The sequence below is a fragment of the Ferrimonas marina genome (genome assembly GCF_900129905.1).
GTDB classification, from domain to species: domain Bacteria; phylum Pseudomonadota; class Gammaproteobacteria; order Enterobacterales; family Shewanellaceae; genus Ferrimonas; species Ferrimonas marina.
Genome location: NZ_FQXG01000016.1, coordinates 1 through 43063, shown reverse-complemented (window position 1 = coordinate 43063; position 43063 = coordinate 1). Strand labels below are relative to the sequence as shown.

The 43063-nt window shown below is 63.5% G+C and carries 38 protein-coding genes, 2 tRNA genes and 1 pseudogene; 11 read left to right on the top strand and 30 right to left on the bottom strand.

Features of this window, described 5'->3' with window-relative positions:
- Position 1 precedes the first annotated feature (1 nt).
- The 7 genes from BUC04_RS23320 to recA all read right to left on the bottom strand — a co-directional run bounded on the left by BUC04_RS23320 (position 2) and on the right by recA (position 6179).
- Positions 2-78 (bottom strand) — tRNA-Arg (locus BUC04_RS23320).
- 4 nt (positions 79-82) lie between these two features.
- Positions 83-173: transfer RNA gene (locus BUC04_RS23315), tRNA-Ser, on the bottom strand.
- A gap of 201 nt (positions 174-374) precedes the next feature.
- Positions 375-572: a carbon storage regulator CsrA gene (csrA, locus tag BUC04_RS23310; RefSeq protein WP_067666038.1), complete on the bottom strand. Its 198-nt coding sequence runs from the start codon at positions 570-572 to the stop codon at positions 375-377.
- A gap of 103 nt (positions 573-675) precedes the next feature.
- Positions 676-1896: an aspartate kinase gene (locus BUC04_RS23305; RefSeq protein ID WP_067666035.1), complete on the bottom strand. Its 1221-nt coding sequence runs from the start codon at positions 1894-1896 to the stop codon at positions 676-678.
- Positions 1897-1912: 16 nt separating this feature from the next.
- On the bottom strand, positions 1913-4537 hold the full coding sequence (alaS, locus tag BUC04_RS23300) for an alanine--tRNA ligase (protein WP_067666032.1): 2625 nt from the start codon (positions 4535-4537) through the stop codon (positions 1913-1915).
- A gap of 148 nt (positions 4538-4685) precedes the next feature.
- Positions 4686-5138, bottom strand: coding sequence for a regulatory protein RecX (locus tag BUC04_RS23295; protein ID WP_067666029.1), 453 nt, complete (start codon positions 5136-5138; stop codon positions 4686-4688).
- A gap of 3 nt (positions 5139-5141) precedes the next feature.
- Positions 5142-6179: a recombinase RecA gene (gene recA / locus BUC04_RS23290; protein WP_067666026.1), complete on the bottom strand. Its 1038-nt coding sequence runs from the start codon at positions 6177-6179 to the stop codon at positions 5142-5144.
- 265 nt (positions 6180-6444) lie between these two features.
- Between recA and BUC04_RS23285 the strand changes: the two genes are divergently transcribed.
- Positions 6445-6849 carry a hypothetical protein gene (locus tag BUC04_RS23285; RefSeq protein ID WP_067666023.1) on the top strand — a complete coding sequence of 135 codons (405 nt, stop codon included), beginning with the start codon at positions 6445-6447 and terminating at the stop codon, positions 6847-6849.
- A 188-nt stretch (positions 6850-7037) separates the two neighbouring features.
- Positions 7038-9569, top strand: coding sequence for a DNA mismatch repair protein MutS (gene mutS, locus BUC04_RS23280; protein ID WP_067666050.1), 2532 nt, complete (start codon positions 7038-7040; stop codon positions 9567-9569).
- 57 nt (positions 9570-9626) lie between these two features.
- Here the strand turns inward: mutS and rpoS are convergent, their stop codons facing one another.
- The 13 genes and pseudogenes from rpoS to rlmD form a co-directional block, all read right to left on the bottom strand.
- Positions 9627-10619 carry an RNA polymerase sigma factor RpoS gene (gene rpoS / locus BUC04_RS23275; RefSeq protein WP_067666019.1) on the bottom strand — a complete coding sequence of 331 codons (993 nt, stop codon included), beginning with the start codon at positions 10617-10619 and terminating at the stop codon, positions 9627-9629.
- 75 nt (positions 10620-10694) lie between these two features.
- The gene (locus BUC04_RS23270; RefSeq protein WP_234977491.1) at positions 10695-11555 is read right to left on the bottom strand and encodes a peptidoglycan DD-metalloendopeptidase family protein; all 861 of its coding nucleotides are present in this window, start codon (positions 11553-11555) and stop codon (positions 10695-10697) included.
- A 42-nt stretch (positions 11556-11597) separates the two neighbouring features.
- A complete protein-coding gene (locus BUC04_RS23265) occupies positions 11598-12236 on the bottom strand; it encodes a protein-L-isoaspartate(D-aspartate) O-methyltransferase (RefSeq protein ID WP_067666013.1) in 639 nt (212 codons plus the stop codon).
- Entirely contained in the window at positions 12233-12982 is a 750-nt protein-coding gene (gene surE / locus BUC04_RS23260) for a 5'/3'-nucleotidase SurE (RefSeq protein ID WP_067666047.1), read from the bottom strand. The genes BUC04_RS23265 and surE overlap by 4 nt, the downstream gene beginning before the upstream one ends.
- Before the next feature lie 249 nt (positions 12983-13231).
- Positions 13232-14221 (bottom strand): annotated as a pseudogene (truD, locus tag BUC04_RS23490) (tRNA pseudouridine(13) synthase TruD); the annotation flags it as partial.
- The gene (gene ispF, locus BUC04_RS23245; protein WP_067666010.1) at positions 14214-14690 is read right to left on the bottom strand and encodes a 2-C-methyl-D-erythritol 2,4-cyclodiphosphate synthase; all 477 of its coding nucleotides are present in this window, start codon (positions 14688-14690) and stop codon (positions 14214-14216) included. The pseudogene truD and the gene ispF, both read right to left, overlap by 8 nt.
- Positions 14691-14700: 10 nt before the next feature.
- Positions 14701-15384: a 2-C-methyl-D-erythritol 4-phosphate cytidylyltransferase gene (ispD, locus tag BUC04_RS23240; protein WP_067666007.1), complete on the bottom strand. Its 684-nt coding sequence runs from the start codon at positions 15382-15384 to the stop codon at positions 14701-14703.
- A gap of 19 nt (positions 15385-15403) precedes the next feature.
- Entirely contained in the window at positions 15404-15688 is a 285-nt protein-coding gene (ftsB, locus tag BUC04_RS23235) for a cell division protein FtsB (protein ID WP_067666044.1), read from the bottom strand.
- 147 nt (positions 15689-15835) lie between these two features.
- Positions 15836-17131 (bottom strand): phosphopyruvate hydratase, encoded by a 1296-nt coding sequence (eno, locus tag BUC04_RS23230; protein ID WP_067666004.1) that lies wholly within the window; start codon positions 17129-17131, stop codon positions 15836-15838.
- 68 nt (positions 17132-17199) lie between these two features.
- Complete coding sequence (locus BUC04_RS23225) at positions 17200-18837, bottom strand: CTP synthase (protein WP_067666001.1); 1638 nt, start codon at positions 18835-18837, stop codon at positions 17200-17202.
- 127 nt (positions 18838-18964) lie between these two features.
- The gene (gene mazG / locus BUC04_RS23220) at positions 18965-19765 is read right to left on the bottom strand and encodes a nucleoside triphosphate pyrophosphohydrolase (RefSeq protein ID WP_073326197.1); all 801 of its coding nucleotides are present in this window, start codon (positions 19763-19765) and stop codon (positions 18965-18967) included.
- Entirely contained in the window at positions 19762-21957 is a 2196-nt protein-coding gene (relA, locus tag BUC04_RS23215; protein ID WP_067665998.1) for a GTP diphosphokinase, read from the bottom strand. Before relA ends, mazG begins: the two co-directional genes overlap by 4 nt.
- Positions 21958-22014: 57 nt before the next feature.
- Entirely contained in the window at positions 22015-23346 is a 1332-nt protein-coding gene (gene rlmD / locus BUC04_RS23210; RefSeq protein WP_067665995.1) for a 23S rRNA (uracil(1939)-C(5))-methyltransferase RlmD, read from the bottom strand.
- Between the two features lie 77 nt (positions 23347-23423).
- Here rlmD and barA point away from each other — a divergent pair, with 77 nt between their 5' ends.
- The gene (gene barA / locus BUC04_RS23205) at positions 23424-26147 is read left to right on the top strand and encodes a two-component sensor histidine kinase BarA (protein ID WP_067665992.1); all 2724 of its coding nucleotides are present in this window, start codon (positions 23424-23426) and stop codon (positions 26145-26147) included.
- Positions 26148-26159: 12 nt separating this feature from the next.
- Entirely contained in the window at positions 26160-26765 is a 606-nt protein-coding gene (locus BUC04_RS23200; protein ID WP_067665989.1) for a YjaG family protein, read from the top strand.
- A gap of 246 nt (positions 26766-27011) precedes the next feature.
- Here the strand turns inward: BUC04_RS23200 and BUC04_RS23195 are convergent, their stop codons facing one another.
- Positions 27012-28274 (bottom strand): amino acid permease, encoded by a 1263-nt coding sequence (locus BUC04_RS23195; protein WP_067666098.1) that lies wholly within the window; start codon positions 28272-28274, stop codon positions 27012-27014.
- Positions 28275-28309: 35 nt separating this feature from the next.
- A complete protein-coding gene (gene trpR / locus BUC04_RS23190) occupies positions 28310-28690 on the bottom strand; it encodes a trp operon repressor (RefSeq protein ID WP_234977487.1) in 381 nt (126 codons plus the stop codon).
- 86 nt (positions 28691-28776) lie between these two features.
- Between trpR and BUC04_RS23185 the strand changes: the two genes are divergently transcribed.
- Both BUC04_RS23185 and BUC04_RS23180 read left to right on the top strand, forming a co-directional pair.
- Positions 28777-29223, top strand: a complete 447-nt coding sequence (locus BUC04_RS23185; RefSeq protein WP_067666091.1) for a c-type cytochrome — start codon at positions 28777-28779, stop codon at positions 29221-29223.
- A gap of 118 nt (positions 29224-29341) precedes the next feature.
- Positions 29342-30097 carry a phosphatase gene (locus BUC04_RS23180; RefSeq protein WP_067666101.1) on the top strand — a complete coding sequence of 252 codons (756 nt, stop codon included), beginning with the start codon at positions 29342-29344 and terminating at the stop codon, positions 30095-30097.
- Here the strand turns inward: BUC04_RS23180 and BUC04_RS23175 are convergent.
- A complete protein-coding gene (locus BUC04_RS23175) occupies positions 30083-30730 on the bottom strand; it encodes a cytochrome b/b6 domain-containing protein (protein ID WP_067666088.1) in 648 nt (215 codons plus the stop codon). The genes BUC04_RS23180 and BUC04_RS23175 overlap by 15 nt on opposite strands.
- A gap of 211 nt (positions 30731-30941) precedes the next feature.
- Here BUC04_RS23175 and hpf point away from each other — a divergent pair, with 211 nt between their 5' ends.
- From hpf to BUC04_RS23150, 5 genes are all read left to right on the top strand, one after another.
- On the top strand, positions 30942-31283 hold the full coding sequence (gene hpf / locus BUC04_RS23170) for a ribosome hibernation-promoting factor, HPF/YfiA family (RefSeq protein ID WP_067666085.1): 342 nt from the start codon (positions 30942-30944) through the stop codon (positions 31281-31283).
- A gap of 286 nt (positions 31284-31569) precedes the next feature.
- Complete coding sequence (locus BUC04_RS23165) at positions 31570-33468, top strand: chorismate mutase (RefSeq protein WP_067666082.1); 1899 nt, start codon at positions 31570-31572, stop codon at positions 33466-33468.
- Between the two features lie 171 nt (positions 33469-33639).
- Positions 33640-35625, top strand: a complete 1986-nt coding sequence (locus tag BUC04_RS23160; protein ID WP_067666079.1) for an SDR family oxidoreductase — start codon at positions 33640-33642, stop codon at positions 35623-35625.
- A 13-nt stretch (positions 35626-35638) separates the two neighbouring features.
- Positions 35639-36130 carry a DUF2505 domain-containing protein gene (locus BUC04_RS23155; RefSeq protein WP_067666076.1) on the top strand — a complete coding sequence of 164 codons (492 nt, stop codon included), beginning with the start codon at positions 35639-35641 and terminating at the stop codon, positions 36128-36130.
- A 2-nt stretch (positions 36131-36132) separates the two neighbouring features.
- On the top strand, positions 36133-36732 hold the full coding sequence (locus BUC04_RS23150; protein ID WP_067666073.1) for a TetR/AcrR family transcriptional regulator: 600 nt from the start codon (positions 36133-36135) through the stop codon (positions 36730-36732).
- Between the two features lie 37 nt (positions 36733-36769).
- Here the strand turns inward: BUC04_RS23150 and BUC04_RS23145 are convergent, their stop codons facing one another.
- The 7 genes from BUC04_RS23145 to BUC04_RS23115 form a co-directional block, all read right to left on the bottom strand.
- Positions 36770-37642 (bottom strand): alpha/beta hydrolase, encoded by an 873-nt coding sequence (locus BUC04_RS23145; RefSeq protein WP_234977486.1) that lies wholly within the window; start codon positions 37640-37642, stop codon positions 36770-36772.
- Between the two features lie 60 nt (positions 37643-37702).
- Positions 37703-39166, bottom strand: a complete 1464-nt coding sequence (locus BUC04_RS23140) for a wax ester/triacylglycerol synthase family O-acyltransferase (protein ID WP_067666067.1) — start codon at positions 39164-39166, stop codon at positions 37703-37705.
- Between the two features lie 16 nt (positions 39167-39182).
- Positions 39183-39536, bottom strand: coding sequence for a phasin family protein (locus tag BUC04_RS23135; protein WP_067666064.1), 354 nt, complete (start codon positions 39534-39536; stop codon positions 39183-39185).
- A gap of 15 nt (positions 39537-39551) precedes the next feature.
- On the bottom strand, positions 39552-39980 hold the full coding sequence (locus tag BUC04_RS23130) for a phasin-related domain-containing protein (RefSeq protein ID WP_067666061.1): 429 nt from the start codon (positions 39978-39980) through the stop codon (positions 39552-39554).
- A 127-nt stretch (positions 39981-40107) separates the two neighbouring features.
- A complete protein-coding gene (locus tag BUC04_RS23125; protein ID WP_067666058.1) occupies positions 40108-40383 on the bottom strand; it encodes a polyhydroxyalkanoic acid system family protein in 276 nt (91 codons plus the stop codon).
- Between the two features lie 29 nt (positions 40384-40412).
- Positions 40413-41549: a bifunctional chorismate mutase/prephenate dehydrogenase gene (tyrA, locus tag BUC04_RS23120; protein WP_067666055.1), complete on the bottom strand. Its 1137-nt coding sequence runs from the start codon at positions 41547-41549 to the stop codon at positions 40413-40415.
- Positions 41549-42625 carry a 3-deoxy-7-phosphoheptulonate synthase gene (locus tag BUC04_RS23115; protein ID WP_067666053.1) on the bottom strand — a complete coding sequence of 359 codons (1077 nt, stop codon included), beginning with the start codon at positions 42623-42625 and terminating at the stop codon, positions 41549-41551. Before BUC04_RS23115 ends, tyrA begins: the two co-directional genes overlap by 1 nt.
- Positions 42626-43063: the final 438 nt, after the last annotated feature.

The window sequence follows — 43063 nt, the reverse complement described above, 5'->3', positions numbered from 1 at the left end:
ATGGCGCGTCCGGGAGGATTCGAACCTCCGACCGCCTGGTTCGTAGCCAGGTACTCTATCCAGCTGAGCTACGGACGCGTAATGGCGGTGAGAGAGGGATTCGAACCCTCGATGAGCTATTAACCCATACGCCCTTAGCAGGGGCGCGCCTTCAGCCACTCGGCCATCTCACCGTTGCGGGGCGTATATTACGGTGCAGGGAAAATATGTCAAACCCTTTTTCGGGGTCAAACGCACTGGCTGCGCGGTTTTTCGCCAAAGGCAAAGGAACGGAAGAAAAAGCAGGGAGAGGGGGGATTTATGGCCCTGTCGGAATGACGTAGAGAGGCGACAGGGCACAAAAAAGCCGGCGTCAAAAACGCCGGCCATTGGGATCAGAAGTTGCCGCTAGGCGCGCTGCCGCCTTCTTTTTCCGCTTGAATTCGCATGTAGATCTCTTCACGGTGCACAGACACCTCTTTCGGCGCATTAACACCGATACGGACCTGGTTACCTTTCACACCCAACACGGTCACGGTTACTTCGTCACCAATCATCAGGGTTTCGCCCACACGGCGAGTCAAAATCAGCATTCTTTGCTCCTCTCTCTCTAACTCATTCCGCAGCGGCGGTAGAATCTTGTCGCAGTATTATAGAGTTTTCAATTCTATTAAATCTATAGCCGCTGGTGAGGATTTACTCAGTTGCGGCCAAATTAAAGGCACTATGGAGGCTGCGCACGGCCAGTTCCAGGTACTTTTCTTCCACAGCCACGGAGATCTTGATCTCCGAAGTGGCAATCAACTGAACGTTAATGCCTTCCTGGCCAAGGGTCTGGAACATGCGGCTTGCCACCCCAGTATGGTTCTTCATGCCGACACCCACAACCGAAACCTTACAGAGGCCGTCGTCCCCCTTGAGGCGATCGATCCCCAGCTGGGCGATGACCGGCTGCAACAGCGCCTCAGCCTGACTGAAGTCACTGCGCTGTACGGTAAAGGTGAAGTCGGCCCGCCCCTCGCCGGTGGTGGTGTGCACGATCATGTCGACCTCGATGCCCGCATCACTGATGGGCGTCAGGATCTGAGCAGCGACATTGGCCTCGTCCGGCACCCCAACCAGGGTGAGGCTGGCTTCATCCCGGCTGAAGGCGATGCCGGACACCAAAGGTGCGTCCATGGACAGCTCCTCGTAGGTGATCAGGGTTCCCTCTCCGGGCTGGAAGCTGGAGAGTACCCGTAGCGGCACATTATAGCGGCCAGCGTATTCCACCGAGCGGATCTGCAACACCTTGGCACCCAGGCTGGAGAGCTCCAGCATCTCCTCGAAGGTGATGGTGTCCATCTTACGGGCCCGGGGTTCGACCCGGGGATCCGTGGTATAGACCCCATCCACATCGGTGTAGATCTGGCACTCATCGGCTTTCAGGGCCGCCGCCAGGGCCACCGCGGTGGTGTCCGAGCCACCCCGGCCCAAGGTAGTGACGTCGCCGGTGGGATTGCGCCCCTGGAAGCCGGCCACAATGGGGATGATCTGCTGTGACAGCAGCTCATCCAGGCGCTCGGTCTCCACCCGCTCAATGCGACCGCGACCGTGGCGCTGGTCGGTGCGGACGCCGGCCTGGTCCCCCAGCAGCGCCTGGGCCTTGAGGCCACGCTTTTGCAGCGCCATGGCCATCAGGCTGATGGAGATCTGTTCGCCGGTGCTGACCAGCAGATCCAGCTCGCGGGGATCCGGATCGGCCGCCACCTGGTGGGCCAGGCCCAGCAGGCGATTGGTTTCGCCGGCCATAGCAGACAGCACCACCACCAGGGCATCACCGGCCCGGGCACAACGTGCGATGTGATCGGCGACCGCCTCGATGCGCTCAAACGAGCCCACCGAGGTACCGCCAAACTTTTGTACTAATAGTGCCACTGAGGCTCCGAATCGATTACAACTGCTCGGTCAGCCAGGTCTTGGCTGCATCCAACGCGGCGGGCAGCGCAGCGGCATCGGTGCCACCGGCCATCGCCATGTCGGGACGGCCACCGCCCTTACCACCGACCTGCTGAGCCACCAGGTTGACCAGCTCACCGGCCTTGACCTTGGCGGTCAGGTCCTTGGTCACCCCGGCAATCAGGCCGACCTTGCCGCCAGCGACGTTGCCCAGCAGCACGATGCCGCTGCCCAGCTGGTTCTTCAGGTCGTCCACCATGCCACGCAGGGCCTTGCTGTCGGCGTTCTCCAGCTGGCTGATCAGCACCTTGGTGCCGGCGATCTCGATCGCCTGGTCCACCAGGTTGGCGGAGGCGGCAGCGGCCAGCTTCTGCTTAAGCTGATCCAGCTCTTTCTCCAGCTGACGGTTGCGATCCAGCAGGCCCTGCACCTTAGAGGCGACGGAAGCGCTGTCACCCTTAACCAGGCTGGCGGTTTTTGCCAACTGGGCCTCCTGATCCGCGACGTAGGCCAGGGCACCGGCCCCGGTCACCGCTTCGATACGGCGGACGCCGGCGGCGATGCCGCCCTCGGAGACGATCTTCATCAGGCCGATGTCGCCGGTGCGCTGGGCGTGGATACCACCACAGAGTTCCACCGAGTAGTCGCCCATGGTCAGCACGCGAACCTCGTCGTCGTACTTCTCACCGAACAGCGCCATGGCGCCCTTGGCCTTGGCGGCGTCGATGTCCATCAGCTCGGTTTCGATGGCGTGGTTGATGCGGATCTGCTGGTTGACCTGGGCTTCGACCTGGGCCAGCTCGTCGGCGGTCATCCCCTCCAGGTGAGAGAAATCGAAGCGCAGACGGTCTGCCATCACCAGCGAGCCTTTCTGGGTGACGTGCTCCCCCAGTACATTGCGCAGGGCGGCGTGCAGCAGGTGGGTGGCGGAGTGATTCAGCTTGATGGCGTCGCGACGCTCGGCATCAACCTGGGCCTCAACCTGGTCACCCAACGCCAGGGCGCCGCTTTGCAGCTTGCCCTTGTGGGTGATCGCCTCACCGGTTTTCTGGGTGTCAAACACCTGGAACAGGCCGGCTTCGGTGCGCAGCAGCCCGGTGTCGCCCACCTGGCCGCCGGATTCGGCGTAGAAGGGGGTGTTGTCCAGTACCAGCAGCGCCTCGCTGTCGTCGGCCAACTGCTCAACCGCATTGCCGTCGACGTAGATACCTTGCAGGGTGCCCTGCTCCGCGGTGTGGTCGTAGCCGCAGAAACTGGTGGCACCGTCGATGGTCAGCACCTTGCTGTAGTCGGTGCCAAACTGGCCGGCGTCACGGGCACGCTGGCGCTGGGCCTCCATCGCCGTCTCGAAGCCCGCCTCATCGATGGTGAAGCCGCGTTCGCGGGCCACGTCGTTGGTCAGGTCTGCCGGGAAGCCGTAGGTGTCGTAAAGCTTGAACACGGTGTCGCCGTCCAGCTCTTTGCCGTCCAGGCTGTCCAGGGCGTCGTTGAGCAGGGCGATGCCGCGATCCAGGGTACGGGCAAAGTTCTCTTCCTCGATCTTGAGGACCTTCTCCACCATCGGCTGCTGCTTCTTCAGCTCCTCGCCGGCGCTGCCCATCACCTCGGCCAGCTCACCCACCAGCTTGTAGAAGAAGGTGTCATTGGCGCCCATCTTACGGCCGTGACGAACGGCACGGCGGATGATGCGGCGCAGTACGTAGCCGCGGCCTTCGTTGGAGGGCATGACGCCATCCACGATCAGGTAGGCACATGAGCGGATGTGGTCCGCCACCACGCGCAGGGACTTGTTGTCCAGATCGGTGGCACCGGTGACCTCGGCGGCGGCCTTGATAAGGCGCTGGAAGATATCGATGTCGTAGTTGGAGTGGCCGCCCTGCATGATGGCCGCCACCCGCTCGATGCCCATGCCGGTGTCCACTGCCGGCTTGGGCAGGGGCTCCATGGTACCGTCGGCGTGACGGTTGAACTGCATGAACACAATGTTCCAGATCTCGATAAAGCGATCGCCATCCTCTTCCGGGGTGCCAGGGCGGCCACCCCAGATCTCTTCACCGTGGTCGTAGAAGATCTCGGTGCAGGGACCGCAGGGACCGGTGTCGCCCATCTGCCAGAAGTTATCGGAGGTGTAGGCAGGCTTACCCGGCTTGTCGCCGATGCGGATGATGTTGGCTTCCGGTACGCCGATCTCCTTGGCCCAGATGTCGAAGGCCTCGTCGTCGGTCTGGTACACGGTCACGCACAGCTTCTCAGCCGGCAGTTGCAGCACCTGGGTCAGGAAGTTCCAGGCAAAGCGGATGGCGTCCTGCTTGAAGTAGTCGCCAAAGCTGAAGTTGCCCAGCATCTCGAAGAAGGTGTGGTGACGGGCGGTGAAGCCAACGTTTTCCAGGTCGTTGTGTTTACCGCCGGCACGGACGCAGCGCTGGGCGCTGGTGGCTCGCACGTAGCTGCGCTGTTCCGCCCCCAGGAAGCAGTCCTTGAACTGGTTCATCCCGGCGTTGGTGAACAGCAAGGTGGGATCGTTATGGGGAACCAGAGAACTGGAGGGCACCACTTCGTGCCCCTCTTTGCGGAAATACTCCAGAAACGCAGTCCGGATCTCAGCGGTGGTCATGTGCATACGGTCATCCTGAAAATACGATCGATTGCCGCAGGCTAATGCTGGGCAGCGCGGCGATACAAACGGCCAATTATATCCGTAACCTTACCGTGCAAACCAGCGTTGCGACGCAATCGACCCCCGGGATCCGAGGCTTAACCCTGTTTTTTTACTCTTCACTCAGGGCGTAGCGGATCTGCTCCATGTCAAAGCCCCGGTAAGCCAGGTAGCGTTGTACCTTCTGTCGCTGTTTAAAGTCTGCCACCGGCCCTTCGCCAAACTTGCGCTGGCGGGTGTCGCGACACAGCTCGAACCAGTCGATCTCCGGCTGGGTCAGAGCCGAGCGGATCAGCTCATCCGCCACCTGACGCTCACGCAGCTCCATCCGCAGCCGCATCGGGCCCTTGCCTCCCTGGCTGCGGTAGCGCACAAACAGCTGGGCAAAGCGCGCGTCATCCAGGTAACCCAGCTCGGTCACCCGTTCAACCGCGGCCTGGATCTCATCCACAGAAAAGCCGCGAAGGCGCAGCTTTTGCTGCAGCTCTCCGCGGCTATGATCACGGCGGGACAGCAGTCCCACCGCAGCGGCCAGTGCACTCTGGCCCGGCTTTTTCTCGCTCACCGATTAAGACAGTTCGGCGTTTTCCACCGCTTCGTCTTCGTCGGTCGGCTTGGCAACCACCAGCAGCTGCTCACGCAGCAGGCCTTCGATCTCGTTGGAGATCGCCACGTTTTCCTTCAGGAAGCGGATGGAATTGGCCTTACCCTGACCGATCTTCTCACCTTTGTAGCTGTACCAGGCGCCGGATTTCTCCACCAGCTTCTGCTTCACACCCAGGTCGATCAGCTCGCCCTCCTTGGAGGTACCCTCGCCGTAGAGGATCTGGAATTCAGTCTGTTTGAACGGCGGTGCCACCTTGTTCTTCACCACCTTCACCCGGGTCTCGTTACCCACCACCTCATCGCCATCCTTGATGGCACCGATACGGCGGATATCCAGACGAACGGAGGCGTAGAACTTCAGCGCGTTACCACCGGTGGTGGTTTCCGGGCTGCCGAACATCACGCCGATCTTCATCCGGATCTGGTTAATGAAGATGCACAGGGTGTTGGAGCGCTTGATGTTGGCGGTCAGCTTACGCAGGGCCTGGGACATCAGGCGGGCTTGCAGGCCAACGTGGGAGTCGCCCATCTCACCCTCGATCTCCGCCTTCGGCGTCAGCGCCGCAACGGAGTCGACGATCACCACGTCCACCGCGCCGGAGCGTACCAGCATGTCGCAGATCTCCAGGGCCTGTTCACCGGTGTCCGGCTGGGACACCAGCAGCTCGTCGACGTTCACACCCAGCTTCTCGGCGTAGACCGGATCCAGGGCGTGCTCGGCATCAACGAAGGCACAGGTCTTACCCTGCTTCTGAGCTTCTGCCACAACCTGCAGGGTCATGGTGGTTTTACCGGAGGACTCAGGACCGTAGATCTCAACGATACGGCCGTAAGGCAGGCCACCAATACCCAGGGCAATATCCAGGCCCAGGGAGCCAGTGGGGACCGACTCGATATCCAAAGTGGTGGCATCCCCCAACCGCATGATGGAGCCTTTACCAAACTGTTTCTCAATCTGACCAAGCGCGGCACTGAGTGCGCGTTTTTTGTTGTCGTCCATTTCCTGCCTCGTTGTGGGGGATAGGGTTTGATTTGATGGGCCTAGTATACTGTACAGTCATACAGTATCAACCCTGTTGCGCAATTTCCTTACCGATCCGTGCCCTCACTTAAGATGCTGTGTCCAGTGGTACCGAGCCGAGTCGCAAATTGACCTGTCCCTGGCGGCGATGCTGAGGTGTGATGCCTTAACGGCCATCAGCGGACACACCCCGTCGTGCCGTCATATCGCCCCCTGTCCCTGAGAAGCACCCCGAGGTATGCCAATGACAGAGCCAAAAAAGACGCAACGCAAGATACCCGCCCGCCTGCGAACCGGTCGGTTTCGGATCCCCGCCGCTGACCGGGCCACCTTTGCCCGTCGCGGTGCCATCGGCATCAGTGTGACCCTGAGCCTGTTTGGCCTGTCACAGTGGCTGGCCCTGCCCTGGCTGTGGTCGCTGTGGACCCTGTTCCTGCTGTTTCGTATCCCCTATATGGTGCTCTGTCGCATGACCGACATCTCCCCGCGCTGGCGCTGGCACCTGACCGTGGGCGCCCTGGGGCTGCACACCCTGTTCGCCTTGATCCAGCCCTGGTTGATGTTGCTGACCCTGGCATTCGCTCACGGCTACCCGGGCCGAACGGTGCGCCACGCTCGCGGCCATAACTGGCTGTTGCGTCCCGCTTAGTTTGATCCTGGCCCGTTCGGCTGAACCGTTCGCCGGGGCCCGATCACGGATAACGGAGACCGCCTCACGCCGGCCAATCCTGCTGCTGAGACCGCCCCACCTTTCAGGTATCATGGTGCGCTTGCACAGATACCGACGGAGACTTCGTGGCCAAGCTCACCCCCGCTGACCTGGAACAGCACACGCCGATGATGCGGCAATACCTCACCATCAAAGCCCAGCACCCTGAGGTGCTGCTGTTCTACCGCATGGGCGATTTCTACGAACTGTTCTTTGACGACGCCAAGCGTGCGGCCCAGTTGCTGGACATCTCCCTGACCGCCCGAGGCCACGCCGCCGGCGATCCCATCCCGATGGCCGGGGTGCCCTACCACGCGGTGGAGGGCTACCTGGCCAAGCTGGTGCAGCGCGGTGAGTCTGCCGCCATCTGCGAACAGATCGGCGATCCCGCCACCAGCAAGGGGCCGGTGGAACGAAAGGTGGTGCGCATCGTCACCCCGGGCACGGTCACCGACGAGGCGTTGCTGGAGGAGCGGCAGGACAACCTGCTGGCGGCGGTCTACGAGCTGCGCGGCCAATACGGCTACGCCACCCTGGATATCGCCTCCGGCCGCTTCGTGGTGAACGAGCTGGCGGATGACGAGGCGCTGGCGGCGGAGCTGCAGCGCACCCGCCCGGCGGAGCTGCTCTATCCGGAGCTGTTTGCTCGCATGGATCTGCTGGAGGGCTACAAGGGGCTGCGGCGCCGACCGGAGTGGGAGTTTGAACTGGGCACCGCCCGTCAGCTGCTCAATGGCCAGTTTGGCACCCGGGATCTCAGCGGCTTTGGAGTGGAGCACAACGAGCGAGCGCTATGCGCCGCCGGCTGCCTGCTGCAGTACGTCAAGGATACCCAGCGTACCGCCCTGCCCCACCTGCGCAGCATCACCAAGCAGCAGGATGGCCACCACATTGTGCTGGATGCGGCCACCCGCAAGAACCTGGAGCTGACCCAGAACCTCTCCGGCGGCAGTGACAACACCCTGGCAGCGGTGCTGGACAGCAGCGCCACCGCCATGGGCTCGCGCCTGCTCAAACGCTGGCTGCACCAGCCGCTGACCCAACGCAGCGAGCTGGAGGGTCGACTGGACAGCGTCAGCGCGATCAAGGACAACGGCCTGTACGTCGAACTGGCCGACACTCTCAAGCCGGTGGGCGATCTGGAGCGGGTGCTGGCCCGATTGGCGCTGCGCAGCGCCCGCCCCCGCGACATGACCCGATTGCGCCAGGCGCTGGGCCAGCTGCCGGCACTGCAGGAACTGCTGACCGAGCTGTCCGGCAACAAGGTGCAGCAGCTGCATCAGCGCATTGGTCAGTTCCCGGAGCAATTAGCCCTGCTGGAGCGTGCCATCTGCGACAACCCGCCGGTGGTGATCCGCGACGGCGGGGTACTGGCCGAGGGCTACAACGCCGAGCTAGATGAACTGCGGGCCTTGTCCCGGGGCGCCACCGACTACCTGGACCAAATGGAGCAGCGGGAGCGGGAGCGCAGTGGCATCGCCACCTTGAAGGTGGGCTACAACAAGGTGCATGGCTACTTTATCGAGGTCAGCCGGGCCCAGTCGGCACTGGTACCGGCGGACTATGTGCGTCGCCAGACCCTGAAGAACACCGAGCGCTACATCATTCCGGAGCTCAAGGCCCACGAAGACAAGGTGCTGACCAGTCAGAGCCAGGCCCTGGCACTGGAGAAGCGGCTGTACGAGGAGCTGTTCGACCTGCTGATGCCGGCCCTGGCGGCCCTGCAGGAGTGTGCCTTTGCCTGTGCCGAGCTGGACGTGCTGCAGACCCTGGCGGAGCGGGCCGAAACCCTGGGCTACTGCCGACCGCAGCTGACCGAGACCCGCGGCATCGCCATCGATGGCGGTCGCCATCCGGTGGTGGAGCAGGTGCTCAAGGAGCCCTTCATCGCCAACCCGGTGCACCTGAGTCCGGAGCGGCGGATGCTGATCGTCACCGGCCCCAACATGGGCGGTAAGTCCACCTACATGCGCCAGACCGCGCTGATCACCCTGCTGGCCCACATCGGCAGCTTTGTCCCGGCGGAGCACGCGGTGCTGGGGCCGGTGGATCGGATCTTCACCCGCATCGGCGCGTCGGACGATCTCGCCTCCGGTCGCTCCACCTTTATGGTGGAGATGACCGAGACCGCCAACATCCTCAACAACGCCAGCGCCAACAGCCTGGTGCTGATGGATGAGATCGGTCGGGGCACCTCCACCTACGATGGCCTGTCACTGGCCTGGGCCGCCGCCGAGCACCTGGCCAGCAAGCTGCAGGCACTGACCCTGTTTGCCACCCACTACTTCGAGCTGACCCAGCTGCCGGAGCGGATGGCCGGGGTGCATAACGTCCACCTGGATGCGATGGAGCATGGCGACACCATCGCCTTTATGCACGCAGTACAGGAGGGACCGGCCAGCCGCAGCTATGGCCTGCAGGTCGCCGCCCTGGCGGGTGTGCCAAAGCCGGTGGTGCAGGCGGCCAAGCAGCGTCTGGCCTCGCTGGAGCAGCAGGAGCCGATGCCCAGCAGCGCCCAGGTCGAGACCCAGGCCCAGCTGCCGCTGCTGCCGGAGACCCACCCGGCGCTGCTGGCGCTGGAGCGCTGCCAGCCGGATGAGCTGACCCCGCGCCAGGCGCTGGATCTGCTCTACAGCCTCAAGGCCCAGCTCGACAGCTGAGCCAGTCAGGCAACAAAAAACGCCGCCCTCAGGGGCGGCGTTTTGTTTGGGATAACCTTAGGACTTGAACAGGGCCTCAATGGACAACCCCTGGGAGCCGATCAGTTCACGCAGACGGCGCAGCGCCTCCACCTGGATCTGACGCACCCGCTCCCGGGTCAGGCCGATCTCGCGACCCACGTCCTCCAGGGTGGACGGCTCGTATCCCAGCAGGCCAAAGCGGCGGGCCAGCACCTCACGTTGCTTGCCGTTGAGCTCGTCAAGCCAGCGGACGACGGAGTCCTTGATATCGTCATCCTGGGCTTGCACCTCGGGACAGACCCGATCATCATCGGCGATCACATCCAGCAGCGCCTTATCGGAGTCGCCACCGATGGGGGTATCCACCGAGCTGATTTTCTCGTTGAGCTTAAGCATGCGGCTGACGTCTTCCACCGGCTTATCCAGCTTCTCAGCGATCTCCTCGGCGGTGGGCTCGTGATCCAGGCTATGGGCCAGCTCCCGGGCGGTACGCAGGTAGACGTTGAGCTCTTTCACCACGTGGATGGGCAGACGGATGGTACGAGTCTGATTCATGATGGCCCGTTCAATGGTCTGACGGATCCACCAGGTGGCGTAGGTCGAGAATCGGAAACCACGCTCCGGATCGAACTTTTCAACCGCGCGAATCAGACCCAGGTTCCCTTCCTCGATCAGGTCCAGCAGCGCCAGGCCGCGGTTGTTATAGCGTCGGGCGATCTTCACCACCAGGCGCAGGTTGCTCTCGATCATCCGGTTTCGGGATTTGTCGCAGCCGCGCTGAGCACGTCGTGCGTAATACACTTCCTCTTCGGCCGTCAGCAGCGGCGAAAAGCCGATCTCACTGAGGTAGAGCTGAGTTGCGTCCAGGTTTTTCTGCAGGTCATCCTGGACCAGTTGGTCTATGTTGGCGGCCGTCTCTTTGGCCGTCGTGGTGCTGGCTTCGATCTCTCTAGAGGTTCCCACAACCCCTTCATTACCGCTTAAATCAACCGCAGCCATCTCATCGAACGCGTTGCTCTTCAGATTCATTGGCGGATCTCCCAGTTAGTCCCAAACTATCGCTGCTAATGCACGGTTTCCTCCTTGATGTGACAACCGTATCCCCTAACGTTGGGGCAAATAACGCATCGGGTCGACCGACTTCCCGCGGTGTCGGATCTCAAAGTGCAGCATGTGCCTATCGGCATCGGTATTGCCCACTTCAGCGATCTTTTGACCGGCTTCGACCTGTTGTTTTTCTTTCACCAGAATGCGTCTGTTGTGGGCGTAGGCACTGAGAAAATCATCGTTGTGCTTGATGATGATCAGCTTGCCATACCCGCGCAGGGCACTGCCGGCGTAAACCACTCTGCCTGGGGCGGCACTGACCACGGGCGTTCCCTCCGCCGCGGCAATGTCCAAACCCTTGTTGCCTTGTTCCGCGGACGAAAAACCCCGGATCACACGTCCGTTAGTGGGCCAGTGCCAGCGGGAAACCTGCTTGGGCAGAGAGGGACTTGCTGCGGTCTTCACACTCGAAGTTTTGTTATCAACTTGTGAAGACTCAGAGCCAGCATATCGAGGCTGAGAAGTGGGATCAATAGCCGTTTTTTGACGGTTTTGCTGTGCTGAATTAGCGGTTTTCGCTGTGGAAGCCTTGGGCTGACTGGGTTTGGACGCCGTCACAGTCGCTTGTGAGGGCGATCGAACGGCGATCTTTTTTTGATCTGGTTTGACCAGTGTCAGGGTTTGGCCCGGGAAGATCGTATAGGGGGATCGGAGGCTATTGTATTGAGCTAGCGAGCGAAAATCCTTGCCTGAGGCGAACGCGATAGAGTACAGAGTGTCCCCTTGCTGAACCCGGTATTGGCTGCCACGGATGCTGTTGGGGGTGCGATCCTTGTAGGTATGGCCGGTATACACCGAGGCCACCGGCGCCGGTTGCTGCGCCTGAAAGCTGCAGCCTCCAAGCGCCAGTAACAGCACCGCCCATCCTGGGATCCTCACCACCATCCTCATGCCGCCCGCCTACTCGGTGGCTCCCGGCACCAGCGGGACAAAGCGCACCGCTTCCACGTCCCGACTGATAAAGCGATCGCCCTGGCGCTCGATCAGGCGCAGCATCTGCTCCTGCTCCCCCACCGGGATCACCAGCCGACCGCCATCCGCCAACTGCTGCAGCAGGGCATTGGGGATGTCGCTGGCCGCGGCGGTCACCAGGATGGCGCTGAACGGCGCCTTACTGGCCCAGCCCTGCCAACCATCACCGTATTTAAAGGAGATGTTGTGCAGATCGAGCTGCTTAAGGCGACGACGGGCCTGGATCTGCAGGCTCTTGATCCGCTCAATGGTGTACAGGTGCGGCACCAGCGACGCCAGCACCGCGGCCTGGTAGCCACTGCCGGTGCCCAGCTCCAGGATCGGACCCGGTTGCAGGCCATCGAGCAGCAGCTCGGTCATCCGCGCCACGATGTAGGGCTGGGAGATGGTCTGGCCGGCACCGATGGGCAATGCCGTGTTCTCCCAGGCGCGGCCCACCAGGGCGCCGTCGACGAAATGCTGCCGGGGGATCCGGGCCACCGCCTCCAGCACCCGGGGATCGCGGATCCCACCTTGCTGAAGCTGCTGTACCAGGCGGGTTCCATAGCCCTGCGTTGCCAAACTCATAACTGTTTCACCCATCCTTCCAGGCGTTCTAATTGATCGTGTGCGGTCAGATCGACCTTCAGCGGCGTGATAGAGACGTAGCCCTGGGCCACCGCATGGAAATCGGTACCCGGACCGGAATCCTCCTCTTCGCCCGGGGGACCGAGCCAGAAGATGGTGCGCCCGGCGGGATCCGTGGTGCGTACCATCCCCTCGGCCTTATGGCGGGCACCCAGTCGGGTCACCTTGATCCCCTTGATCTGATCGAGCGGCAGATCCGGCACATTGATGTTGAGGATCTGGTCCTTGGGCAGGGGCGAGCGCATCAGCCCTTCAACGATCTGCGCGGTGATTGCCGCGGCGCTGTCGTAGTGCTGCTCGGCTCGGCCGACCAGGGACACGGCAATGGTGGGCAGGCCCAGGTGGCGCCCCTCCATGGCGGCTGCCACGGTGCCGGAGTAGAGGGTATCGTCCCCCAGGTTGGCACCGGCGTTGATCCCCGAAACCACCAGATCCGGCTCCTGCTCCACCAGCTCGCGCACCGCCAGGTGAACACAGTCGGTGGGGGTGCCGTTGACCTGGATGTAGCCGTTGTCCAGCTGCTGGATCCGCAATGGGTTGGTCAGGGTCAGCGAGTTGGAGGCCCCGGAGCAGTTGCGGTCCGGCGCCACGGTGACCACCTCGGCCACCGCCGACAGCGCCTCACTCAAGGCCCGGATCCCCGGCGCATGGACGCCATCGTCATTACTGACCAGGATCTTCATCACCCGCCCATTGTCATCGGTTTTGGGCTGTTCATCAACGACTTGCTCAGGCGCCTGTGGCTCTGGGGCGGATTCAGGCATGATCGCCTCACGCCCGGAGGCGACGGGCACTGCGTCATCCTCGCTGGCTTGTGCCGATACCTCGCGCTCGCGCACCGCGTCATCCTCGCTGGCTTGTGCCGGTACCTCGCGCTCGCGCACCGCGTCAGGATCGAAGGCCTGGGCATCACGGTAATCCACCAGCTCTCGTAGTACGCTGGTGGCAAAGGCGCCGGCGGGCAGCAGGAACTCGACCCAGAACAGATCCTGCTCTACCCAGTGACGCACCCCCTCCGGGCGCAGCAGCATGCGCCGACGCTCCGGCTGCATCCGGGCCGACTGCAGGCCAGAGAGCAGTTGCGGCCAGGCGTCGAGGATCTGCTGCTCGTAGCGACCCGCCTCCCCGGCCGCACCGCCATCGGGATCACCGAACAGCGGCCCGGACAGGCCGATGTCGCCGCTGGCCAGACGCTCGCGATGCTCCTCGGTGACCGGATCGGCAATAAAGAAGCTGTTGCTGCCCGCCAGCATCAGCGGATCGCCGGCCATCGGCGCCAGGCCGGAATGGGCCAGCCGGGCCGACACCACCTGGTTGAACAGGAAGCTACGGGCGGCAGAGAGATAGATGCTGCGCTTGTTGCGATCCTTGACCTTACGGCCCTCGAACATCTCCACCGCCCGGGTGACGTTCATGCCGTTGTGGCCGAAGCGCTGTTCACCGTAATAGTTGGGCACGCCGGGCTGGATTATCGCCAGCCGCTCCGCCAGCCCACTCATCTCCTCCACCCCGCTGATGGCCAGGCGGAAGCGGTTAGCCAGCAGGTTGCCAGGCCGCAGCTTCTTGCGGTGGCGACTGGCCTCCAGCACGGTGAGCTGGTCGTTGTTGAGTTCAGACCATGGCGGCTCCACCTTGCCGGGGATGCGCACACACAGCCACTGACGGGTTACCCCGTGCTTGTCCTTGAGTCCGGCCCAGGACACGTCCCGTTGGGGCACGCCGGCAAACTGGGCCAGGGTCTTGGCCACCTGGTGGGTGGTCAGGCCGCGCTTTTCGATGTGGACCAGGTGGTTCTCACCCTCGCCATCGGGGCGAAAGGGCAGCACCTCGGAGACCTGGAAGTGGTCTGGCTCGGCGCGGATCACGCCGCGGTGCTGGGGTCGGCCGTACAGGTAGTGCCATTGCGGCAGGGTCAGATCAGACATGTTTCAGTAGCACCACCGCTTCGGTGGCGATCCCCTCTTTGCGGCCGGTAAAGCCCAGCTTCTCGGTGGTGGTGGCCTTGACGTTGACATTGGCCAGTTCGGTTTCCAGATCGAAGGCGATGTGGCTGCGCATCTGGGCGATGTGGGGGGCCATCTTGGGCGCCTGGGCGATGATGGTGATGTCCAGGTTGCCGATGCGGTAACCGCGGGCCTTCACCTTGTCGAAGCAGTGGCGCAGCAGCACCCGGCTGTCGGCCCCTTTAAAGGCCGGATCGGTATCGGGGAAGTGGTGGCCGATGTCGCCCAGGGCCAGCGCCCCCAGCAGGGCATCGCTGAGGGCATGCAGCACCACATCGCCGTCGGAGTGGGCCAGCAGCCCCTGCTCGTAGGGCACTGCAACGCCGCCGAGGATCACCGGCCCGTCGCCGCCAAATTTGTGTACATCGTATCCGTGTCCAATGCGGAACATGGCGCCTCCTTCAGGCCAAAAACAGTTGTGCCAGACGCAAGTCGTCCGGGTGGGTCACCTTGATGTTGTCCGGGCGACCGGACACCAGGCGGGGCTGCCAGCCCTGGCGCTCCATGGCGGAGGCTTCATCGGTGATGCTGGCGCCCTGCTGCTCGGCCTCACACAGGGCCCGATGCAGGGCGCCGGCGGGGAACAGCTGCGGGGTCAGGGCATGCCAAAGCTGGGCCCGCTCGACGGTGTGGTCAATACAACCGTCGCCGCCGGCCCGCTTCATGGTGTCCCGCACCGGCGAGGCCAGGATCGCCCCCTGCTCGCCACACTGAGCCAGCAACCTGTCGATGTCCTCATGGCGCAGACAGGGCCGGGCAGCATCGTGCACCAATGCCCAGGCATCCTCAGCCGCTACCGCCTGCAGCGCCAGTCGCACCGAATCGGCACGCTCGGCCCCACCGGTGACCCGGGTCAGGCGGGGATCCGCGGCTTCCGGCAGATCGGAAAAATACTCGTCATCGGGGCCGACGGCGACGATCACCTGGGCCACGCGCGGGTGGGACAACAGACAGGACAGGGTGTGGGACAGGATGGGACGGCCGTGCAGTGGCAGGTACTGCTTTGGCAGGGCCCCGCCCATGCGTTTGCCCACGCCGGCGGCGGGTACCACGGCGTACAGGGTGGCTTGGGGATCAAGCGGCATGAAACTCTCCGGGATCGATTCAGGACTGGGGGGCGCGACGGATAACCCGGTAAAATTGCTCATCGGCGTGGATCATGCCCAACTCATGACGAGCCCGCTCCTCCACCGCATCCAGCCCTTCCCGCAGGTCCTGGATCTCGTTTTGCAGTAACAAGTTTCGCTCCTTCAGCTCGGCGTTGCCCGCCTGCTGACGCTGGATCTGCTCGTTCAGGCGCACCACCTCGCTGAGGCTGTTGTCCCCCAGCCACAGTCTGTGTTGCAGTCCCGCCAATAAAATCAGCAGCAGTACCAGTAAGATCCGCATCATCACCCCCAGTGACAGTTGCCCTGATCTTGGCCTATGCCAAGGCAAAAGAAAAGCGGCAACCGTGCCTTTCTCGCCATTCTGGTGGCGTCATCGCCAAACACAAAAAAGGCCGCCTTGCGGCGGCCTTTTTTCGTCAGCCTAAGATTAGGCCTGACCGTTCACCTCGGAACGACCACGGTAGGGGGCCTTGTCGCCCAGCTGCTCTTCGATGCGCAGCAGCTGGTTGTACTTTGCCACACGATCAGAGCGGCACAGGGAGCCGGTCTTGATCTGGCCCGCGGCGGTGCCCACCGCCAGATCGGCGATGGTGGCGTCTTCGGTCTCACCGGAGCGGTGAGAGATGACGGCGGTGAAGCCGGCGTCTTTGGCCATCTTGATCGCTTCCAGGGTCTCGGTCAGGGAGCCGATCTGGTTGAACTTGATCAGGATGGAGTTGCCGATCTTGTTGTCGATGCCACGCTTGAGGATCTTGGTGTTGGTTACGAACAGGTCGTCACCCACCAGCTGGATCTTGTCGCCCAGGATCTGGGTCTGGTAGGCCCAGCCATCCCAGTCGGACTCGTCCAGGCCATCCTCGATGGAGATGATCGGGTACTGCTGGCACAGCTCGGCCAGGTAGTCGGAGAAGCCGTTGGCGTCGAAGGACTTGTTCTCACCGGACAGGACGTATTTGCCCTCTTTGTAGAACTCGGAGGCAGCGCAGTCCATCGCCAGGGTCACGTCGGTGCCCAGGGAGTAACCGGCGGCTTCCACCGCTTCCTTGATCACCGCCAGGGCGTCGGCGTTGGAGGCCAGGTTCGGCGCGAAGCCACCCTCGTCACCCACCGCGGTGTTCAGACCTTTGCCGGACAGCACCTTTTTCAGGGCGTGGAAGATCTCGGCGCCCATGCGCAGGCCTTCACGGAAGGTCGGCGCGGACACCGGCTGGACCATGAACTCCTGGATGTCGACGTTGTTGTCGGCGTGCTCACCACCGTTGAGGATGTTCATCATCGGCAGCGGCATGGAGTACACACCCGGGGTGCCGTTCAGCTCGGCGATGTGGGCGTACAGCGGCATGCCCTTGGCAGCGGCAGCGGCCTTGGCGGCGGCCAGGGACACGGCCAGGATGGCGTTGGCGCCCAGCTTGTCTTTGTTCTCGGTGCCGTCCAGATCGATCATGATCTGGTCGAGCTCGCGCTGGGCGGTGGCGTCCTTACCCTGCAGGGCCGGGGCGATCAGCTCGTTGACGTTGGCTACGGCCTTGAGCACGCCTTTGCCCAGGTAACGGGACTTGTCGCCGTCACGCAGCTCGAGCGCTTCGCGGGTACCGGTGGAGGCACCGGACGGCGCGCAGGCCATGCCGACGAAACCGCCTTCCAGGTGCACTTCCGCTTCAACCGTCGGGTTGCCACGGGAATCCATCACTTCGCGACCCAGAACCTTGATGATGTTTGCCATCACTATTTTCCTCAGTGTTTTCCAAAAATAAGGAAGCCGGACCCAAGGCCCGGCTTCCCGAAATCAGTTCACTTCAGCTCACCCTTGTTGAAGGTGCCCGCGGCTTTAACAAAGCCCTCAAACAGCGGGTGCCCATCACGGGGTGTGGAGGTGAATTCGGGGTGGAACTGCCCCGCGACAAAGAAGGGGTGGGTCGGGATCTCGATCATCTCCACCAGCTTCTTGTCCGCCGAAAGCCCGGAGAACACCAGGCCGGCACTCTCCAACTGCTCACGGTAGTGGTTGTTCACTTCATAACGATGACGGTGACGCTCAACACAGGTGTCGCCACCGTACATGGCGTGGGCCTTGGTGCCCGGGATCAGGTGGCACAGCTGGCCACCCAGACGCATGGTGCCGCCCAGGTCGGACTGCTCGGTGCGCTCCTCTACCTGGCCATCGGCGTCCAGCCATTCGGTGATCAGGCCTACCACCGGGTGGGCGGACTCGGCGTCAAACTCGGAGGAGTGCGCGCCCTCCAGGCCGGCCACGTTACGGGCGTATTCGATCAGCGCCACCTGCATCCCCAGGCAGATGCCGAAGTAAGGCAGGTTGTTTTCCCGGGCATAGCGGGCGGCCAGGATCTTGCCTTCCACGCCACGCTCGCCGAAGCCACCGGGTACCAGGATGCCGTCGATCCCTTCCAGGGCTTCCACCCCTTTGCTCTCCACGTCCTGGGAGTCGATGTACTTGATGGTGACCTGCAGGCGGTTCTTCAGGCCGGCGTGCTTGAGCGCCTCGTTGACGGACTTGTAGGCGTCCGGCAGCTCAACGTACTTGCCGACCATGCCGATGGTCACTTCGCCGGTGGGGTTGGCTTCTTCGTAGATCACCCGCTCCCACTCGGTCAGGTCCGCTTCCGGGGTGGTCAGGCCAAAGCGGTTAACGAACAGATCGTCGACGCCCTGGGATTTGAGCAGCGCCGGGATCTTGTAGATGCTGTCCACGTCCTTCATGGAGACCACCGCACGCTCCGGCACGTTACAGAACAGTGCAATCTTCTTGCGCTCGTTGGCGGGGATGGCACGGTCGCTGCGGCACACCAGCACGTCCGGCTGAATACCGATGGAGAGCAGCTCCTTCACGGAGTGCTGGGTCGGCTTGGTTTTCACCTCGCCAGCGGCGGCCAGGTAGGGCACCAGGGTCAGGTGCATGAACATGGCACGCTCGCGGCCCAGTTCAGCCGCCAGCTGACGCAGCGCCTCGAGGAACGGCAGGGATTCGATGTCACCCACGGTGCCACCCACCTCAACGATGGCCACGTCGTGGCCCTCGGCGCCGGCGATCACCCGCTCCTTGATGGCGTTGGTGATGTGCGGGATCACCTGGATGGTGGCACCCAGGTAGTCACCCCGGCGCTCTTTGCGCAGCACGTCGGAGTAGATCCGGCCGGTGGTGAAGTTGTTGCGCTGGGTCATCTTGGTGCGGATGAAGCGCTCATAGTGGCCCAGGTCCAGATCGGTTTCGGCACCATCGTCGGTCACGAACACCTCACCGTGCTGGGTCGGGCTCATGGTGCCCGGGTCCACGTTGATGTAGGGATCCAGTTTCATGATGGTGACATTGAGGCCGCGGGCCTCCAGCAGTGCGGCCACGGAAGCAGCGGCAATGCCTTTACCCAACGAGGAGACCACCCCGCCCGTAACGAAGATATAGTTAGTAGTCATGCTGAACCTGAGATAGCTGGGATTGTATTCACCAAAGCGTTCCAACCTTGAGCTGGTTTTGGCGAACTATAGGACGGGCGCTCATTATACTGATCATCGTTTGCAGGGACAATCACTTGAACCTTGTTTAGCGCGACTTTTCGGCCCGCTTCACATCCTGCCAAAACCCCTCGAGCCGCTCCAGCCCGGCCTGTTGGATCGCCACCCCGTGTTGTTCACAAAGTTGCTCCACGCCCCGAAACCTTAGCTCAAATTTGGCGTTGGCTCGGCGCAGGGCCTGTTCCGGATCCACCTTGAGGTGGCGGGCCAGGTTGGTGACCGCGAACAGCAGGTCGCCGACCTCCTCAGCAACCCGCTCGGCATCGCTCGGCTGCTGCTCGGCCTCCTCCAGTACCTCCGCCAGCTCCTCGGTCACCTTGTCCGCCACCGGGCCTAAAGCATCCCAGTCAAAGCCGACGGTGGCCACCCGCTTCTGCAGCTTGGCAGCGCGGGTCAGCGCCGGCAAGGCCTGGGGGATGTCGTCCACCACCGAGTGCTGGTCACGGGCTGCGCGCTCCTGCGCCTTGCTGTCCTCCCAGCGCTGGCGCAGCTTTTCATCCGCCACCGCTTGCTCGGCAAACACATGGGGGTGACGGCGCTCCAGCTTGGCATTGATGCTGCGCACCACGTCGAGAAAATCGAAGCGGCCCTCCTCCTCGGCGATGCGGGCGTAGAACACCACCTGGAACAGCAGGTCCCCCAGCTCACCGGGCAGGGCATCAAGGTCCGCCCGCTCAATGGTGTCCGCCACCTCGTAGGCCTCCTCCAGGGTGTGGGGCACGATGCTGGCGTAGCTCTGGGCCCGGTCCCAGGGGCAGCCGTCCGGGCCACGCAGGGCCGCCATGATCGCCAGCAGGCGCTCGACCGGATGCTCAGGCAGGGCACTCACAGGCGACGGGCCTCGATGACGCCATCGAGCTGGCTCAGGCGGGCCAGGATCCGGCCCAGGGACTCCATGTTATAGAGCTCCATCTTCAGCTGGATGGCGGCGGTCTGCTGCTTGGTGTCGGAGTGGCTGCTCATCTCCAGTACGTTGCTCTTCTCGTTGGCCAGCACCGCGGTGATGTCCCGCAGCAGGCCGGAGCGGTCGTTGGCCACCACCCGCACGGTGACGCTGTAGCCACCGGAGTAGGACTCGCCCCAGACCACCTCGACGCCACGCTCCGGGTGCTGCTTGAGCATGTTGGCCAGCTGCTCACAGCCCTCGCGGTGTACCGATACCCCCTTGCCCTGGGTGATGTAGCCATGGATGGCGTCGCCGGGCAGCGGCTGACAGCAGTTGGCGATGTGGGTCATCAGGTTGCCGACGCCGTTGACCTCCACCTGGCCCTGCTTGCGCGGCTTGGTCGGCGCCGGCTTGGCCAGCAGGTCTTCCACCGCCTGGGCCTCGTCGAACACCTGGCGTGACTGCTTCGATTGCAGGTGGTTGATCACCTGGGTCAGGCGCACATCGCCGCCACCGATGGCGGCCAGCAGATCCTCGAAGGTGTGCATGTTGAAGCGGCTTTCGCAGCCCTGGGCGTCGCTCAGCTTGAGCCCTACCTTGGCCAGCTCCTGCTCCAGCATCTCGCGGCCGGCGGCGGCGTTCTTGTCCTTATCCTGGGATTTGAACCAGGTCTGGATCTTGGCCCGGGCCCGGCTGGTGTGGATAAAGCCAGCGTTGGGGTTGAGCCAGTCCCGCTTGGGGTTGGGCTCCTTGCTGGTGAGGATCGCTACCCGCTGGCCGGTCTGCACCTCGGTGGTGAAGGGCACGATGCGGCCATCGATCTTGGCACCGATGCAGCGGTGGCCCACCTGGGAGTGGATGTAGTAGGCGAAGTCCAGCACGGTGGAGCCGGCGGGCAGATCGATCACGTCGCCGCGGGGGGTAAAGACATAAACCCGGTCTTCGAACACCTGGGAGCGGATCTCCTCCACCAGGTTGCCCGCCTCGACCACGTCCTCCTGCCAGGCCAGGATCTTACGCAGCCAGTTGATCTTCTCCTCGAAGCCACCGGCCTTACCGGTGCTGCCCTCTTTGTACTTCCAGTGGGCGGCGACCCCCAGCTCGGCATCCTCGTGCATCTGCCGGGTGCGGATCTGGATCTCCACCGTCTTGCCCTCGGGGCCCATCACCACGGTGTGGATCGACTGGTAGCCGTTGGGCTTGGGGGTGGCAACGTAATCGTCGAACTCGTTGGGCAGATGGCGCCACTGGGTGTGTACCACGCCCAGGGCACCGTAGCAGTCCTGCAGCCGCTCGGCGATGATCCGCACCGCCCGCACGTCAAACAGCTCATCGAAGGCCAGGTGCTTCTTCTGCATCTTTCGCCAGATGCTGTAGATGTGCTTGGGCCGGCCATAGACCTCGGCGCGGATCCCCTGCTCATCCAGCTGGGCCTGCAGGCCACTGACGAACTGATCGATGTAGCTTTCCCGGTCGATCCGCTTACCGTCGAGCCAACGGGCGATCTCCATGTAGGTGTCCGGGTGCAGGTAGCGAAACGCCAGGTCCTCCAGCTCCCATTTGAGCTGACCGATCCCCAGCCGGTTGGCCAGCGGGGCGTAGATGTCCCGCACCTCCCGGGCCAGGATCACCCGGGTCTCTTCGTCGGCATTCTTGACCTCGCGCAGCAGCACCACCGCCTCCGCCAGCTTGATCACCACCGCCCGCACATCCTCGACCATCGCCAGCAGCATGCGGCGCAGGTTGTCCACCTGGCTGCCGCCCTCGGTGTGCTGGCTGCGCAGGGTGCGAATGGCGTCCATCACCTGGACCGATTGCACCAGGGTGGCCATCGCCGCCCCTTCCCGCTCTTCCAGGGTTTCGCTGTCGAGCAGGCCGGCATCCAGACAGACATAGAGCAGGCTGGCGCGCAGGGTCTCCAGGTCCATGTTCAGTGGCAGCAGGATCTCCACCATCTCACGGGCGCGCATCAACCGGGCCTGGTGGCGCTCGGCGTCGTCACTGGGCAGCTGCTGGCAGAATTGGTAGGTGGTGGCCAATGCCTCCCGCTGCGGGTGGCTCAACTGCAGATTGTCGAGCCATTGAGCCACCGCTTCGGGCGATTCATTGAAATGAATGTGACGAACAGAAACCATGTCCGGCGATCCTCCTTCCTGATGCTGGGATCACTGCGAATAATGCAATTTGGGGGCTTAGGGCTTGGCTGGCACAAACAGCGCCATCGATTCCAAATGGTGAGTATGCGGGAACATCTCGATCAGACCAAGCCTCTGCAGGGAATAACCTTTCTGCAGCAGCACTTTGGCGTCTTTGGACAGGCTCAGTGGGTTACAGGATACGTAGAGGATCCGTTTGGGTTTCAAGGCGGTGAGCCAATCCAGCGCGCCGCAAGCACCGGCCCGGGCGGGATCCAGCAGCACCCAATCCACTGTCCGTTGCCAGCTCGGGTCCGGTTCGTCGCTGTTGAGATCGGCACCATGGAACTCGACGTTATCCAGCCCCAACACCTGGGCGCGCCGACGACCCCGGACCACCATCGCTTCGACCCCCTCGACCCCGATCACCCGACGACTGAGCGGCGCCAGGGCAAAGGTAAAATTACCGCCACCGCAAAACAGGTCGAGCCCCACCTCGTCGGCCTGGGGGGCCAGCCACTGGATCGCCTGGCTTATCATCCCCTGGTTGACCTGGTCATTGACCTGGAAGAAATCCCCGGGCAGGAACGCCGGCTGCGGTCGGTCGCCACCCAGGCTGTAGTGCATCGGCAAAGGCTCAGCGTTCTCCAGGGTGCGAACCGCATCGTCGCCTTGCCAGAGCAGGGTCACCGCCTGGTGCTGGGCAAACTGGGCCAGCGCCTGGCGCTCCTCCCGGCTGGGATCGCGCAGCAGACGCAGTACCACCACCGGTCCCTCTTCGGCCAGCAGCAGATCCAGGTGACCCACCTGGTTGGCCAGGGGCAGCTCGGCCAACAGCGTCTTCAACGGTTGGATCAGGCTGCTCAGCGGTGCCGCCAGCACCGGGCAGTAGTCGATGTCGGTCAGGCGATTGGTGCCCTCCTGGCGAAACCCCATCAACAGCGCGCCCTTGACCCGACGCACCCCGATACGGGCACGGCGACGATAGTGCCAGTCGGGCCCGCTGATCACCGGTGCCAACGGCGGCACCGCGCCGAGCTTATGGGTCAGCAGATCCTGCAGCGCCTGCTGCTTGAACTGGTGCTGGCCGGCCACGCTGGCGTATTGCAGATTGCAGCCGCCACAGCGGCTGAAGTAGGGGCAATGAGGGGCGACACGCTCCGGGTGGCTGTCCAGCCGCTTCTCCAACTGGCCCTCGGCAAAGCGGTGCTTGTCCTTCACCAGGCGAACCCGGCCCCGCTCTCCAGGCAGCAGCTGCTTGACGAACACCACCTTGCCCTGATGGTTGGCCACGCCGTTGCCTTGGTGGTCCATGGCGTCGACCCTGACCTCGATACTCTTGGGCAAGATCTTAGTTTTCTTAGACTTTGCGGAATAAAACTGGGCCATGTTCGTTCGGTTTGATTACAATGGTGGGATCAGCCGTGGCCCGCCAGCGGGCCGCCTATGGAGTGCTTTTCCCACAGATGAAAACCGCGACCAAATACAGTCTGCGCACCTGGGTGATGGTCCTGGCCCTGGCCCTCACCATGCTGGTGGGTCTGATGCTGGGGGGGTATTTCACCTCCAGCCGCTTTGCCGAGCTGGAAGACACCCTGCTCAAGCAGGGCACCAACATCATCGAACCATTGGCCATCGCCTGTGAGTATGGCCTGCGCTACAACAATCGCGAGTACACCAAGCGGCTGATCGACCAGGTGCAGCGCCATAACTCCGGGCTGGTGCAGACCATCGCGGTGTTTGATGGCCAGAACCAGGTGTTTGTCAGCAGCAAATACCAGCGGGATTTTGAGTTGATCAAGATGCCGGACAACATGGATTTCCACCAGGGCGGGCAGCTTGAGCACTTCGGCGATAAGCTGGTGCTGCGCGCCCCGGTGATCCAGGAGAGCCTGCCCACCGGCGCCACTCCCGGCCCGATGACCCAGCTGGGTTACGTCGCGGTGCAGCTGAACAAACACGAGGCCCTGCTGGAGCAGTACCGGGCCGCCGTGGCCGCCTTCATCATCGTCCTCATCGGGGTGCAGCTGAACCTGCTGTTCACCTTCCGACTGCTGAAGAATGTCACCCAGCCCATCACCGACATGGTGCGGGCGGTGGCCAAGATCCGCGAGGGCAAGCTGGATACCCGTCTGCAGGGCGATCTCATCGGTGAGCTGGACTCACTGAAGCGGGGGATCAACGCCATGGCGGCGTCGCTGGCGGAGTATCACGATGAGATGCAGCAGAACATCGACCAGGCCACCCTCGACCTGCGCGAAACGCTGGAGCAGATCGAGATCCAGAACGTCGAGCTGGACATCGCCAAGAAGCGGGCGCTGGAGGCCAGCCGGATCAAGTCCGAGTTCCTGGCCAACATGAGCCACGAGCTGCGTACCCCACTGAACGGGGTGATCGGCTTCACCCGCCAGCTGCTCAAGACCCCGCTGCACGACAACCAGCGCGACTACCTGCAGACCATCGAGCGCAGCGCATCCAACCTGCTCTCCATCATCAACGACATCCTCGACTTCTCCAAACTGGAGGCGGGCAAGATGGTGCTGGACAACGTGCCCTTTGCCCTGCGTGATGCGGTGGATGAGACCCTCAGCCTGCTCTCCGGTGTGGCCTATGACAAGGGGCTGGAGCTGGTGGTGGAGATCGATCCCAAGCTGCCTGATGGCCTGTCCGGCGACGTCATGCGGATCCAGCAGATACTTAACAACCTGGTGGGCAACGCCATCAAGTTCACCGAGCAGGGCTGTATCCGGCTGCAGTTGGAGCTGACCGATCAGAACGCCGAGCAGATCACCCTGCGGGGCGAGATCAGCGACACCGGCATCGGCATCGCCGACGACCAGAAATCGGTGTTGTTCCAGGCCTTTGGTCAGGCTGACAGCTCCATCACCCGACGCTTCGGCGGCACCGGGCTGGGGCTGGTGATCACCAAGCGCCTGGTCAACCAGATGGAGGGCCAGATCGGCTTCACCTCCCAACAGGGCCAGGGCTCCACCTTCTGGTTTACCCTGGCGATCGAAAAGAGCGTGTTCGCCATCGCCGATCCCCTGCCCCAGGACAAACTGGCCGGCGAGCGGGCGCTGGTGTACGAACCGCGGCAAAGCAGCCGACAGACCCTGGTCAGTCAGCTGCAGGGGTGGCAGATGCGCACCCTGGCCGCAGAGCAACGCCAGCAGTTACCCACCCTGCTGGAACAACAGGGCCCGTTCGATCACGTCCTTTTACTGGCCGGTCAGTTTGAGCAGGAAGCGGAGCTGAGCACGCTGCTGGAGGCCAGCAAAAATCTGATCCTGATGGTGGAGGGCAACGCCCCCGGCTGGCAACAGGCCCTGGCCCGGGAGGGCCAGCTGAAGCTGATGCCGCTGCCGCTGTCGCAGCGACGACTCTATGACCAGCTCAGCCTGCACGACCTCAGCCGTCTGCCGGCGGACGACGCCGAGGTGCCGGCGCTGGCCGAAGGCGAAGCAACACGGTTGCCGCTCACCGTGCTGGCGGTGGACGACAACCCGGCCAACCTCAAGCTGATCGTCACCCTGCTGGGGGAGATGGTGCAGCAGGTGGACAGCCTCACCGGCGGCCGGGCTGCCATCGAGCAGTGCCAACATAAGCAGTACGACGCTATCTTTATGGACATCCAGATGCCGGAGGTGGATGGCCTGCGTGCCACCGAGGCGATCCGGGCGGATTCGCTCAATCGCCACACCCCGATCATCGCCGTTACCGCCCACACCCTGCGGGACGAGCTGGACCGGATCCTGGCCTCTGGGATGGACGACTGCCTGACCAAGCCCATCGACGAGGGGATGCTTAAGCAGGTGCTCAATCGCTGGGTCCGGCAGGAACAGGAGAGCGGCGGCGTGGTGGACTGGGCCCTGGCCCTGTCTCAGGCCGGTGGCAACGCCAACCTGGCCCGGGAGATGCTCACCATGCTGGTGGACTCCATCCCGGAGACCCGCGACGCCCTGACCGACGCCATCCAGCGCCGGGACAACGACGCCCTGGTGCGCAGCGTCCACAAGCTGCATGGCGCCACCTGCTACTCCGGCGTGCCGGCGCTGCAGGCGATCTGCATGCAGCTGGAGGCTGAACTCAAGCAGGGTGTGGACATGGGCGATCTCGAGCCCGAGCTGATGGACCTGCAAGATCAATTGAACCAAGTGGCCAACGCCGCCCGGCCCTACCTGGCGGCCTAAGTAGGAACTCCAATGACCGCAAAAACCGGTTTCTTCAGCCGAGTCAAAGCGCTGAATGAAAAACAGAAGGTGCTGTTCGCCATCGCCCTGGCGGAACGCATGCTGCCCAACTACCTGCTCTATGCCCAGATCACCGAGCAGGAGGATAGCGCCAAGGCCACCACCATCCTCGACATGCTGTGGCAGTCGCTCTACACCCGCAACCTCAAGCTCAACTACGAGCGGATGCAGGACCAGCTGGAAGAGCTGATGCCCAACACCGAGGCGGAAGAGTTCTACGGCGTCTACCCTGCCACCGACGCCTTGATGGCGCTGAGCACCATCCTCACCGCGATGCAGCAAAAGGTGGATACCGATCTGATCAACGTCTCCAAGCTCTCCAGCAGCACGGTGGCCGCCTTTATCGAGGCCAGCGAGCAGCCCGAGGTGGAGACCGAGGAGGCGCTGGACGACTTCGTGTTCCAGCATCCGCTGATGGCCGAGGAGCGCGCCATCCAGGGCCAGTTGCTGGACTGGGTCGAGAGCCCTGAGGCCACCGACACCGACGCCATCAAAGGGCTGCGCAAGGAGCTGCGCGACGAAGGGGTTTCCAACATTGGTGTCACCCTGGCGGACTAAGAGCCAGGTGCTAGGTGCTAGGTGCTAGGTGCTAGGTGCTAGGGGCTAGGGGCTAGGGGCTAGGGGCTAGGGGCTAGGGGCTAGGGGCTAGGGGCTAGGCAAGCTAGCCAAGAGCTCGGACTATGACGGTCAATGCTTTTCCTAGCTCCTAGAAGGGCGCAGCCCGCCCTAGCACCCATTCTTTTCGCCTCCTGCTGCAAACAAAAACGCCGCCCCAAGGGGCGGCGTTTTCTGTCCGGGCTTGGCTTAGCCAAACTTGGGCAGCAGGCCCATCAGGTGGACAATCTCCACCAGCACCGCCAGCACACCAAAGCCCAGCACAAAATTCAGTCGCAGCATGCCACCGCTGGTCTGGAAGCCGTTGTCGATCTTACGCTGACGCAGTACCCGGGCCATCAGCGCCGGCAGCACCAGCACGAACACCGAGGCGGCCAGGGCGGCAAAGCCGATGGCGGTGATAAAGCCATGGGGCATCGCCATGCACAGCAGCAGGGCCGGCAGGAAGGTGATGGCGGCGGCCTTGGCGGAGTCCACCAGCGAATCGCTCAGCTTGAGCAGGTCCTTGATCAGGTCCTGCAGGCCCAGCGCCACGCCGATAAAGGAGCTGGCCAGGGCCAGGTTGCCAAACAGCATCAGCGCCGCTTCCACCCCGGAGACGTCGGTGGATTGGCCGACCGCACTGATCAGGGTGGCGACGTTGCCGCCCTGGGCGATCACCTCGGAGAACTGGTCCCGCGGCACGTTGCCCATGATGGCCAGCTGCCACACCACGTACACCAGCATGGTCAGCATGGTGCCCACCAGCAGCGCCAGGCGGGTACGACGGGCGTCTTTCTGGTAGTGCTTCACCAGCGAGGGGACGGTGCCGTGGAAGCCGAAGCTGGTGACCAGCACCGGGATGGCGATCCACAGGTAGGGCAGCGGCTCAGCCAGGCCAATCCCCGGGAACAGGGTGTCCACTGAGGCGTTGCCTGCCAGCATGCTGGTGGAGCCGAAGAAGGTCAGCGCCATGCCGCCAAGCATGATGGTGGCGACCCGATCCACCGCGCGGGAACCGGCGATCACCACGGTGGCCAGCACCAGGGTGAACAGCAGCGCAGAGCCGCTGTGACCCAGCTGCAGGCCCAGGGTGTTGCCCAGGGTCTGGCCCACCACCGAGCTGCCACCGGAGATGTAGGCGTAGGTCAGGATAAAGCAGACAAAGGCGACGGTGCCGGTGGCCAGGATCTTACCCACCTTGCCCAGGGTGTCTTCGGCGATGGTGGCGTAGCTAGCGCCGTCCTTGTAGTTGAGGCTGGCCTCGGTGAGGTAGAGGCTGGAGCTGTAGGCACAGAACCACACCAGCGCCATCATCGCCATGGAGACGGCAAACCACATACCGGCACTGTAGACCGGCAGGGCAAACATGCCCGCGCCGATGGAGGTCCCCGCCACGATCATGGCGCCGCCGAGGATCCCCGGCTTCTTCTTGGTTTGTGCCGCGGGGGCACTGGCAGTCATCTCTGACATCTGCAAACTCCGAACGTTATTGTTGTTGTAGGGGTTCAGGACAGCTGCAGCATCTGACGCAGGGTCAGGCGGGCATCTTCATCCATCGATTTGAGGGTGTTGGAAGCACGGGTGATGGTGGCAATACTGACCCCCAGATCTGCGGCGATCTGGCGCTGGCTGATGCGCCCCTCCAACAGGGCCTTGAACACCGCCAGGCGGCCACCGACCGCCAGCTTCTCATCGTGACTGAGTAGCGCGCCCAACAGGGTGGACACCTGTTCTTGGGTGGACTGCTCGGCGATCAATCCGACCACTTGATTCCAGCGGGCTTCTGCCATCATCTTCTCCGTACTGTCGTAATGGGCAGGCAGTACACCATTACGGCGATACGGGCTCCAGCGCCGATCCACCAAAGCGTGAGCACGGTCGCACATTTGCTTGCATTTTGATGTCTGGTCGTACCGAATTGATTGATTTACAATCGAGCCGCACCCAATTAATGACTACAAGGACGAGGCAAATGAAAGCTGCTGTGACGCTGATCTGTGTGCTGATGATGGGCACCGCCACCGCCAAGGGCGCGTTTGACGATACCGATGATGCCATCCAATACCGCCAGGCGGCCTTTGGCCTGATCAAGGAGAACTTCGCCGACATGGGGGCGATGCTGAAGAAGAAGAAGCCGATGGACAGCGAGGCCTTTGCCCAGCGCGCTCAGCATCTGGCGCTGCTGGCGGAGATCCCCTTCACCGGCTTTATCCCCGGCTCCGACAAGGGCAAGACCGACGCCCTGGGTAAGGTATGGCAACAGCGCAGCGACTTCGACCAGCGTGCCAGCCAGTTTGCCCAGGCCACGGCTACCCTGGCCCAGGTCAGCCAAGGCAACGATCTGAAGGCCACCGCCAAGGCCTTTGGTGACGTCGGCAAGACCTGCAAGGGCTGCCACGACAACTTCAAGAAAGACTGATAACGCCGATACACCGTGCCGCTGGGGCCCACCCACGGCACGGAGTCGGCAGCGGATGCTGGAGTCACTCGACAAAGCATCGGATAATGGGGGTCTGATCCAGACCAGGAAGGCCCCCATGCAGATCCTCACCGATACCCACTGCCATACCATCGCCAGTACCCACGCCTACAGCACCTTGCAGGAGTTGGTGCAGGCCGCCAAGCTCGCCGGCCTGCAGGCCTTCGCCGTCACCGACCACGCGCCGCCAATGCCCGATGCCCCCCACTACTGGCACTTTATCAATATGAAGGTGGTGCCCCGGGTGATCGACGGTATCGCGGTACTGCGCGGCATGGAAGCCAACATTGTGGCCGAGGGGGTCGAGGTGCCGGAGCGGGTGCGCGAGGGCCTGGACATGATGATCGCCAGCTTCCACGAACCGGTGTTCGCCCCGGCGGACTGCCTGACCAACACCAAGGCGATGATCGCCGCCATCGAGTCCGGTCACTGCCAGATCATCGGCCACCCGGGCAACCCCAAGTACCCCATCGAGGTGGATGCGGTCCTCACAGCCGCCAAGGCGCACAACGTGGCGATGGAGATCAACAACAGCAGCTTCAGCCACTCCCGGGTGGGCAGCGAGCCACGCTGCCTGCATCTGCTGGAGCGGGTGGGCCACCATGGTGGCAAGGTCAGCTTCGGCTCCGACGCCCACATCGCCTTCCACCTGGGTCACTTTGGCAACTGCATCGCCGCCGCCGAGCAGGTGGGCTTTCCCCGGGATCAGGTGGTCAGTGCCGATGCCGCCAGCCTGCTGCGCTTCTTAGGCGAGCACGACAAGCCGGTGGTGGCGGAGCTGTCCGATTGGCTGGCCGCCCTACCAGAGCGGTAGGATCAGCAAGTAGGTAACGGCCCCCAGGCTGGTGACAAACACCAGCGCGGCGGGCCAGATCGGGCGCATGGTGGGGGCCGGTGCACTGAGCCGTTGCCGTCCGGTGATCATCGCCGACACCAGCGGGATCCCCTTGAGCCGATAGACCAGGATCGCCAGCAGGTGCAGCCCCAGGGCGATGGTGATGGCGTCAAAGATGCGCTTGTGCAGGGTGGTCAGGGTGGAGGCGGTGTCGTAGCTGACCCAGCCATAGAGTGGCCCCTCGGTGAGGATATCGTCGGTGGCAAACAACCCGGTCACCAGCTGGGCGGTGATCAGCGCCAGCATCAGCAGCACCATGTAGCCGCCGGCGGGGTTGTGGCCCAGGCTGGGCTGACGCTGGCCGCGCCATTGACGCAGGTAGCCCAGCACGCTGCCCGGAGAGCGGACCAGGGGAGCCAGCCGCGCAGTGTCACTGCCCACCAGTCCCCAGAAGGTGCGGGTCAGGATCACCGCCAGCAGCAGGTAGGCGCAGGTCTGGTGCCACTCCATCTCGCCCTGCTCGGCGGTCCACCAGCACAGCGGTATCAGGGTGGCGATGGCCCAATGGGAAGCCCGTACAACCCCGTCCCAAACCCGAATACGCCCTGTCATATCGCCTACTACTCCCTCAGTTATCCGACCCAGTTTCCCGTCAAAATCGCCCCATGACAAGCCTCATCGGTGCTTTTTTTGAGCCGAATTGTGCGCTTGAACAAGCTTTAGGCAAGCAGGCGCAAACGTGAGGAAAATCACTTTTTTCTGCCCGAAAGCGGGCGTATTCTGAAATCGAAGTTAAGAAAAGGTCAACAGAAGGGGAACCTGCATGCGTATAGAGATCACCAGCAAGTCCGTTGCCATTACCACCCCGATGCAAAACCGAGTGCAAGCCTGTATCGATAAGCTGTTGCGTCACAACATCGACGTGATCAAGCCCCACGTCATCATCACCACCGAGGGCAAGGTGTTCCAGGTCGAAGCCAATGTGAACACCAACGTCGGACAGCTCTTCGCCAGCGGACAACATGAGGATCTCTACGTGGCCATCAACCAGATGGGCAACAAACTGGAGCGCCAGCTTAATAAGCTGACCCACAAGGAGACGGCACGCCGTCACGACCGCACCATGGCGGTGGCCGGTCAGCAGCCGGACGAAGAAGCGGCCTAACTCACGCTCTCACCTCACGCAACGCACCCGCCCTCACCGGCGGGTGTGTTGTTTTCTGCCGCAGCTCGATGGCGCTTTCCTGGCATGACCAGCCAGCAAGGCCAGCCAGAGCCATTGACAGCCCCCAACCCGGCCCAGTAGGGTTGACAACACTATGAGTTCGCACCGTTTTGCCCCGTTCGTGTTTTTTATGCGCTTCCAGCAGTAGGAGGCGGTGTTCGCGTACGGTCAGCGAAACCAGACAGCCTCCCTCCCCGGGAGGCTTTTTTGTATAGGAAGGATCGCCATGAGCCAGCAACATCCCGTCGAGCCAATCCGACGCCAGATCACTGAGTTGGACCAACAGCTGTTGAGCCTGTTGGCCAAGCGCCGTGCCCTGAGCCTGGAGGTGGCCAAGAGCAAGCGGGACGTGGTCAAGCCGGTGCGCGACAGCCAACGGGAAAGTGCGCTGCTGACCCGCCTGGTGCAGCAGGGCCGCGAACTGGGGCTGGACGGTCAGTACGTCTCCCGCCTGTTCCACACCATCATCGAGGACTCGGTGCTGCGGCAACAGGCCTGGTTCCAGGCCCAGAACAACCCGGACGCACCGCCGAGCACCCGGGTGGCCTTCCTCGGCGCCAAGGGCTCCTACAGCTACCTGGCGGCGCAAAGCTATTTCGAACGGCGCGACCAGCCGCTGGAGGAGTTGGGCCAGGACAGCTTCGACGCCATCTTCGCGGCAGTGGAGCAGGGCCAGGCGGATTACGGTGTGCTGCCGGTGGAGAATACCTCCTCCGGCTCCATCAACGAGGTGTTTGACCTGCTGCAGCACACCGCACTGCACATCGTCGGCGAGACCACCGAGTCGATCCCCCACTGCGTGCTGATGGCCGACGGTGGCGACCCCGGCCAGATCAAGACGGTGTTTGCCCACCCCCAGGTGCACACCCAGTGCAGCCGCTACCTGGCGACCCTGGATGTGGAGCAGGCCTACGTGGCCAGCAGTGCCGAGGCGATGGCCCTGGCCCAGACCACCCCCAACAGCGTCGCGCTGGGCAGCGAGCGCGGTGGCGCCCTCTATGGCCTCAACGTGATCCAGCGGGAGATCGCCAACCAGCCGCGCAACGAAACCCGCTTCCTGCTGGTGGCGCGCAAGCCGGTGGAGGTGCCGCCCCAGGTACCGGCCAAGACCACCCTGCTGATGGCCACCGGCCAGCAACCCGGCGCCCTGGTGGAGGCACTGGGGGTGCTGCGAGATCTCGGGATCAACATGACCAAGCTGGAATCCCGGCCGATCCATGGCAACCCCTGGGAGGAGATGTTCTACCTGGACGTCAGCGCCAACCTGCGCAGCGAGGCGATGCAGACCGCGCTGCGGGAGCTGACCCGACTGACCCGCTTTATCAAGGTACTGGGCTGCTACCCCTGCGAAACCGTGTTGCCCACCGAGCTGGACAGTCAGGCCCTGGCGGACGATCCGCGGGTACCGGCCCAGCCCATTCAGGCGGAGCAGCCGCTGTTCAGCCGCGAGCACAAGGCCCAGACCCAGGCGATCCGGCTGGGTCACCAACACCTGGGTGACGGCAGCTTCCTCACCCTGGCCGGACCAGGCCTGGCCAACGAGCCGCTGGCCCAGTGGGGCCGCCGGGTCAAGGAGCACGGTGGCGCGGTGCTCTGGGGTGGCGAACAGGCTCAGTCGCTGACTGAGCTGCGCCAGGTGGGGCAACAGGTGGGGCTGCCGGTGATGGCCAGCTGGAGCGGCCTCACCCCGTTGTCCCAGCTCACCGCCGACTGTGACCTGGTGTTGGCGGCCGATGCGGTGGTACACCACCCGGATCGGCTGCAGCAGCTGGGCCAAAGCCAGCGGCCGGTGGTGCTGCAGCGGGCCGCGGGCACCAGCGGTGAGGCCCTGCTGGCGGCGGCGGAGCAGATCCTCAGCCAGGGCAACCAGCAGGTGATCCTGTGTGAGACCGGCCACTGCGGCAGCGATGGCATCCCCCGTCTGGATCTGGCCATGGTGGCCTGGCTCAAGCAACGGACCCATCTGCCGGTGCTGGTCGCGCCAGCGATGGCCAGCGCGCCGCTGCTGGCCAGCCTGGTGGCCGCTGCCCGCGGAGCCGAGGCCGACGGCGTGCTGCTGCCGCTGGGTAGCGAAGGCCTGGACAGCGACGGCTTTGCCCAGCTGATGAAGGGCCTTTACTGCTGATCAACACACCGCCCCGTTGCCCGGGGCGGTGCCCTGCCCCACTCGCTGCCGTCTTTATTGATCTTGCACAAACCTTGCTCGGTTAAGTTTTGAGCTGAGACAACTTCCCTCCCACAATAGACTGAGAAACTGGTTTGACCAGTATTCAGCACAACGATGGAGGCGACGTGCATGAACTATTTCCTCACCGGAGCAACGGGGTTTATTGGCCGATTCCTGCTGGCGCGACTGGCGCAGCGAGAAGGCACCTTTTACTGTCTGGTTCGCAACGGCAAAGCGGCCGATAAGCTGGCCGAGATAGGCAACAAGCTGGGGCTGGATCCGGAGCGTCTGGTGCCAATCCAGGGCGACCTGCTCAAGCCGGAATTGGGGCTGGAGGCCGAGGCCATCGCCCCGCTCAAGGGCCAGATCCAGCATTTCGTTCACCTTGCCGCCATCTACGACCTGGCCGCCAGCGCCGATCGCCAGGTGGCCGCCAACGTCGAGGGCACCCACCACGCCCTGGCCGCAGCCCGCATGCTGCAGGTCGGCTGCTTCCATCACGTCAGCTCCATCGCCGCCGCCGGTCTCTACCGTGGCTCGTTCAGCGAGACCATGTTCGAGGAGGCCGAGCAGCTGGAGAACCCCTATTTCCTCACCAAGCACCTGGCCGAGAAAGCGGTGCGGGATCAAACCGAGCTCAACTACCGCATCTATCGCCCGGGCATCGTGATTGGTGATTCCAAAACCGGCGAGGCGGAGCGGGTCGATGGCCCCTACATGGTGTTCAAGCTGCTGCAAAAACTGCGGGATAATCTGCCCAAGTGGGTACCGCTGCTGGGCCCGGAGGGGGGCCGACTCAATATCGTACCGGTGGACTTCGTGACCGAAGCGATGGACCACCTGCTGCATCAGCCGGAGCTGGATGGCCGCTGCTTCCACCTGACCGATCCCAACCCGTTGCGGGCCGGTGAGGTGATCAACCTGTTTGCCGAGGCGGCCCATGCGCCGCAGATGGCGCTGCGGGTCAACACCCGACTGTTCGACGTCATTCCCCGTCATATGGTGCAGATGGCACTGAACTACCCGCCGGTGAAGCGGATCGGCACCGCAGTGCTGCAGGAGTATGGCCTGCCGGAAGCGGCGCTGAAACTGCTTAACTACCCCACCCGCTTCGACTGCCGGGAAACCCAGGCGATCCTCAGCCAGGCGGGGATCCACTGCCCGTCACTGCGCAGCTACGCCCCCACCATCTGGGATTACTGGGAGCGCCACCTGGATCCGGACCTGGATCTCAACCAGTGCCTGTGTGACAAGCTGGCGGGCAAGACCGTGATGATCACCGGTGCCAGCTCTGGCATCGGCCTGGCCACCGCTCTCAAGCTGGCCCGCTGTGGCACCAAGATCCTATTGGTGGCGCGGGATCATGAGCCGCTGCTGGAGGCCACCGAGCAGGCCCGTGAAGCCGGTGCCGAGGCCCACTGCTACACCGCGGATCTCACCGACGAGGCCGAGGTGGAAGCGATGCTGGCCCAGGTGCACGAGGAGCACGGCGGTGTCGATGTGTTGATCAACAACGCCGGCCGCTCCATCCGTCGCTCCGTCACCGACGCCAAGGACCGCTTCCACGACTTTGAGCGCACCATGGCGATCAACTACTTCGGGGCGCTGCGGCTGATCCTTGGAGTGCTGGGCAAGATGGAACAGCGCCGTGCTGGCCACATCATCAACATCAGCTCCATCGGGGTGCTGACCAACGCACCGCGCTTCTCCGCCTACGTCGCCTCCAAGTCGGCGCTGGACGCCTTCAGCCGCTGTGCCGCGTCGGAGTACTCCGATGTGGGGATCCGCTTCACCACCATCAACATGCCGCTGGTGAACACGCCGATGATCGCCCCTACCAAGATCTACCAGGAGGTACCGACCCTGACCCCGGATCAGGCCGCGGACATGGTGCTCAAGGCGGTATTGCATCAGCCCAAGCGGGTCGCCACCCGACTGGGGATCTTCGGCGCGGTGCTGCACGCCATGACGCCAAAGTTCGCCGAGATCATCATGAACGCCAGCTACCGCATGTTCCCGGACAGCGCCAGCAAGGGGGATGGCCAGGCGCCCGCCCTGAGCAAGCGCCAGGAACAGATCAGCTTTGCCGCGCTGATGCGCGGGATCTACTTCTAAAGGAGCTTTATCGATGCGCATCACCGTTACCCATGATTACCCCTGTGACCGGGATACCCTGCTGACTCACTTCCTTGAGGCGGATGCGGTCAAGGCCAAGTACCAGGCACTGGACGCCGCCAAGATCCGGGTCCAGGCCAGCAAGCGCGATGGCGATCAACACCAGATCGCCACCCGCCGCGAGGTGGCCAGCCAGGTCCCCGGCGCCCTCAAGTCGCTACTGGGGGATCGCAACACCATCGAGCAGGAGGAGCTGTGGATCCTCTCCGACGACGGTCCGGACCGCTGCGAGCTTAATATCAGCCTGCCGGGGGTGCCGATCCGGGTGCAGGGCAGCATGCGCCTGTCCGACCGGCCGGACGGCTGCCGCAACGAGGTGGAGCTGACCCTCTCCTGCAGCCTGCCCTTTGTCGGCGGCAAGCTGGAGCGCTTCGTTGCCGGCGACAGCCAGCGGCTGATCGAGGCGGAGCGGCAGTACCTGCTGGACGCCACGGCCGGGCAATAGCCATGGGCACCCGCGAACGGATCCTCGACACCAGCCTGGCGCTGTTCAATCAGCGGGGCACCGCCGGGATCAGTAGCCTGGAGATCGCCACGGAGCTGGGGATCAGTCCAGGCAACCTCTACTACCACTTCCGTGGCAAGGAGGAGATCCTGGCGGCGCTGATGGCGGAGTGCGAACTGGCTTTGGGTCGCTTAATCCATCGGATCCGGGCCGACGAGCTGGCAGCGGAGGATTACGATCCGCTGCTGCACTCGGTGTTTCGGGTCTGCCACCACTTCCGCTTCCTGTTCCGCGATCAGGAGGCGCTGCGCTTTGCCAAGGCCCCGATTCCGCGCCGTTGGCACCGACTGATGGCCCAGCTCAAGGCCTTCGCCCAGGCACTGGTGGCGGGGATGGACGCGCTGCAACCGCTGGGCCTCTCTGCCGCCCGCCGTGATGCCCTGGCGGAGGCGCTGATGCTGACCACCCTGGGCAGCCTCAGCTTCGACGCCATCCTGGATCACCAGGAGGACGAAGCCGCGCGGATCCGGTTGGGGATCGATCGACTGGCGGTGCTGTTAGCGCCTTACGCCCACCCGGCGGTGGCCAAGCTGGAGGGGTAACGGGGGGCAGTATGCAAAAGCCTGGGCTGAGTACATCTCAGCCCAGCGGGTGTGGCTGGGTAAAGTGGCGGATAAACTGCGCCATCCGGTCCACCGCTTCCCGCGCTTCCGGCAACTGGTAGAACAGAGGGAATACGTGGGGCTGTCCCGGCCACACGGTCAAGTCCACCTCCACCTCGGCACGACGCAGCCGCGCCGCCAGCCGCACCGAATCGTCCTGCAGCATCTCCAGCGCCCCCACATGCAACATGGTGGGAGGCAGTTGATGGAGCTCGGCGTAGAGGGGCGACACCAGGGGATCACAGGGGTTGTGACCATTGAGGTAGGCGTTGCGCATCAGCAGCAGGGTACCGAGGTCAAAGAAGGGATCGTCGTTGCGCAGCAGGAAGGCCGAGTCGCCATTGACCGCCATATCCAGGGCAGGCGAGAGCAGCACGCAGGCCGCCGGCATCGGCAGCCCCTGGTCCCGCGCCTGCAGCAGGGTGGTGAGCACCAGGTTGCCGCCGGCGGAGTCCCCCGCCAACACCAGCTGGCCCGGTACCATGCCCTGGTCCAGCAACGCCTTGTACACCGCCAGGCAGTCCTCCACCGCGCCGGGATAGGGGTATTCCGGTGCCAGCCGGTAATCCACCATCAAGCCCCGGGCGTGACTAAGCTCGCCCAGTCGTCCCAGCAGGGCACCGTGGATGTAGGGGGTGCGCAGACAGAAGCCGCCGCCGTGCAGGTAGAGGATCACCGCTTCGCCAGCCGGCTGGCCGGTGGTGACCCAGTCACAGGGGACCCCGCCGAGCTGGTCCGGAATGGTTTCCAGGCCCGACGGTGGCAGGATGTAGTTGCCCAGGCGCTCCAGCTCCGCCAGTGCGGTGCGCAGGGTGTAGACGTCATCGCACCGGGCAAGACGGCTACGCATAACCCTGAACAGCAATTTATTCAGGGCTTTGGAACGCCAGCTGGGCATCTATCTCCTCCGTTAGGCACGCTCCCGTGCCGGCGCCTCGTCGTCCGGCGTGGTCACCGGCTCGCTCTCGGCTTGCTCCTGCAGTACCTGCACCAGGGTGGTGAGGGTCGCCTGCTCCAACTCCGCCAAGGCCTGCTGCAGATGTTCCGCGATCGCCTCAAACCCGGGCAGGGAGCGGCGACAACAAACCAGGCCAAAGTGCATCTGACCGGCGTAGCTGAGCAGGGTCACATTGAGGGTCTGGCCCGGCAGCAACAGTGACAGCGGGAACATCTGCTCCACCTTGGCGCCCATGAAGTAGAGCGGCTCGGTGGGGCCATGGATGTTGGAGATCAACATGTTGGTGGCCGGCGGCAGGTAATGGTTCAGACCCAGGCGTCCCGCGGCCAAGGCCAGGCCGTTGACCACGATAGAGTACTGATAATAGGCGTCCGGTGACAAATCCAGCGCCTCCTGCTTGATCCCGGCGGTGCCATCACGGATGGCATGCAGCCGCACCAGCGGCGGATCTTCGCTGCGCCCCAGCTCCACCAGCCCAAGGCTGATCTTGTTGCAGGCGGTCTCCATCTCCCCCTCTTTGCGCAGGTTGATGGGCATCAGCGCCACCAGCGGTTTGTCCCCCTGCCAGTTGTGCAGCTGCAGGTAGCGCTGCAGCGCCATGTCACAGACGGTCAGCATCACATCGTTGGTGGTGCTGCCGGTGAGCTTGGCCAGGCGGGAGAAACGACGCAACGGCAGATCGCACAGGGCGACGGTACGGGCCCGATCCGGGCTGACGTTGAACGGCGTGCGCGGGGCGGTGAAGGGGATCTTAAGCCGGGTCTGGGCCAGGTCCGCGGCGTTGAGGGCCAGCTTGCCCGCCAGTTTGGCCAGGCCGACACTGGCACCGAGCTGACGCCGCCACAGCGACAGGTCAAACAGGTTACCCAGCAGGGTCTCGCGGTTCTTGCGGGCGGTGGCGTCATCGCGGGCACTGCCCTGCCAGAACAGCTGGCCGAGGCCATCCGGCTCGGTGCTGCAGCTGCGGGCAAAGAGATCGGTGGCGCGAACGCCATCGGCCAGGGCGTGGTGCACCTTGAACAGCAGCGCCACCTGGCCGCCCACCAGGCCATCGATCACCCACAGCTCCCACAAGGGGCGACTGCGGTCGAGTCGATAGCTGTGGATGCGACCGGCCAGTTCCAGCAGTTGGTGCATGTCCCCGGGGGCCGGCAGGCTGGAGTGGCGGATATGGAAATCCATGTCCACCGACGCCGCCGGCTGCCAGCGTGGCAGCCGGGTCAGGCCCCAGTGCAGCACCTGGTTAAAGGGTGGCTGCACCTGGTCGCTGGCCTTGAGCTCAGTGACCAGGGCCCGGCCAAAGCCGATCGCCTCCTCCTTGGGTGGGGTCAGCAACACCAGGCCACTGATGTGCAGCGGCGTGGCGTCGCTTTCGAATAAGACGAATCCCAGATCCAATAGGGATAGATTGGCCATGGTGCCTCCTAAGCGCTCAGCCCTTGTTGAGGGCCTCAACCGCCTTGGTCAGCTTATCGACCTTGTCGTTGAGTTCATCCAGGCGCTCCGGCTTCACCCCGCTGAGGCGGGAGAACAGGTCCTGTACCCGCTTTTCAACGTTGCGGTTGGCGCTGCCCACCTGCTGCTCGATGGTCTCCCGGGTCTGGGCTTCCACCTCTCGGCCCTGCTCTACCAGGGACTCAAACAGGTCATTGGAACGGCCTTCCAGCTGTTGTGCCTCTTCCAGGCTCTTGCTGTAGACCCCCAGGCCGGCCAGCCAGATGTTGCGGGCGACCTGCTCACTGTCTTCCATCCAGGCTTGGGCTTTATCGCGAATGTCGGTTTTCATGATGGCCTCCGGCGATCAGTTTTCTTTCTTGGCGGCGGGCTTGCGGGCACGGCGGGGTGCTGCCGGCTTGGCAGGCTCAGCCACTTCGGCTGGGGCCGCTTTGCTGGCGGCTAACTGCTCAACCACTTCGGTCAGTTGGTCCAGTTTGGCGTCCAGGTCATCCAGCTGGCGCGGATCCAGGCCGGTAAACTTCTGTACCCGGGCGTTGAGCTGCTGCTCGACCGCCTGTTGGGTCTGGTCCTGGGCGTCTTTCAGCCGGGTCTTGGTGTGGCTTTCCATCTCACGGCCACGCTCCACCAGCTCATCCAGCCAGCCACGGGACCGTTCGGTCAGTTGGTTCAGTTCACGGGTGCCCTTAGCGTAGGCGCCCAGACCGGCCAGCCAGATCTTCCGGGCCAGCGCTTCTTCCTGTTCCACACGGTTTTGAACGTTGCGATCAGTCATAACTCCCCCTTCTCGACAGATTACAGCGCAGGGTTGCGCTTCTCTGATCTCAGTGTATGGAGGGGGATTAGAAAGGGCTTTCTAAAGGGGGGGCAGCTTGCGCTGGATCAATTTTGCACAGCTTCGGTCAGGAGAGCAGCTCATCGAGGCGCTGCTCGATGGCGTCGCTGATCCCCATGGAGAAGGGGCGCAGCAGCAGCCCCAGCTCCAGGGTGATGGTCAGGCGGTCGGCGGCGGGCACCAGCCGACCACGGGCGCCACTGCGGCGAAACACCAGCTCCTGGCCGGCCCAATGCCAGTTGAGCGCGTACTCCCGCTCCAGGGTCACCGCCACCTCGTCGACCAGGCCCTTCAGGGTCTGGGGATCGAGTTGGTGAGACCGTTCAATATGGATTCGAGACATAGGAGCTCCTGCCGACGCTTGTTGACACCTTAGCCGCTGCGGCTGTCGTTGGCCACCATCAGCATGTTGGCGCTTTCGTTGCGGAACTGCTGGGCGAAGTCGCCGAACCATTCCGCCACGTCGGCAAACTGTGCGCAGAAGCCCGCCTTATCGCCGGCTTCCAGCAGCGCCAGTGCTTCCTGATAGCGGGCCAGGTAGTGGCGCGCCCGGGCCAATGCGTCAGGCTGAGCGAAGATGATGTCGGCGTAGAGGCTGGGATCCTGGGCGAACAGTCGCCCTACCATCGCCAGCTCCAGCCGGTAGATGGGGGAGCTGAACTGCAGCAGCTGCTCGATGTCAGCGTGCTCCCGCTTCAGGTGCAGGCCGTAGACAAAAGCGGTGAAGTGGCGCATCGCCTGCACCAGTTGCATCGCCTGGTCGTGCTCAGAGGCGGTGGCCTCGTGCAGCCGGGCGCCCCAGATCTGGATCTGCTGCAGTAGCCACTGGTAGGCCGCCTCGTCACGGCCATGACAGACCACCACCACCTGTTTGGCCAGGCTGGCCACGTCCGGGCCAAACATGGGGTGCAGCCCCAGTACCGGCCCTGGGTGGGCCTTGAGCATGGCGGCCAGCGGCGCCTGCTTGATGGAGGTCAGATCCAGCAGCAGGCAATCGGGATTGAGCTGGGGCAGGCGCTGGATCACCGCCTCGGTGCGCTCGATCGGCACCGACACCACTACCGCACCGGCGTCCTTAAGCAGTGCGTCGGCGTTGTCCCAGTCGTCCTGGTCGAGGATCCGCACCTCGTAGCCGGACAGGGTGAACAGCTGGGCAAACAGGCCGCCGAGCTTACCGGCGCCACCGACGATCACCACCGGCCCCAGGTCGGGATTGACCCGCTTAAAGCCGACGTCGTTCTCCGAGGCGTAGGATTCGCGCATCATTCGGCGCAGCAGATCCTCGATCAGCTGGGGGTTAACCCCCATCGCTTCGGCCTCAGTGCGACGCTTGGCCAGCATGCTGGCCTCCCGCTTGGGGGCGTAGATCGGCACCCCCTCCTTGTGCTTGATGGCGCCGACTTCGGCCACCAGGTCCAGGCGCCGCCGCAGCAGTTGCAACAGCTCCTTATCCACCACATCGATCTTGTCTCTGAGCGCGTCCAGCGCGCGGCTGCTCTGCTCCGCCATCAGGCCTCCGCAAAGCGGGTGGGCAGGCGCGGTGCCAGCGCCTGGGCGCCGACTCGCAGCAGCGACTCGGTGGTGACCCAATCGATGCACTTGTCGGTGATGGAGAGGCCGTACTCCAGCTGCTCCCGCGGCAGGTCACTGCTCTGGTTGCCCTCTTTGAGGTGGCTCTCCAGCATCACCCCGATGATGGAGGTGTTGCCGTCCATGATCTGGTGGAACACGTTCTGCGCCACCAGCGGCTGACGGGCGTGATCCTTGTTGGAGTTGCCATGGCTGCAGTCCACCACCAGGCGGGCATTGAGGCCGGCCTGATGCAGCGCATCTTCCGACAGCGCCACATTGACCGAGTCGTAGTTAGGCTGCTTGCCGCCACGCAGGATCACATGGCCATCCGGGTTGCCCTGGGTGTTGAGCAGTGCCACCTGGCCATCGGGGTTGATCCCCATGAAGCGGTGGCTGTGGGAAGCCGCCTGGAGGGCGTTGATCGCCACCCCCAGCTTGCCATCGGTGCCGTTCTTGAAACCCACCGGCATCGACAGGCCGGAGGCCATCTCGCGGTGGGTCTGGGATTCGGTGGTGCGGGCGCCGATGGCGGACCAGGAGAACAGCTCGCCCAGGTACTGGGGGCTGATGGGATCCAGTGCCTCGGTGGCCACCGGCAGCTCCAGCTCCGCCAGCCACAGCAGCAGCTCGCGGGCCTGGCGCAGGCCCTTCTCGACGTTGAAGGAGCCGTCCATGTCCGGATCGTTGATCAAGCCTTTCCAGCCCACGGTGGTGCGGGGCTTTTCGAAGTAGACCCGCATCAGGATGTAGAACTGTTCGCCCAGCTCATCGTGCAGCTTCTTCAGCTTAAGGGCGTACTCCTTGGCCGCCTCCACATCGTGGATGGAACAGGGGCCAGCGATCACCAGCAGGCGGTTATCCCGTTTATGGACGATGTCCGCAACTTGGCGACGGGCATCCAGGATATATCGATACGCTTTGTCCGACAGCGGCAGCTCCTGCTTGAGCTGGCTGGGGGTGATCAAAACGCTTTCGGTATCGATATGGATGTTGTTAATGCTGTCCTTGTGCACGTGTCGCCTCGTTAAAGTCACATCTCGCCGCGGTATCGCGGTCTGTCTCACAGCTTGCCAAGGCGAACAACTTATGTAAACAGGGATTTGGCTCAAGCGAGGACACATAAGGCCCAAAAAAGGAAATTTCTAAGATTTCAGGGGCTAGGGGCTAGGGGCTAGGGGCTAGGGGCTAGGGGCTAGGGGCTAGGGGATAGGGGCTAGGGGCTAGGGGCTAGGGGATAGGGGCTAGGGGCTAGGGGCTAGGGGATAGGGGCTAGGGGATAGGGGATAGGGGCTAGGGGCTAGGCAGGCTAGCTTAGGAGCCAGTCCATCACGGTCAACGCTCTTCCTGGGCTCTTCCTGGGCTCTTGCTAGGCTCTTCCTGGGCTCTTCCTGGGCTCTTCCTGGGCTCTTCCTGGGCTCTTCCTAGGCTTTTCCCTAGTGCCTAGCAGGGCG

What these genes read in the sequence shown, in the direction of transcription:
- trpR (WP_234977487.1), bottom strand. Translation starts at nt 28,690, where the DNA reads ATGTGCGACCGTGCTCACGCTTTGGTGGATCGGCGCTGGAGCCCGTAT.
- alaS (WP_067666032.1), bottom strand. Translation starts at nt 4,537, where the DNA reads ATGCACATGACCACCGCTGAGATCCGGACTGCGTTTCTGGAGTATTTC.
- BUC04_RS23285 (WP_067666023.1), top strand. Translation starts at nt 6,445, where the DNA reads ATGACAGAGCCAAAAAAGACGCAACGCAAGATACCCGCCCGCCTGCGA.
- BUC04_RS23265 (WP_067666013.1), bottom strand. Translation starts at nt 12,236, where the DNA reads ATGAGTTTGGCAACGCAGGGCTATGGAACCCGCCTGGTACAGCAGCTT.
- ispD (WP_067666007.1), bottom strand. Translation starts at nt 15,384, where the DNA reads ATGCCGCTTGATCCCCAAGCCACCCTGTACGCCGTGGTACCCGCCGCC.
- BUC04_RS23165 (WP_067666082.1), top strand. Translation starts at nt 31,570, where the DNA reads ATGAGCCAGCAACATCCCGTCGAGCCAATCCGACGCCAGATCACTGAG.
- BUC04_RS23225 (WP_067666001.1), bottom strand. Translation starts at nt 18,837, where the DNA reads ATGACTACTAACTATATCTTCGTTACGGGCGGGGTGGTCTCCTCGTTG.
- eno (WP_067666004.1), bottom strand. Translation starts at nt 17,131, where the DNA reads ATGGCAAACATCATCAAGGTTCTGGGTCGCGAAGTGATGGATTCCCGT.
- BUC04_RS23160 (WP_067666079.1), top strand. Translation starts at nt 33,640, where the DNA reads ATGAACTATTTCCTCACCGGAGCAACGGGGTTTATTGGCCGATTCCTG.
- BUC04_RS23200 (WP_067665989.1), top strand. Translation starts at nt 26,160, where the DNA reads ATGACCGCAAAAACCGGTTTCTTCAGCCGAGTCAAAGCGCTGAATGAA.
- BUC04_RS23135 (WP_067666064.1), bottom strand. Translation starts at nt 39,536, where the DNA reads ATGAAAACCGACATTCGCGATAAAGCCCAAGCCTGGATGGAAGACAGT.
- barA (WP_067665992.1), top strand. Translation starts at nt 23,424, where the DNA reads ATGAAAACCGCGACCAAATACAGTCTGCGCACCTGGGTGATGGTCCTG.
- ispF (WP_067666010.1), bottom strand. Translation starts at nt 14,690, where the DNA reads ATGTTCCGCATTGGACACGGATACGATGTACACAAATTTGGCGGCGAC.
- BUC04_RS23195 (WP_067666098.1), bottom strand. Translation starts at nt 28,274, where the DNA reads ATGTCAGAGATGACTGCCAGTGCCCCCGCGGCACAAACCAAGAAGAAG.
- tyrA (WP_067666055.1), bottom strand. Translation starts at nt 41,549, where the DNA reads ATGGCGGAGCAGAGCAGCCGCGCGCTGGACGCGCTCAGAGACAAGATC.
- hpf (WP_067666085.1), top strand. Translation starts at nt 30,942, where the DNA reads ATGCGTATAGAGATCACCAGCAAGTCCGTTGCCATTACCACCCCGATG.
- BUC04_RS23140 (WP_067666067.1), bottom strand. Translation starts at nt 39,166, where the DNA reads ATGGCCAATCTATCCCTATTGGATCTGGGATTCGTCTTATTCGAAAGC.
- rpoS (WP_067666019.1), bottom strand. Translation starts at nt 10,619, where the DNA reads ATGAATCTGAAGAGCAACGCGTTCGATGAGATGGCTGCGGTTGATTTA.
- rlmD (WP_067665995.1), bottom strand. Translation starts at nt 23,346, where the DNA reads ATGGCCCAGTTTTATTCCGCAAAGTCTAAGAAAACTAAGATCTTGCCC.
- BUC04_RS23150 (WP_067666073.1), top strand. Translation starts at nt 36,133, where the DNA reads ATGGGCACCCGCGAACGGATCCTCGACACCAGCCTGGCGCTGTTCAAT.
- BUC04_RS23155 (WP_067666076.1), top strand. Translation starts at nt 35,639, where the DNA reads ATGCGCATCACCGTTACCCATGATTACCCCTGTGACCGGGATACCCTG.
- ftsB (WP_067666044.1), bottom strand. Translation starts at nt 15,688, where the DNA reads ATGCGGATCTTACTGGTACTGCTGCTGATTTTATTGGCGGGACTGCAA.
- BUC04_RS23175 (WP_067666088.1), bottom strand. Translation starts at nt 30,730, where the DNA reads ATGACAGGGCGTATTCGGGTTTGGGACGGGGTTGTACGGGCTTCCCAT.
- BUC04_RS23130 (WP_067666061.1), bottom strand. Translation starts at nt 39,980, where the DNA reads ATGACTGATCGCAACGTTCAAAACCGTGTGGAACAGGAAGAAGCGCTG.
- BUC04_RS23125 (WP_067666058.1), bottom strand. Translation starts at nt 40,383, where the DNA reads ATGTCTCGAATCCATATTGAACGGTCTCACCAACTCGATCCCCAGACC.
- BUC04_RS23145 (WP_234977486.1), bottom strand. Translation starts at nt 37,642, where the DNA reads ATGCGTAGCCGTCTTGCCCGGTGCGATGACGTCTACACCCTGCGCACC.
- BUC04_RS23185 (WP_067666091.1), top strand. Translation starts at nt 28,777, where the DNA reads ATGAAAGCTGCTGTGACGCTGATCTGTGTGCTGATGATGGGCACCGCC.
- csrA (WP_067666038.1), bottom strand. Translation starts at nt 572, where the DNA reads ATGCTGATTTTGACTCGCCGTGTGGGCGAAACCCTGATGATTGGTGAC.
- BUC04_RS23180 (WP_067666101.1), top strand. Translation starts at nt 29,342, where the DNA reads ATGCAGATCCTCACCGATACCCACTGCCATACCATCGCCAGTACCCAC.
- relA (WP_067665998.1), bottom strand. Translation starts at nt 21,957, where the DNA reads ATGGTTTCTGTTCGTCACATTCATTTCAATGAATCGCCCGAAGCGGTG.
- recA (WP_067666026.1), bottom strand. Translation starts at nt 6,179, where the DNA reads ATGGACGACAACAAAAAACGCGCACTCAGTGCCGCGCTTGGTCAGATT.
- mutS (WP_067666050.1), top strand. Translation starts at nt 7,038, where the DNA reads ATGATGCGGCAATACCTCACCATCAAAGCCCAGCACCCTGAGGTGCTG.